General features: G+C 58.3%; 47 protein-coding genes and 8 pseudogenes (1 of these 55 only partly in view). 27 read left to right on the plus strand and 28 right to left on the minus strand.

Going from position 1 to position 57,671, the window contains the following annotated elements; all coding sequences use genetic code 11:
- The 5 genes and pseudogenes from P6U16_RS28460 to P6U16_RS21690 form a co-directional block, all read right to left on the minus strand.
- Window positions 1-272, minus strand: partial view of an ATP-binding protein gene (locus P6U16_RS28460; RefSeq protein ID WP_349017724.1) — the 5' portion only. The gene continues 427 nt to the left of window position 1, outside the view; only the first 272 of its 699 coding nucleotides appear in the window; it begins with the start codon at window positions 270-272; its stop codon lies beyond the left edge, outside the window.
- A gap of 17 nt (window positions 273-289) precedes the next feature.
- Window positions 290-1,237 (minus strand): PAS domain-containing protein, encoded by a 948-nt coding sequence (locus tag P6U16_RS28465; RefSeq protein ID WP_349017725.1) that lies wholly within the window; start codon window positions 1,235-1,237, stop codon window positions 290-292.
- Window positions 1,237-2,040 (minus strand): alpha/beta hydrolase, encoded by an 804-nt coding sequence (locus P6U16_RS21680; RefSeq protein WP_277704445.1) that lies wholly within the window; start codon window positions 2,038-2,040, stop codon window positions 1,237-1,239. Before P6U16_RS21680 ends, P6U16_RS28465 begins: the two co-directional genes overlap by 1 nt.
- A 249-nt stretch (window positions 2,041-2,289) precedes the next feature.
- Window positions 2,290-3,515 (minus strand): annotated as a pseudogene (locus P6U16_RS21685) (ATP-binding protein); the annotation flags it as partial.
- Window positions 3,516-3,661: 146 nt separating this feature from the next.
- The gene (locus tag P6U16_RS21690) at window positions 3,662-4,891 is read right to left on the minus strand and encodes a PAS domain-containing protein (protein WP_277704446.1); all 1,230 of its coding nucleotides are present in this window, start codon (window positions 4,889-4,891) and stop codon (window positions 3,662-3,664) included.
- Window positions 4,892-5,736: 845 nt separating this feature from the next.
- Between P6U16_RS21690 and P6U16_RS21695 the strand changes: the two genes are divergently transcribed.
- From P6U16_RS21695 to P6U16_RS21705, 3 genes are read left to right on the plus strand one after another with little or no spacing between them, the layout of a single operon-like run.
- Complete coding sequence (locus P6U16_RS21695) at window positions 5,737-6,156, plus strand: MbcA/ParS/Xre antitoxin family protein (RefSeq protein WP_277704447.1); 420 nt, start codon at window positions 5,737-5,739, stop codon at window positions 6,154-6,156.
- Window positions 6,153-6,863 (plus strand): RES family NAD+ phosphorylase, encoded by a 711-nt coding sequence (locus tag P6U16_RS21700; RefSeq protein ID WP_349017726.1) that lies wholly within the window; start codon window positions 6,153-6,155, stop codon window positions 6,861-6,863. Before P6U16_RS21695 ends, P6U16_RS21700 begins: the two co-directional genes overlap by 4 nt.
- Before the next feature lie 4 nt (window positions 6,864-6,867).
- Window positions 6,868-7,101, plus strand: coding sequence for a hypothetical protein (locus tag P6U16_RS21705; RefSeq protein ID WP_277704448.1), 234 nt, complete (start codon window positions 6,868-6,870; stop codon window positions 7,099-7,101).
- A gap of 34 nt (window positions 7,102-7,135) precedes the next feature.
- Here the strand turns inward: P6U16_RS21705 and P6U16_RS21710 are convergent.
- From P6U16_RS21710 to P6U16_RS21720, 3 genes and pseudogenes are all read right to left on the minus strand, one after another.
- Window positions 7,136-8,642 (minus strand): annotated as a pseudogene (locus P6U16_RS21710) (IS3 family transposase).
- 182 nt (window positions 8,643-8,824) lie between these two features.
- A complete protein-coding gene (locus tag P6U16_RS21715; RefSeq protein WP_277704850.1) occupies window positions 8,825-9,193 on the minus strand; it encodes an amidase family protein in 369 nt (122 codons plus the stop codon).
- Window positions 9,190-10,233 (minus strand): amidase, encoded by a 1,044-nt coding sequence (locus P6U16_RS21720; RefSeq protein ID WP_277704449.1) that lies wholly within the window; start codon window positions 10,231-10,233, stop codon window positions 9,190-9,192. The genes P6U16_RS21715 and P6U16_RS21720 overlap by 4 nt, the downstream gene beginning before the upstream one ends.
- Window positions 10,234-10,346: 113 nt before the next feature.
- Here P6U16_RS21720 and P6U16_RS21725 point away from each other — a divergent pair, with 113 nt between their 5' ends.
- On the plus strand, window positions 10,347-11,129 hold the full coding sequence (locus tag P6U16_RS21725; RefSeq protein ID WP_277704450.1) for a helix-turn-helix transcriptional regulator: 783 nt from the start codon (window positions 10,347-10,349) through the stop codon (window positions 11,127-11,129).
- A gap of 34 nt (window positions 11,130-11,163) precedes the next feature.
- Here P6U16_RS21725 and P6U16_RS21730 read toward each other — a convergent pair whose 3' ends face one another.
- Both P6U16_RS21730 and P6U16_RS21735 read right to left on the minus strand, forming a co-directional pair.
- Window positions 11,164-12,495, minus strand: coding sequence for an APC family permease (locus tag P6U16_RS21730; RefSeq protein WP_277704451.1), 1,332 nt, complete (start codon window positions 12,493-12,495; stop codon window positions 11,164-11,166).
- Window positions 12,496-13,044: 549 nt separating this feature from the next.
- Window positions 13,045-14,049 carry a LacI family DNA-binding transcriptional regulator gene (locus tag P6U16_RS21735; protein WP_277704452.1) on the minus strand — a complete coding sequence of 335 codons (1,005 nt, stop codon included), beginning with the start codon at window positions 14,047-14,049 and terminating at the stop codon, window positions 13,045-13,047.
- 208 nt (window positions 14,050-14,257) lie between these two features.
- Here P6U16_RS21735 and P6U16_RS21740 point away from each other — a divergent pair, with 208 nt between their 5' ends.
- The 6 genes and pseudogenes from P6U16_RS21740 (at window position 14,258) to P6U16_RS21765 (ending at window position 20,049) form a co-directional block, all read left to right on the plus strand.
- Complete coding sequence (locus tag P6U16_RS21740; RefSeq protein WP_277704453.1) at window positions 14,258-15,190, plus strand: sugar ABC transporter substrate-binding protein; 933 nt, start codon at window positions 14,258-14,260, stop codon at window positions 15,188-15,190.
- A 60-nt stretch (window positions 15,191-15,250) separates the two neighbouring features.
- A pseudogene (locus tag P6U16_RS21745) lies at window positions 15,251-16,819 on the plus strand (sugar ABC transporter ATP-binding protein).
- Between the two features lie 2 nt (window positions 16,820-16,821).
- Entirely contained in the window at window positions 16,822-17,832 is a 1,011-nt protein-coding gene (locus tag P6U16_RS21750; RefSeq protein WP_277704454.1) for an ABC transporter permease, read from the plus strand.
- Between the two features lie 47 nt (window positions 17,833-17,879).
- Window positions 17,880-18,335, plus strand: a complete 456-nt coding sequence (locus tag P6U16_RS21755; RefSeq protein WP_277704455.1) for an RbsD/FucU family protein — start codon at window positions 17,880-17,882, stop codon at window positions 18,333-18,335.
- Window positions 18,336-18,351: 16 nt separating this feature from the next.
- Window positions 18,352-19,272, plus strand: a complete 921-nt coding sequence (gene rbsK / locus P6U16_RS21760) for a ribokinase (protein ID WP_277704456.1) — start codon at window positions 18,352-18,354, stop codon at window positions 19,270-19,272.
- A 468-nt stretch (window positions 19,273-19,740) separates the two neighbouring features.
- A complete protein-coding gene (locus P6U16_RS21765) occupies window positions 19,741-20,049 on the plus strand; it encodes an EAL domain-containing protein (RefSeq protein ID WP_277704457.1) in 309 nt (102 codons plus the stop codon).
- A gap of 62 nt (window positions 20,050-20,111) precedes the next feature.
- Here P6U16_RS21765 and P6U16_RS21770 read toward each other — a convergent pair whose 3' ends face one another.
- Together P6U16_RS21770 and P6U16_RS21775 are read right to left on the minus strand one after the other, a co-directional pair.
- A complete protein-coding gene (locus tag P6U16_RS21770) occupies window positions 20,112-20,795 on the minus strand; it encodes a glutathione S-transferase family protein (protein ID WP_277704458.1) in 684 nt (227 codons plus the stop codon).
- 20 nt (window positions 20,796-20,815) lie between these two features.
- Window positions 20,816-21,145, minus strand: a complete 330-nt coding sequence (locus tag P6U16_RS21775; protein WP_349017727.1) for a DoxX family protein — start codon at window positions 21,143-21,145, stop codon at window positions 20,816-20,818.
- 161 nt (window positions 21,146-21,306) lie between these two features.
- Here P6U16_RS21775 and P6U16_RS21780 point away from each other — a divergent pair, with 161 nt between their 5' ends.
- Entirely contained in the window at window positions 21,307-21,801 is a 495-nt protein-coding gene (locus tag P6U16_RS21780; RefSeq protein WP_277704851.1) for a MarR family winged helix-turn-helix transcriptional regulator, read from the plus strand.
- A gap of 723 nt (window positions 21,802-22,524) precedes the next feature.
- Here the strand turns inward: P6U16_RS21780 and P6U16_RS21785 are convergent.
- Together P6U16_RS21785 and P6U16_RS21790 are read right to left on the minus strand one after the other, a co-directional pair.
- Window positions 22,525-24,396 (minus strand): diguanylate cyclase, encoded by a 1,872-nt coding sequence (locus tag P6U16_RS21785; protein ID WP_277704459.1) that lies wholly within the window; start codon window positions 24,394-24,396, stop codon window positions 22,525-22,527.
- Between the two features lie 577 nt (window positions 24,397-24,973).
- Window positions 24,974-25,936 (minus strand): HD-GYP domain-containing protein, encoded by a 963-nt coding sequence (locus P6U16_RS21790; protein WP_277704460.1) that lies wholly within the window; start codon window positions 25,934-25,936, stop codon window positions 24,974-24,976.
- A 328-nt stretch (window positions 25,937-26,264) separates the two neighbouring features.
- On the opposite strand from P6U16_RS21790, the pseudogene P6U16_RS21795 reads away from it, so the two are divergent.
- The 3 pseudogenes from P6U16_RS21795 to P6U16_RS21805 form a co-directional block, all read left to right on the plus strand.
- Window positions 26,265-26,877 (plus strand): annotated as a pseudogene (locus P6U16_RS21795) (ABC transporter ATP-binding protein); the annotation flags it as partial.
- Window positions 26,867-27,852, plus strand: a pseudogene (locus P6U16_RS21800) (ABC transporter permease); the annotation flags it as partial. The pseudogenes P6U16_RS21795 and P6U16_RS21800, both read left to right, overlap by 11 nt.
- Before the next feature lie 3 nt (window positions 27,853-27,855).
- Window positions 27,856-28,049 (plus strand): annotated as a pseudogene (locus P6U16_RS21805) (cytosine deaminase); the annotation flags it as partial.
- 202 nt (window positions 28,050-28,251) lie between these two features.
- Here P6U16_RS21805 and ugpC read toward each other — a convergent pair.
- The 9 genes and pseudogenes from ugpC to P6U16_RS21850 form a co-directional block, all read right to left on the minus strand.
- On the minus strand, window positions 28,252-29,259 hold the full coding sequence (gene ugpC / locus P6U16_RS21810; RefSeq protein ID WP_277704461.1) for a sn-glycerol-3-phosphate ABC transporter ATP-binding protein UgpC: 1,008 nt from the start codon (window positions 29,257-29,259) through the stop codon (window positions 28,252-28,254).
- A 232-nt stretch (window positions 29,260-29,491) separates the two neighbouring features.
- Window positions 29,492-31,633 (minus strand): beta-galactosidase, encoded by a 2,142-nt coding sequence (locus P6U16_RS21815; RefSeq protein WP_277704462.1) that lies wholly within the window; start codon window positions 31,631-31,633, stop codon window positions 29,492-29,494.
- A 25-nt stretch (window positions 31,634-31,658) separates the two neighbouring features.
- Entirely contained in the window at window positions 31,659-32,564 is a 906-nt protein-coding gene (locus P6U16_RS21820) for a carbohydrate ABC transporter permease (protein ID WP_277704463.1), read from the minus strand.
- The gene (locus tag P6U16_RS21825) at window positions 32,561-33,388 is read right to left on the minus strand and encodes a sugar ABC transporter permease (RefSeq protein ID WP_277704464.1); all 828 of its coding nucleotides are present in this window, start codon (window positions 33,386-33,388) and stop codon (window positions 32,561-32,563) included. The genes P6U16_RS21820 and P6U16_RS21825 overlap by 4 nt, the downstream gene beginning before the upstream one ends.
- A gap of 170 nt (window positions 33,389-33,558) precedes the next feature.
- Window positions 33,559-34,947, minus strand: a complete 1,389-nt coding sequence (locus tag P6U16_RS21830) for an extracellular solute-binding protein (RefSeq protein ID WP_277704465.1) — start codon at window positions 34,945-34,947, stop codon at window positions 33,559-33,561.
- Entirely contained in the window at window positions 34,934-35,668 is a 735-nt protein-coding gene (locus tag P6U16_RS21835) for an ROK family protein (protein WP_349017728.1), read from the minus strand. The genes P6U16_RS21830 and P6U16_RS21835 overlap by 14 nt, the downstream gene beginning before the upstream one ends.
- A complete protein-coding gene (locus tag P6U16_RS21840) occupies window positions 35,659-36,201 on the minus strand; it encodes a winged helix-turn-helix domain-containing protein (protein WP_277704466.1) in 543 nt (180 codons plus the stop codon). The genes P6U16_RS21835 and P6U16_RS21840 overlap by 10 nt, the downstream gene beginning before the upstream one ends.
- A 226-nt stretch (window positions 36,202-36,427) precedes the next feature.
- Window positions 36,428-36,595, minus strand: coding sequence for a hypothetical protein (locus P6U16_RS21845; protein ID WP_277704467.1), 168 nt, complete (start codon window positions 36,593-36,595; stop codon window positions 36,428-36,430).
- 350 nt (window positions 36,596-36,945) lie between these two features.
- Window positions 36,946-37,140, minus strand: a pseudogene (locus P6U16_RS21850) (hypothetical protein); the annotation flags it as partial.
- A gap of 133 nt (window positions 37,141-37,273) precedes the next feature.
- On the opposite strand from P6U16_RS21850, the gene P6U16_RS21855 reads away from it, so the two are divergent.
- A complete protein-coding gene (locus P6U16_RS21855; protein WP_277704468.1) occupies window positions 37,274-37,588 on the plus strand; it encodes a helix-turn-helix domain-containing protein in 315 nt (104 codons plus the stop codon).
- The gene (locus P6U16_RS21860) at window positions 37,581-38,855 is read left to right on the plus strand and encodes a HipA domain-containing protein (protein WP_277704469.1); all 1,275 of its coding nucleotides are present in this window, start codon (window positions 37,581-37,583) and stop codon (window positions 38,853-38,855) included. Before P6U16_RS21855 ends, P6U16_RS21860 begins: the two co-directional genes overlap by 8 nt.
- A 10-nt stretch (window positions 38,856-38,865) precedes the next feature.
- Here the strand turns inward: P6U16_RS21860 and P6U16_RS21865 are convergent, their stop codons facing one another.
- Window positions 38,866-39,762 (minus strand): recombinase family protein, encoded by an 897-nt coding sequence (locus tag P6U16_RS21865; protein WP_277704470.1) that lies wholly within the window; start codon window positions 39,760-39,762, stop codon window positions 38,866-38,868.
- 286 nt (window positions 39,763-40,048) lie between these two features.
- Window positions 40,049-40,972 carry an SDR family NAD(P)-dependent oxidoreductase gene (locus P6U16_RS21870; RefSeq protein WP_277704471.1) on the minus strand — a complete coding sequence of 308 codons (924 nt, stop codon included), beginning with the start codon at window positions 40,970-40,972 and terminating at the stop codon, window positions 40,049-40,051.
- A gap of 63 nt (window positions 40,973-41,035) precedes the next feature.
- On the opposite strand from P6U16_RS21870, the gene P6U16_RS21875 reads away from it, so the two are divergent.
- The 7 genes and pseudogenes from P6U16_RS21875 (at window position 41,036) to P6U16_RS21905 (ending at window position 47,465) form a co-directional block, all read left to right on the plus strand.
- Window positions 41,036-41,965: a LysR family transcriptional regulator gene (locus P6U16_RS21875; protein WP_277704472.1), complete on the plus strand. Its 930-nt coding sequence runs from the start codon at window positions 41,036-41,038 to the stop codon at window positions 41,963-41,965.
- A 179-nt stretch (window positions 41,966-42,144) separates the two neighbouring features.
- Window positions 42,145-42,756, plus strand: coding sequence for a glutathione S-transferase (locus P6U16_RS21880; protein ID WP_277704473.1), 612 nt, complete (start codon window positions 42,145-42,147; stop codon window positions 42,754-42,756).
- 56 nt (window positions 42,757-42,812) lie between these two features.
- On the plus strand, window positions 42,813-44,879 hold the full coding sequence (locus P6U16_RS21885; protein ID WP_277704474.1) for a pyridoxamine 5'-phosphate oxidase family protein: 2,067 nt from the start codon (window positions 42,813-42,815) through the stop codon (window positions 44,877-44,879).
- Between the two features lie 128 nt (window positions 44,880-45,007).
- Window positions 45,008-45,555, plus strand: a pseudogene (locus P6U16_RS21890) (peroxidase-related enzyme).
- 68 nt (window positions 45,556-45,623) lie between these two features.
- The gene (locus tag P6U16_RS21895) at window positions 45,624-46,088 is read left to right on the plus strand and encodes a nuclear transport factor 2 family protein (RefSeq protein ID WP_277704475.1); all 465 of its coding nucleotides are present in this window, start codon (window positions 45,624-45,626) and stop codon (window positions 46,086-46,088) included.
- 28 nt (window positions 46,089-46,116) lie between these two features.
- Entirely contained in the window at window positions 46,117-46,272 is a 156-nt protein-coding gene (locus P6U16_RS21900; protein WP_277704476.1) for a hypothetical protein, read from the plus strand.
- Window positions 46,273-46,574: 302 nt separating this feature from the next.
- Window positions 46,575-47,465 carry a LysR family transcriptional regulator gene (locus P6U16_RS21905; protein WP_277704477.1) on the plus strand — a complete coding sequence of 297 codons (891 nt, stop codon included), beginning with the start codon at window positions 46,575-46,577 and terminating at the stop codon, window positions 47,463-47,465.
- Between the two features lie 275 nt (window positions 47,466-47,740).
- On the opposite strand, the gene P6U16_RS21910 is transcribed toward P6U16_RS21905, so the two are convergent.
- Window positions 47,741-49,618 (minus strand): TPM domain-containing protein, encoded by a 1,878-nt coding sequence (locus P6U16_RS21910; RefSeq protein ID WP_277704478.1) that lies wholly within the window; start codon window positions 49,616-49,618, stop codon window positions 47,741-47,743.
- Between the two features lie 279 nt (window positions 49,619-49,897).
- Entirely contained in the window at window positions 49,898-50,674 is a 777-nt protein-coding gene (locus P6U16_RS21915) for a DUF3667 domain-containing protein (protein ID WP_277704479.1), read from the minus strand.
- Window positions 50,675-50,913: 239 nt separating this feature from the next.
- Here P6U16_RS21915 and P6U16_RS21920 point away from each other — a divergent pair, with 239 nt between their 5' ends.
- On the plus strand, window positions 50,914-51,237 hold the full coding sequence (locus tag P6U16_RS21920) for a hypothetical protein (protein WP_277704480.1): 324 nt from the start codon (window positions 50,914-50,916) through the stop codon (window positions 51,235-51,237).
- Between the two features lie 777 nt (window positions 51,238-52,014).
- Here the strand turns inward: P6U16_RS21920 and P6U16_RS21925 are convergent.
- Window positions 52,015-53,589, minus strand: coding sequence for a BCCT family transporter (locus P6U16_RS21925; protein ID WP_277704481.1), 1,575 nt, complete (start codon window positions 53,587-53,589; stop codon window positions 52,015-52,017).
- A 437-nt stretch (window positions 53,590-54,026) separates the two neighbouring features.
- On the opposite strand from P6U16_RS21925, the gene P6U16_RS21930 reads away from it, so the two are divergent.
- From P6U16_RS21930 to P6U16_RS21940, 3 genes are all read left to right on the plus strand, one after another.
- A complete protein-coding gene (locus P6U16_RS21930; RefSeq protein WP_277704482.1) occupies window positions 54,027-54,287 on the plus strand; it encodes a hypothetical protein in 261 nt (86 codons plus the stop codon).
- Between the two features lie 580 nt (window positions 54,288-54,867).
- Window positions 54,868-55,107 (plus strand): hypothetical protein, encoded by a 240-nt coding sequence (locus P6U16_RS21935; RefSeq protein ID WP_277704483.1) that lies wholly within the window; start codon window positions 54,868-54,870, stop codon window positions 55,105-55,107.
- 171 nt (window positions 55,108-55,278) lie between these two features.
- A complete protein-coding gene (locus P6U16_RS21940; protein ID WP_349017729.1) occupies window positions 55,279-57,417 on the plus strand; it encodes a hypothetical protein in 2,139 nt (712 codons plus the stop codon).
- The last annotated feature ends 254 nt before the right edge of the window (window positions 57,418-57,671 follow it).

Below are 57,671 nucleotides of genomic sequence, written 5' to 3' on the forward strand. Positions count from 1 at the left end.
CCATACTCTCGAGGCAAGCAGATCTTCACTGTCGTGCCAATGCCTGGCTCGGAGTAGAGTTTCATGTGCCCGTCGGACTGCTTGGCAAAGCCAAATACCTGGCTGAGGCCGAGGCCCGTTCCCTTTCCGACCGGCTTAGTCGTGAAGAACGGATCGATCGCCTTCTCTATAATTTCCGGAGGCATCCCGCAGCCAGTGTCGGTAACAGCGATCATGACATACTGACCGGGTGCAACGTCATGCTCAATCGCATAAGCCTCATCGATATGCACATTCGCCGTCTCGATCGTCAGCTTTCCCCTTCGGGCATAGCGTCGCGAGCGTTGACCGCGAGGTTTAGGACGGCATTCTCAAGTTGGTTGGCGTCCGCTTTGGTGCGCCACAGTCCCGATGCCAGCACCGTTTCCTTTTGGACTATCTCACCCAGGGTGGAGGCAAGGATTTCCGCCATATTTGCAACGAGCTTGTTCGCATCCACTGTCTCGGGCGATAGTGGCTGCTGGCGCGAAAAGGCGAGGAGCCGTTGAGTTAGCGTCGCTGCCCGGTTTGCCCCGTCCAACGCCGCGTCCAGCAGCCTCGGGATGTCGTCGAGCGCACCGCGCGCTATTCGGCGCTGTGCCATGTTCAGTCCGCCGATTACAACGGCGAGCATATTGTTGAAGTCATGGGCGATACCACCGGTGAGGTGGCCAATGGCCTCAATCTTCTGAGCCTGGTGGAGCGTGCTTTCCGCGGCGATCTTCTCTTGCACCGCCACCGCAACGCGTTCTTCGAGAGTAGCGTTAAGATCCCTCAACGCTGCCGCTGATCGTTCTGAGGCGCCCCTCGCTTCTAACAGCTCCTTCTCATACCGACGCCGATCGGTCGCGTTGAAGATGGTGATCCGGATGAACCTAACATCTCCCTCATCCGAAATCCGTGCAACAGCGTTTACAAGAACAGGCACGCGGCTGCCGTCTGCCTTTACCATGTCGAGAGCCACCTCGTTGAACCAGCCTTGCATCGTCACTAGCGGCGCGAAATGGGTCTCGAAGTAAATCTTCCCAGGCATTGTCAGGAAATCAATGAATTTGCGGCCAACGATCTTTTCGCCGGACATGCCGAGCCATGAGGACAGTGTTTTATTGGCAAGGATAATGCGCCCGTCAGGCGCCGCCGAAATATAGCCGCAAGGCGCATTTTCGAAAAGGTCCAGGAGATCGTCTACGTCCTGACCGATATCCGATCCCGAACTCATCACGCGCCCGCAGCGGCCACGAATGACCTGATTGCGCCGACAGTCTCGTCAGGATGGCTAAGGTTCGGGCAGTGACCGGTGGCTTTCATGAGGACAAGTTTGCTATCCGGCAATTTCGCATGCAGATAGTGGCCGACTGACACTGGGGCAATCACATCCTCGGCACATTGGAGAATGAGCGACGGAACGGTCACTTTGTCGAGGTCGGCACGGTTGTCGGCCATAAATGTCGCTCGCGCAAAATGCTTGGCGATTTCCGGATCGGTCTTGCAGAAACTGTTGGTAAGCTCCTCGGAGAGCTCGGGCTCCTCAGGATTGCCCATGATCACAGGCGCCATGGCCTGCGACCAACCCATATGATTGCTGTCGAGGAACTCCAGGAGTTCATCTACCTGCTCCTGCGTAAAGCCGCCGTGATAGTCGCCATCGTTGATATAACGGGGCGACGGCCCAACGAAAACGAGCTTCGAGAACATGCCCGGCGACCTTAGAGTGGCAAGCACTCCCATCATAGCGCTGACAGAATGGCCAACGAAAATGCCGCCCTCTATCCGCAGTTCACGCCCAATTTCGACAATGTCGGAAGCATAGCCATCGAGCGTGTTGTACTTTTGAAAATCATAGGCCGAAAGATCAGAGCCGCCGGCCCCGACATGGTCAAAGGTCACGACCCGAAACTCGTCCTCGAACTGTGGCGCCACGAAGCGCCACATGTTCTGATCGCAACCAAACCCATGCGCGAAAAGCAAAGTCTGCGTACCGTTACCGGCAATCTTTATGTTGTTGCGCTGGGTAACCGACATTAATAGAAGCCCCTTTTTCGCCTCGACAGATCGCAGGCTTGGTACGGCATTCGCCGCTTAGTTGATGGGAATCTGAGTGACCGGATATTTGCCAACAGATTTTTGGCCACCCAATCCCGTCTCGAAAAGCAGTGGCAAGCACAATAAGCAAGCGGTGAAAGCGATTGTTCTGGCACAACGATATTTAGTGCACCCTTGCTAAAAGTGAAGAACGTCGGTGATGTTTGATCATCGAACGTTCGCCCACGATCATTTGGATTGATCGGTAACGCACCTGATCATTTCCTTGACGCGTCGGGCTAACGCCTCGCTTGTAAATGGCTTCGTCATCACCTGCATGCCATGTTCGAGATGACCATGATTGAGGACAGCGTTTTCGGCATATCCGGTGATAAACAGGATCCTCAGCTCAGGCCGCCAAGACCGGGCCGCGTCTGCGAGCTGGCGACCGTTCATCCCGTTTGGAAGCCCTACATCTGACAAGAGCAGTGCAATGTCTTTTCGTGACTGTAGGACCTTTAGCGCGGTCGGACCGTCCTCGGCCTCCAGGACGTCATAGCCAAGCTCATCCAGGATTTCGACCGCGATCATGCGGACGAGAGGTTCATCGTCAACCACAAGGATCGTCTCGCGCCCCCCACTGATAGGGAGCCTGTCACCTCCGACACTAGATCTTCGGGCTTTGCGTCTCCCACGTACCGCGGCAGGTAAAGGCAAATCATCGTGCCTTCCCCCATCTGCGACGTGATGCGAACCGTTCCGCCTGACTGGCCCGCAAACCCGTAGACCATGGACAGCCCAAGCCCTGTGCCCTGACCCGTGGGCTTTGTCGTGTAAAACGGGTCAAACGCTCGTGCGATAACCTCTGGCGGCATGCCCGTCCCGGTATCACTGACGCTGAGCCAGACGTATTGCCCTGCTGACAATCCTCGTTCCCTGGCTTCGCGTCCATCGAGCAAGCGATTTCCCGTCTGGATCGTCACATTGCCACCCTCAGGCATTGCATCCCGGGCATTGATACAGAGGTTGAGAAGGGCGTTTTCCAGTTGCCCGATGTCAACGAAGGTTGTCCATAGCCCGTCAGTTGGGGTGGTCAGAACCTCGACAGCGGGCCCGACGCTGCGCGATATTAGCTCGTGCATTTCAGAGACAATCTGATTGAGGTCGGCTGGTTTGGGGTCAAGCGTCTGCCGCCTTGAGAACGCCAGCAGTCGCTGGGTCAAACTCGCGGCCCTCTTTACTGCGGATTGCGCCCCAACCATATAGCGGTCGATATCGGCGATACGGCCTTGGGCTAACCGCTTGCTCATCAACTCAAGGCTGCCGCTGATGCCCGCCAAAATATTGTTAAAGTCGTGTGCAAGGCCTCCGGTGAGTTGGCCGACAGCCTCCAGCTTTTGGGCATGACGAAGTGCTTCCTCGGCATGAAGCAGTGAGGCGGTCCGCTCCTCCACGCGTGCTTCCAGCGTGGCGTTGAGTTCGGCCAAAGCTCCAGCCGTTTCCCGGAGTTCCACCTCAGACCTTACGCGCTGAATGTGTGCCCAGGATCTTTCAGTTACTTCTCGAATTAAAACCTGCTCTTCGTCGGACCAACGGTGGGGCACCCTGTCGTGAATCGCCATCAGGGCCGCGAGCTTCCCTCTCTGATGAGGGGCATGCAAATGGTCGCTGCAATGCCGATATCCTGGAATGTCTTGGCTTCCTCAGGAGCAAGTTCCACGAGATTGTCATTGATGACCAGCGGCAATCCCCGGCTAAGGTTCCAGACGGCCAGCTTCCCAAAAGCCGCGAGACTGTAGTGGCCAACGATAGACGGCGAGCCCGCCGCCGACCAGTCGCCTCTGATCGTGAACCCATCCTCGTCTTCATCCATATCGGCATAGGCACAGTTTGAAATCTGCAGATATTCCCCGACCAGTTTGGTTGTGATTGAAAGGATGCCGTCGGCCTCGCGCCTCCATCCCGTTTCCCGAGCGAGGTCATCAAGGAAGCGTAGCCGCGCTTCTGACTGGCGTAACGCTCGATCGGCCGCGGTCCGCTCGGTGACGTCCACACCCGAAACGAAGATCCCCGTGACATTGCCGGAATTGTCCTTGACGGGCTGGTAGACGAAATCGACGTAGCAATCGGTGATGGGGTCGCCCGGCGCGGCTTGCACCGCATAATGCGCGGCGACGGCAGAGTAGGGTTCGCCGGTACGCCAGATAGTGTCGAGTAGGTCCAGATATCCTTGCTCCACGGCGTCGGGAAGAGCTTCCCTCACTGTTTTGCCGACCACATCGCGAGTACCGACGAGGTTCAAATATGCCGGGTTTGAGAATTGAATGATGTGCTCGGGCCCAGACAGCATCATCATGAAGCCGGGGGCATTGGCAAACATCTGACGGTAGCGTTCGGTCTCCGACAAGAGCCGTTGCCGCCCATCGACTGCTTCCGTCGTCTCGATAACGGTATCGATCATTCCGACTACAACGCCCGTATCGTCACGAATGGGACTGTAGCAGAAGGTGAAATAAGCCGTTTCGGGCTGCCCATTTCGCGTCGTTTGAAGGGGAAAGTCCCTATAGGAAACCGCTTCGCCACTCATCGCCTTGTCGGCAATCGGTTTGAGTTCTTCCCAGTTTTCGCTCCAGCTGACGCGGAGCGGCTTGCCCAGTGCTTCTTCCTTATTCCCCAGCATGGGAAGATAGCCATCATTGTAGACTGCAATGAGGTCGCGTCCCCAGAATAGACACTGTGGAAACGTATTCGAGAGCATCGCATCGACGGTGATCTTAAGAGCGGCGCCCCACTGTTCAATAGGTCCCAGCGGGGTCTCGTTCCAAGCAAACGAACGAATCTGGTCGGCCATTGTGCCTGTCGATGAAGGAAACGAATTCAATGCCGTTGCGCCCCAATTGAAAGTTCAAAAATCAAATAGACAAATCAAAAGCAATTGGAAGCGTTGCGAGCCGTAGCCGCGCCATCAAAATGAGACTGCTCCGTTAAAGGTGGCCGTCGGCGGCGCTCCCTAACCGGCACGATAGGTGCGATGTCTGGTGGCACCGCCACCGGAACGAAGCTAGCACCGCCTGCGATGCGGTTCGTTGGTCGAAGCTTATCCGGTCTGATCCCGAGCGAATCAAGCTTACCACCAGGAGAGGGTGTTTGCGCTACGTGTAGTTCACAAAAGCGTGTATGCGCAATTCGGCAGCTCCCAGGGGCCACGTCTCTTACTGCGCAGTCTAGTGCGCAGGGGATGGCATCCAAGGGTCAAGCCTGCGGGGTAAGTTTCATATGAATGAAGTCGTACACATCCGCGATCTCGTCAAAACACGACGATCGCGGCGCGCCACCGCATGCTTGTCGACGCCAGTACTGGCTCGACGCCCGAGGTTACGTGACCGCCTGGATACCGGGGCCGCGCGCCGCAAGGGTTACAGCGAGGTAGAGATTGTCGGCGAGCATTTCTAAGTCTTTTACCGCGAGCAAGACCGGGCGACGGGCCTCCCGCATGCTCTTCAAGGTCGATGGCGAATACGGCGTCCTTCCCTCCGACGGGATCGATGCCGACGAGGATCTGGAGATCGTGCATGAGTATGTGACAAGGCCCTTTTAGAGCGACGACGCGCGAAGGACCGCGGCAAGGGCAGGCGTGCCTCTAGTCAGTGGACAACTGGGTATTTTCTACATATATTTGGACAAAAGGATAGGCGGATGCTGAACGTAGTCAAGATCGGTGAGTCAGAGCCTGCAATCGGATTTAAATCCGGCTATGGGCTAGACGAGGTGCGCGCAATGCAACGCACTGTGTTGAACATATTTGACAGGTGGGGCGTATCTGACGTGGATGCAGCGACGATTCTGGGCGGAATATCGCCCAAAACCTACAAGCGCTGGAAAGACGAAGATTATGGCCGAGCCAATCGCGATCTCGCCGACAGAATGTCGAATATCTTAGGCATTCACAAAGCGCTCAGGATCATTTTTGCAGAACCACGAACCGGATACGACTGGATGAGTGCGAAGAATTCGGCCTTCGCCGGATTGACTGCGCTCGATGTGATGAGGAGAGGGAGTATGGAGGATATCGTGCGAATTCGCCGTTACCTTGATTCAGTGCGCGGTGGCTGGTGAACGTCATCGTCACAGGGGTCAACTGGCCCCAGACTCATCGTCTGGTCATGTCTCACTACCCACCTATTGATCTCTACGACGATGTTGCGGACCCACGCGACTGGGAGGCACTGGCCCTTGCCCAGGCGAAAACGAACCCCAGGATTTATGAGCAGATCGGCGACCTTTCGTTGGTCCCTCAGGGCCGTCGCGTTTCCGGCGACGGGGCATCCTGGGTCATGGCGGCGTTCACTCACATATCCCCCCATAGGACCTCGCGTTTCAGCGACGGATCCTATGGCGTGTATTACGCGGGAAATAGCCTCGAGACAGCCTTGCGGGAACACACCTATCACATGGCGCGATTTTACGCGGCAAGCGTTGTGGAGCCGGGTTGGATGTCTCAGGTTCGCCAGTTGGTTGGCACGATAAACGCTGATTTGGTGGATCTGCGTGGCGGTGGCCACCAAGATATTCTCAGCCCGGATCTTGAGACCTATCCGGCAGCCAGGGCTTTCGCGAAAAGCATGAGAGACGACGGCGCCAACGGCATTGTTTATCCCAGCCAACGTCACATCGACGGGGAGTGCATCGCCGCTTTTTATCCGGACGTCGTCACTCCGCCCCGTCAGGGCGATCATTTTCGCTACCATTGGAATGGGCGGAATGTTGATTTTGTGCAGAAGATGACCGGTCAACGGACAGTCTATGGTCTCGGTCACGAATAATCGCATGCGCTATCAGGCTCCGCAGGATTTTTGCAAATCTCACGGAATGATTGAGAAAAACGACTTGCGAAACGACGCGGTGGCTCCGACAGGCGTTGAAACGGATCTGTTCATCCAGCATCCTCCAATCCCTGCCGTGACCAAGCCGCTCCAATCGCATCATGTCAAGCACCGAACTCAGACGCCCTTCGCTCTGGCGCAAACGCCATCAGCATTGTTGCGTTTCAGCAGGGTTTGAACCGATGGGGGTGCGGATAAAAAGTTGGACAGCTTTATAAGTTAAGGCCGAGGCTCTTGCGATATTCGACCGGGCTGAGTGATCCCAGCGATATCTTGATCCGCTTCTCATTGTACCAGCGGATATAGGCGTCTACCTCGGCAACGAACTGTTTGATTGTGATGGCCTTCCAATCTCGTGGATAAAATAGTTCCGTTTTCAATCGGCCGAAGAAGCCTTCGCATGCGGCGTTATCTTGTGAGCATCCCTTTCGGGACATTGAGCGAACCAGTTTCGCTTCGCTGATCCGCGTTAGCCAGCCTGGCCAGCGATAATGGGCTCCGCGATCGGAATGGACGATTGGCCGTTCCTCGCCGTCGGTCACGGTCTCAATAGCTGCATCCAGCATAGTATTGACCAGCCGCGCGTCTGGTTGCGTTCCAATCGACCAACTGATGACCATTCCGTCGAAGCAATCGATGATGGGCGAGAGATACACCTTCCCGGCTGGGATCTGGAACTCGGTGATGTCTGTCAGCCATTTCTCGTTCGGCGCTTTCGCATGGAAGTCGCGATTGATCAGGTTCTCGGGTGCCGGACTTATTTCTCCCAAGTACGATCCGAAACGCCGTCGGCGCGGTCTGGCCACGACCAAGTGCTCCTGCTTCATCAAGCGCTGGACAACCTTTTCCGAGATGATCACGCTCTTCCTGGCCAGTGACGCCTGTAGTCTGCGGTAGCCGTAACAACGACGGTTCGCTTCAAAGATTTCCGCAAGGCTGTGCCGGACGGCGGCATACTTGTCTGCCAGACACATGCGCGTGCGATGATAAAAGTAGGAGCTTCGCGCAATTTGCAGCTGGGCGAGCAGTTCTGGCAAGCGATAGGTATCTTTAAGGGCGTCAACCAGCTGTGTTTTTTCCCGATTACTCAGGATCTGCAGATCGACGCCCAGTTCTTTTTTAGGAGTTCATTGGCCTTCTTCAGGAGGTCATGCTCGAGTTGCAACTGGCGAACATCACGTTGGAGGGCTTCAAGCTGGCGCTCGAGTTCCTCGCGTTCCGGCGCCTGCGGGGTGGTTTTGCGGCGTTTCATGGAGGAAGGAGCCTCATGACCGAGTAGCTGGTCTTTCCAGTTGTACAACGTCGGCCTGCGCTTTCATCTCCACTACATAGTCCGATGACACCAGCTGGCTTCACCGCTGCGGGATAGGCAGGGCGCCACGATCGACCGACCATCGATGTTCGCGTCTCCGGAAAGGCCTCACGTACCCATGCGGTCAGAGTTCCTCGACCAGGATAGCCGAGCGCCCTCATCGTCGCAGAGATGCAACGATCATGGGTGCGGTAATGCTCAAGTGCCGCCTGCTTCTGACTCTCGGAAAACTTTGGCGCTCGAGCTACCGGCTGAATACGCAGGTCGAGATGCTGTACGTACTCGCGGTACCAACCCCTCAGCGCATTCTTTGTGGGATAACCCAACTGCCGAATGGTCCCGTTAAGTCGCTTGCCAAGCCTGATATAAAGCTCAACGGCTCGAAGTCTGTCTGCGTAGGAATACATGAACTACCTCCTGGTGGTCCAAGTTTTCGTCCGCACCCCCGATTTTTCATTTCGCGTTGGCCCACCAGAGCCGATGTAGTGAATTGTCTGCAAACGACTTTATTCGGCCTGAGCGGATCGCGGCGAAATGAAAAAATGGCTTAAACTGACAGGGAAATTCGCAGGGTGGGGAAGAACCACTACTAGGATAAAGCTGCCTCGATGCCGGATCCAAACGACAAAACCTGCTCGTCGGCAAAGCGTTTTCCGATAATCTGAAGCCCCACAGGCAGGCCGTTTGTGGCAATCCCCGCAGGCAGGGATAGGGCAGGGAGCTGAGGCAGCATATTGAAGTGACAAGTCATGTCGAGGCCCGCGAAGCGTCCGTTCGGCAATGTCACGATATAGTCGTCGTCGCATTCGCTTAAGGGCGGCGCAGTGATCGCGCATGTGGGACACAAAAACGCGTCATAGCTTTCGAAGATCTTCGCCATGTCCCGCCACATAGCGGTGCGCAGCTGTTCCACCCGCTTATAATCTGTCGCGTTGGCGGCCAGCCCGCGCTCGATCATCGAGACCACGACTGGATCCATGTGGTGTTCATGGCCTGCCAGCCGGTTTCCAAAAACGACGACATGAATACGCACCAGACATCGAACCACTGGTCGTTGACGGCACGTGTCCAGTGCATCGGCACCTCGTCGACCACCGCGCCAAAGTCACGCATTGTTGCGATGGTCTCGGATATGACAGCCTCGACTTCCGGTTGGACCTGATAATATCCAAGGTCCATCGAAAAGGCGAAACGCTTGCCTTCCAAGCGTCCTTCGAGAGCTTTCTCCTTGGAAAAGGTCAAGGGAAGCGACATGATGTCCTCGTCGCTTGGGCCACTGGCAATATCCACGAAGGCGATGGCATCACCGATGGTCCTGGCGAGCGGACCGAAATGGGAGATATTGTCAAAGACACTCGGCAGGATCGTCATGGGAATGCGCCCAAGACTTGGTTTCAGCCCGACTACACCGCAGAAGGCGGCCGGGATGCGCACGGAGCCGCCCATGTCGGTGCCTTCGGCAAAGGGCACCACCCCCGTTGCGACCGCCACGGCCGAACCGCCGGAGGAGCCGCCCGGTGTTCTCTCCGGATCCCAAGGATTGCGCGTTGCGCCCCAACGCGGACTCCTGGTGAAACTTGCATACGCGAATTCCGGCGTCGTCGTCTTACCAATAAGTATTGCCCCGGCCTCTTGAAGCCTGCGAACGCAGAGCGCTGTTTCTTGCGGTACCCAATCGCCCGACGTCCAAGAACCCAGCGTCGTTAGGTCGCCTTTGGTGGGTGTCAGGTCCTTGGCCGCAAAGGGCACGCCATGCAGCGGGCCAACCGACTTGCCCTCAGACATTGCCCGATCCGCAGTGCGTGCCGAGGCGATTGCCTGTTCCTCGCTGATGACGGCAAAGGCATTCAGCGTGCTGTTTACCGTTTTTGCGCGATGGATAGATTCGGTAACAATTGCCTCGGCACTGAACTGGCCTGAGCGAATACCGCGGGCGATGTCGATGGTCGGCAGGTCCAGCGGGTGATCGGCAAAAAGGGCGTTGCGGGGCGAGGTCATGAGATCAGTTTCCGTTCACTCTAGCGTGTTGCATTTTTCGGGCAAAGCGTGCTTGCTGCCGGGGGCGACGTCATGTCAGGTTTCAGGATTACCCGGAAAGGTTTTTGTTTTCGATGAGTTCCGCTGCCGTATCGACCATCCGGGCGCCGTCGTTTGACGTCTGGAACGCTAGCCTCGGCGCTGCGGCAGGCGCCATCGGCTCGCCCGCGTTTCCCGATGCCTTGGCGGTTGCGCTGCGCCTTCTGTCTCCGTTCCAAATGATGAACGGTTTTCTCTATTCTCCTGATGGCAACGCGTTCGACCTCTACAACGAGAAGATTGTTGCCAAGCGTTCGATCATCGTCGATCGCTATCTTGCCGGGGCATTCGTGCTCGACCCGTTCTATGATGCAGTGCGCGTCCATGATCGCCAGCGAATGATCGTCATGCGCGATCTTGCGCCGGACGATTTTGCCCAGACCGAATATTTCCGGCTTCACTATGCGACAACAGAGATCATCGACGAAATCGGATTCGTGCTGGCGCTGGAGAACGACTTCGTTGGCGTCGTGTCCCTGTCGAGAACCGGTATAGCGCCATTGTTTTCGGGCAAGGACTTGGAACAGCTGAGAGCCGCAGCACCAGTCATCTGTGCACTCAGCGAACGGCACTGGTTTCACGTCCCAACCATCTCTCTCGACAGCAAGGCTGTATCGCAGGCCTCGAGGATCGAACATCCGCTGCTCACCAAACGCGAACTGGAGATCGTCACGCTGATCTTGAAGGGACATTCTACCCTCTCGCTCGCCGCGGTTCTGTCCCTGTCTCCGAATACGGTCAAGGTGCATCGTCGGCAGGTCTACGCAAAGCTCAACATTTCTAGTCAGGCGGAACTGTTCCGCCTGTTTATGTCCTAAGGCGCGGCCTGAGACCGGATCTCGATAAAATGGGCTATTCAGCGAAATCCATTTCCGGCGGAGCCGTCTGGAAGGCGCGGGTGAGATAGGCGAGATAGACGACCCCAATCACCAGCCAGACAAGGCCGAGGATCTTGGCATTGCTGTCGAGGTTCCAGAGCAGGAAGAGATCGCAGACAGTCGCAACCGATGGAATGAGGAGACCGATCAGGGCGCCGAGCGGCTTAACCTCCGCATTGTTTTTCAGATAGAGCGCGATCACTGAGATATTGACGGCGGTGAAAGCCAGAAACGCGCCGAAATTGATGAAAGAGGTCGATGTCGTCACGTCCATGGTCAAAGCCAGCAGGCCGACAATACCGACGAGGGTGAGGTTGAGCATCGGCGTATGCCACTTCGGATGCAGGCTACCGAAGAACGATGACGGCAGTACCTTGTCGCGTCCCATGGCGAAGAGCAGGCGACCGACGCTGGCCTGGGCGGCGAGACCGGAGGTGAACTGCGCAACGACCAGAGTGGCAAGGAAGACAGTGACGAACAGATCGCCGCCGATCGTCTGGGCAATTTCGGAGGCAGCGGCATCGGCAGCAACAAATTCAAAACCTGGATGGGCAAGCTGCGTGACATAGGCCGAGGCAATGAAGATCAGGCCGCCGGCAAGTGCGGTGATCAGGATCGCCCTTGGCATGGTGCGCCTAGCATCCCTGGTTTCTTCAGTCAGCGTCGATACTGCGTCAAAACCGAGGAACGAGTACGCGGCAATGGCAGCCCCGGCGACCGAGGCTGAGAACGGCACGTCTGCCGTGAAGAAAGGCTTGATGGAGGCGAGGCCGCCGGCGCCGTTCAGTGCGACGACATATCGTGCAGCCAGGAAGACGAAGGCTGTCAGAACCGCAAGCTGCACCAGCATCAGGATGAAGTTGATGCGGTTGGCAAAGGCGATGCCGACGACGTTGACGACCGTGGTCACGGCGATGAAGCCAATGATCCAGGCCCAGGCGGGAATGGCCGGGAAAGCGGATGTCAAATAGGCCGCGCCGATCAGCCAGATCACCATCGGCAGGAAGAAGTAATCGAGCAAAACTGCCCAGCCGACAAGGAAGCCGACGCTCGGGTTGATCGATCTGCGGGCATAGGTGTAGGCCGATCCGGCCACCGGATAGACACGCGCCATGACGCCATAGCTGATGGCCGTCAGGAGGATCGCTCCGGCGGCCACGAGATAAGCCATCGCCGTTGTACCCTGGCTTGCTGTTGCAAGCGCGCCGAATGTGCCAAAGACGATCATAGGCGTCATGTAGGCCAGGCCGAAGAGCACGACGGACCAGAGTCCGAGCGTACGGTCAAGTTTCACAGTGTTGTTCATGTTCCGCCTCCGCGAAGAGTTATTGTTGATCTTCTTGGAAACTGCACGGTGCATGTATTCAGCTGTTCCCGCGCAGGTCTCCGCCCGTCATTTTTAAGATGCCGGAGCGGATGGTGGCCGGATATAACCCGAAGGTGTTATTGCTGCGGTTGCCCCATGGGGTCAGAAACCCTGGTGCTGTCGGCGGTGTGAGTTTGCTTGGAGCCTTTCGTGAGCGGATATCCTACGTTGCCGGGGGCATCATTTTCCTAGCGCCGGGAACGAGCAAGGTCTGTTTAACTCCGCCGACACTGGAAAGCGCATCGTCCGAATGGAGTGCGAGGCCTCTTGTAATAAATGCGCACTGGTGTTCGAAAAGCCGACCGTGCAATCGCTCTTGAAAGAAAGCACAAGTGAAGATCGGGATCCGCTTGGGCATTTCTGTATGCTCCAGCCCCGATGATTGGAGGTCGAATGGTTAGATGAAACGTAGCATGGGCGCATAGCTGACGAATGTGGCTGCCGGAGCTGGTGGATGCGGACCGACAATGCTTGGATGAAACCGTCGGATTAGGTGACTGGGGGAGCGAAGGCGCTGGAACTTCGTCTAATCAACACGGGCTCGAGCATCCATTCCTTCTGCGGCGACAGTCGCCCAAGCACAGCCTCGAGTGTGATGCGTGCGATTTCCGCTATCGGCTGGCGGATTGTCGTCAGTCTTGGAAATACGAGAGATGCCAGGGGAATGTCGTCGAAGCCGATGATCGAAAGGTCCTCCGGTACGCGGATTCCCAAATCCGCGGCAGCGCGCATAAGGCCGATGGCTTGCTGGTCACTCGCCGTGGCGATGGCCGTGGGACGCGTGCCAGGCGCCGATTGCAGAAGGGTCCTGCCAAGCGTTTCGCCTGATAGGTAGTCGAAATTGCCTTCAACGATCCGTGATTCGACGACCATGCCGGAATGTTGTCTTCGAAACTCGGTGATCCCGCTGATAAAGCCAGAGCGCCGCGCGCGTGACACTTCCGTCGAGCTCGGGCCGCTGATGTAGCCGAGATTTCGATGCCCGAGCGACAGAAGGTGATCGGCCGCCATATAACCACCGCGGGCATTGTCTACGGATACCAGAGCATGCCCCTGCAGTGGCCGGTCGACCGTCACCGTGCGTGTTCCAGCGACGATCGTGTTGACGGCACTGTCGCTGACCGGGACCAGAATGAGACCAAATGGAAGGCGGCTGAGCATCGCCTCGACCTGCATTTGTTCTGCTTTGGGGTCGTCGTGTGTGTTTGCGAGAAGAACGGAATATCCCTCTGCCGATGCCAGCATTTCGACCTGTTTGGCGAGTTCTGCGAAAAAGGGATTGGTAATGTCTGGGATCAACAGACCGATAAGATACGTTCTGTTGAGCCTCAAATTCCGACCCAGCGAACTGGGCCTATAGCCTAGCTGCTCAATGACACCTTCGACTTTTAGCCGGATCGCGTCATTGACCGTGCTGTTTTTTGCAAGAACCCGCGACACGGTCCCGACTGAAACGCCAGCATGCTGGGCTACGTCTTTGATTGTAATGGCCAACAGATGCTCCCTTCAAAGGCAGTTGAGCATAAACCAGACAACTCGACGGCAGAGTAGTGCGCCAAAGAAAAATTGCCAAATGAAACGTTTCATATTGACAGATTTACTCTGTCTGTGTTTTTTGGCGAAGAAGCGAGTGCGTCGCCTTTGGCGATGAAACGTTTCACCGATGGCTGGAGGGCCGCGGTTTTCACAAGGAGGATCTTACATGAAGCTTTTCAAACTGGCGTCTATTGCGGTACTTATGGTCTCGGTTTCGCTTCCAGCCATGGCGGTTGCTGCCGACAAGCCCGTCGTCGGCCTCGTTATGAAGTCGCTTGCCAACGACTTCTTCAAAAACATGCTCGAAGGTGCTGAAGCGCACGCCAAGAAGCGTGGTGACTACGAGCTCAAGGCCATCGGCATGCAGAACGAAACCGATTTCGAAAGCCAGCTGAATGGCGTGGAGAATTTCATCACGCAGGGCGTTGATGCCATTGTCATCGCGCCAGCCGATTCCCGCGCCATGGTCGCCCCGTTGAAGAAGGCGATGGACGCGGGGATTACAGTGGTCAATTTTGACGTTTCGCTCGACGAGCAGGCGAAGAAGGATGCGGGCATCGATCTCGCCTTTGTCGGTCCGGACAATCGCGGCGGCGCCAAGATGGTCGGCGAAGCACTGGCAAAGGCGCTCGGCGAGGGCGGAAAAGTCGTTATCCTCGAGGGGAACCCCGGTGCTGACAATGCCGCACAGCGCAAGCTCGGTTTTGAGGATGCGATTGCCGCAGGCAAGCTTGATCTGCTCGATTCCCGGACCGCGCATTGGGAAACGGAAGAAGCCAATTCCGTCTTTTCGACAATGCTCACCGCGCATCCCGACATCCAGGGCGTGATGGCTGCCAACGATTCGATGGCTATCGGCGTTATCAAGGCGCTGGACGCTGCCGGTCGCTCAGACATCAAGGTTGTTGGCTTCGACAATGTGTCGGCTGTCGCGCCGTTCCTGAAGGACGGCAAGCTGCTGGCAACAGTTGACCAGTTCGGTTCGCAAATGGCAGCCGATGCCATCGACAAGGCACTCGAGGTCGTCGCCGGTGGACCGAAGCTCGAAGGCTGGATCAAGACCGACATCGAACTCGTCACAAAAGACAATGTGAAGTAGCCCCCGACAACTCGCGCCGCGCCGAACTCCTTCGGTGCGGCTCTCTTCCAAGGGGCTCCCATGATTTATCCGGATTCCGATGCAGCACGCCGGTTGGCAGCAGAGGCGACGCGTGCTCCAATTCTCGATCTCCAAAACGTCCGCAAGCGCTTCGGTGGCACGGTCGCGCTGAATGGCGTGACATTGTCCGTTGCGCCCGGCGAGGTGCACGGGCTTATCGGCGAGAACGGTGCTGGCAAGTCGACCCTGATCAAGATTCTCTGCGGCATCGTCAAGCCTGATTCCGGCGCAATCAGGCTGTCGGGGAAGCCTATGAGCCGCAGACGCCGCGCGATGCGAAGGCGCGCGGGCTTCAGGTCGTGCACCAGGAATTCAACCTGCTTCCTTTCTCTCCGTCGCCGAGAACATCTTCATCGAGCACCTGCCGCGCAATTTGTTTGGCGTGGTCAAGCGTGACGATATGAATGTCCGTGCGCGCAACGCGCTCGATGCCATCGGCCTGAAGGATATTGACGTTCGCTGGCCGGTCGAACGCCTCGGCATCGCGCACCGCCAGCTGGTCGAGGTTGCTCGTGCGCTGATGACCGACAGCCGTGTTCTGATTCTCGACGAGCCGACGGCGACGCTGACATCCCGCGAAACCGATCGGCTTTTCACCATCATTGATGATCTGCGCAGCCGCGGCGTCTCGGTGGTCTTCGTCTCGCATCATCTGGACGAGATCTTCCGCATCTGCGATCGCGTCACGGTTCTGCGCAACGGCGAGACGGTCTTTTCCCGCCCGATTGGTGAAACGAGCCATGACGAACTCGTGCGCGGCATGGTCGGCCAGCAGCTGCAGAAGGAAATGGCAAGCGAAGCCAGATCCAGCGCCACGAAGGAAACGGTACTCTCGCTCGTCAATTTCCGCCATGCCCAATCGCCCCACGCGGATGGCATATCGCTGGATCTGCACAAGGGGAAATTCTCGGAATTGCCGGCCTTGTTGGTTCGGGCCGGACGGAACTGCTCCGTGCGATTTTTGCAGCCGAACAGCCGCTTTCGGGCACCCTCCTGAGAGACGGCAAACCCGCCGCGTTCCGTTCGCCCCGCGAGGCGATCCAGGCCGGGATCGGCTTCGTGACCGAAGACCGTAAGGAAGAAGGTCTGATCCTGACAATGCCGATTGCGGCAAACGTCACGCTTGCGTCGTTGTCGAGCGTCTCGAGGCTCGGACTGCTTGATCGCAAGTTGGAAAATGCCATGACGCAACAGCTCGGCGCTGATCTCAAGCTCAAATATGGCGGTCCGTCGAGACATGCGGCCACGCTTTCCGGCGGCAACCAGCAAAAGGTGGTTCTCGCCAAGTGGCTGGCCCGCAACCCGCGGATCCTGTTGCTCGACGAGCCGACCCGCGGTGTCGATGTCGGGGCCAAAGCCGAGATCTATGCGCTGATCCGCAGGCTCGCCGAAAAGGGGCTGGCCTTGCTGGTCGTCTCTTCCGAATTGCCGGAGCTGATGACGCTGTGCGACCGGATCATGGTGATGTCGCAGAACCGCATCGTCGGCGAACTGCCGCGGGCGGATTTTTCAGAAGAGAAGATTTTGACCTATGCCTATCAAGGCGAACGAAGACAGACGGGGCACTGACGATGCAAGCAATCGATAAGACAACGCCGAACGCGCCCACCGAAGCGCCCGCACCGCGCATATCGATGAAGCTGGTTTTACGGGATGCCGGCATAGGCATCGCACTGCTGTTGCTGATCGTGTTTTTCTCAGTCAGCACCGAACATTTCCTGACACCGAACAACATCTCCAACATCCTGACCCAGATCACGATCAACCTCATCCTTGCAATCGGAATGACGTTCGTCATCCTGATCGGCGGCATTGATCTGTCGGTTGGATCGATGCTGGCCTTCTGTGCGGTCGTGGCCGGTACGGTACTGACCATTCCGGACCTTTCCTTGTTCCAGGCCGTTGGTCTTGCAACGCTTGCAGCCATTGGCACGGGCGTCGTCTGCGGCTTCCTCAACGGCTGGATCAGCGCCTTCTGGGGCCTGCCATCATTCATCGTCACCCTCGGCATGCTCAACATCGCACGCGGAGCGGCTTTGCAGGTAACCGATGCACGCACGATCTATTCGTTCCCGCCGAGCTTCAACGCCTTTGGTTCGCAGATGGTGTTTGGCGTGCCCGTTGTATTTCTGATCGCGCTTGCGCTCGTTGCAGTCGCCTGGTTCGTCTTGTCCAAGACAGTCTTCGGCCGCCTGCTCTACGGCATCGGCAACAACGAGGAGGCGGTTCGGCTGGCCGGCCATTCACTGATGTTCTACAAGGTGGCGGCCTTCACGATCGCCGGCGCGCTGGTCGGAATTGCGGCCATGGTCTACATGGCGCGACTGAATATCGCGAGCCCGATCATCGGCATCGGCTTCGAGCTCAATGCGATCGCCGCCGTCATCATCGGCGGCACCAGTCTTAGCGGCGGTCGCGGCACGGTGATCGGGACGCTGCTCGGCGCCTGCATCATCGGTGTCCTGGCAAACGGCCTCATTCTCTTCGGACTGAGCGACTTCATGCGCCAGATGATCACCGGCGTCGTCATCATCCTGGCTGTCATCATCGACAAGTACCGCGAAAGGATCACGGCCGCCTGACCTGATCGATCGATCCGCTGCTGCTACATGTTGAACAAGGAAATTTCATGCTGAAGAATCTCGACCCGGCGCTGAACGCCGATGTGCTGCACGCGCTGCGTTCCATGGGCCATGGCGATACGCTTGTGGTATCCGATACCAACTTCCCGTCCGATTCCATTGCCCGCCAGACCGTGCTCGGCAAGCTGCTGCGCATCGACAATGTCTCGACCGCCCGGGCCATCAAAGCAATCCTTTCGGTAATGCCCCTCGACACGCCGCTGCAGCCGTCCGCGGGGCGCATGGAAATCATGGGCGCTCCGGATGAAATTCCGGTCGTCCAGAGCGAAGTTCAGGCAGAGATCGATGCGGCTGAGGGCAAGCCGGCGCCGATGTACGGCATCGAGCGGTTCAAATTCTACGAGGAAGCCAAGAAAGCCTATTGCGTGATCACGACAGGAGAAAACCGCTTCTACGGCTGCTTCATCTTCACCAAGGGCGTCATTCCGCCGGAAACAGTTTGAAAGCGGGGAGATCGTCATGAAGGCAGGCGTTTCGATCCTCGGGATCTTTGTAGCCGACACGGCCTACCTGGCCAAGCGAATGCCCAATGTTGGTGAAACCATTACCGGCACCGGCTTCTCGGTAGGCCCAGGTGGCAAAGGCTCGAACCAGGCCGTCGCCGCGGCCCGCGCCGGTGCGGAGGTCTCGTTTATTTCCAAAATCGGCCGGGACACGTTCGGCGACATGGCGCTGAAGACCTATGCGGAAGCCGGCGTCCGGCCGAAGGTCGTGCAGATGGATGATATGCCCACAGGTGCCGCCTTCATCTACGTCAACGACGAGAACGGCGAAAATGCGATCATCGTCTATCCCGGTGCGGCCGGTACCATCGATATCGCCGATGTAGAGGCGGCGCGCGAAACGATCGAGCAGTCGCTGGTGTTCGTGACCCAGCTCGAGCAGCCGGCAAAGGCAGCGCAACGGGCGCTCGAAATTGCGCACGCGGCTGGCGTCACCACTATTTTCAATCCGGCACCGGCAGAAAGCTTTCCCGAAGCGATCTATCCGCTCTGCGACTACATCGTGCCGAACGAGACGGAAGCCGCGGCCATCGTCGGCTTTGTGCTCGACACACTGGACGATGCACGACGCGCCGGCGATGCGCTGCTTGCGAAGGGTGTGCGTACAGCGCTGATCACGCTTGGCGGACGTGGCGTTCTCTATCACACGGCGGACCAATCCGTTCATGTGCCCGCTATTTCTTCTGGCACCGTGATCGACACGACGGGGGCCGGCGATGCCTTTGTCGGTGGCTTTGCCGCAGCACTTTCGCGGGGTTTTGAGCCGGTGGACGCGGTGCGCTTCGGCTGCGCAACCGCCGGAATCGCAGTCACCCGGCGCGGCACAGCGCCAGCAATGCCGCGCCTTGAGGAAATCGAGCAATTGCGCGGACGATAAAGTGCGCAGCTCTGTGATGGCTGGAGCTTTCAAAAGCGCTGCATGCCTGGCCGAGATGTGATCGCAGGGCATTTGACGACGCTTTGCTGTGTCCCTCCAATATGGGAAGTTAACATTCCTGGCGAATTGGGTGTGCAGAGCCGCTCTGTTGCATCAGCTTCATTTATGGTCGATCTTATCTTCGAAACCCGAGCGCGACTGCCCTTTATCTCCCGGAACTGCCGCTAGAGGAGGGCGAGATAAGACCTCTCCATGGTCTTTCAATGCCCAGTTCCATTCGTGACGCGTCGCCCGACGCGTGGGAACGTCGGATTATTCTCAATCGCGCGTTCGGCGTGAAAGGGGGCGAGTTGAATAGCCTGGACCTTGATGAACTGACATTTTTGCTGGAGTCAGGAGCAAGGTGATGGGTCCTGTTCTCCAAAAATTCCCTACGTTCCTACGCCGCGCCGTTTGAGAGTTTGCACCTTGGGGCTGGAAGATGAGTTGCGCGATGCAGCGGAAAGCGGTGAATTGTTTTTGCTCTACCAGCCAATCGTCGAAGCGGCGTCGGGCAAGCCGAGGGGTTACGAAGCGCTTCTACGTTGCCGCCATCCTACATACGGCGCTCTATTGCCAACCGTGTTCCTTGAAGCGGCCGAGGAAAGCGGCAGTATTGTGGAAGTCGGGACCGGCATCGCCTTTTTGATCGTCTCATACCACCGCACCACAGTGCAGCTTGAACAGGGTAGAGATCGGCAAAACCCAGCCGTCGATCGACAAAAGCTTGGCATGTGAATTCCAGCTGGGCAAAATATCGGGCGCAAAATCGAAACAAAACTCGGAATTTTGCGAATCTGTCAGGCGGCGGCTTTGAGCAACCAAGCGTCGTGATGCGTGAGAAATACCTTGAGCCTATCGCCATAGTCGACGGAAACGGCTTCGCCCACGCTCTGGCGGGCAGCAAGGGCGTTACGCCATGCTGTCACGCAGGGCAATTCGTCAAATACGCCGGCCGGTGCGATGGTGTCGAACACGTCGAAATACCGAAAGATTGGCGCAAAGACCGCGTCGACCAAGCTGAACGTCTCGCCGGAGAAGAATGGACCATTGCCCAGCTCTGCCTCGACACGGCCGAACTTGTCGATCAGGGCTTTGCGCTTGGTTTCATAGGTTCCGGCATCCTTGGCCGTCTCGAAGCCCCATAAGTCCGAGAGGATGGAGGAACCGAACTCGATCCATCCCCGATGCCGCGCCCGCGTCAGTGGATCGGCAGGATGGAGAGCAGCCCCGGGCTGCGTTTCTTCAAGGTATTCGCAGATGACCGCGCTCTCGAACAACACGGCCTCCGTGCCATCATACTGTTTGACGATCAGCAGGGGCACCTTGCCGAGCGGAGAAATGGCGAGGAACCAATCCGGCTTTGCGGCCAGATCAACATAGCGGCGCTCGAACGTCACGCCCTTTTCGGAAAGGGCGATCGCGGCCCGCTGGACGTAAGGGCAAAGATGATGGCTGATGAGGGTTAGCTTTGTGTCGGACATGATGAAATCTCCTTGGCAGATCAGTGAAGGGTGGGGGAGGGGCGGAGCGCATAGCGACCCTCACCAAACAGGAATTGAGCGAGCGACAGGACGATGAGGTAGAGTGGATATTCCCAACCGCCGTTCGGCGCGTTGAACACCCACCCGTTGCCGCCATGCGCCCAGATGATCGCACCCACAAGCGCCGGGATCAGCGCCACGGCCACCCAACGGGCATAAATGCCGAGAACCAGCATCGCGCCGCCCATGGCTTCAGCGGCAAAGGTCACATAGGCAAGCCACCCGGGGAGCCCGATAGACTCGAAGTAGCCCGCCGTACCGGCAAGGCCAAAGGTGAGCAGTTTGGGCACAATGGATGGGCAAGATACATCAGGCCGAGGCTGACGCGCAGCAGCGTCACCCCGTATTCCGCTAGTCGCTCATGGGTCATAATAAAAGAACTCCGATTATAGATGCACTTGCATCTATAAGGAGGCTTGCCTTGTCGGTCAATATAGATGTAACTGCATTTATGCTGAATTGTTCAGAAGCCGAAGCCGCGCAACCCTCCCTGTCTGTAATACGGGCATGGGTCCGACTCATGCGTGCCCAGCAGCTCGTGCTCGGCGCGATAGAACAGGATCTGAAGGCGGCCGATCTTCCGCCACTTGGCTGGTATGACGTGCTGCTAGAGCTGTCGCGGGTTGAAGGAGGCCGCTTACGGCCTTACGAGATCGAGGAACGCACGCTATTGGCACAGCACAACCTTTCTCGACTGCTCGACCGGATGGAAAAGGCCGGGCTCGTTCAGCGTGAAGTTTTTTCCGAGGACGGCCGGGGCCGGTGGGTCGTTATCACCGAGAACGGCCGGGCCATGCAGGCGCGCATTTGGAATGTCTATGCAGCGGCGATCCAACGGCATTTAGGCAACAAGCTGAACAACGGGCAGGCTGATCAACTGGCTGAGCTGTTGGCCGTGTTGTCGCAGAAATCCTACAGACCGTGTCAAAAGTCTGCGGATATCTGATTATGTCAATCGGATTACGACTGTGGGGGATTTCGATGATTCCGCGCTCATCAGCTGGACGAGCCTGTTGTGGGCATTCTGCTGTATCGTTTTCTGCATGATGTGCATTTCGGCTTGTCGAGGGCCTCACACGCCCTGATAGCTTGCGATCAAGCGGGAACGCCGAGAGGGTGATGGCCCTGCGACTGTTGTAGGCGAGCGCCGTTAGACCGAATTTGCCACGGACGTTTTCCAGCCGCCGCCTCGGAAAGCACCTTGCTACTTCCATTGTTCGGTCGTGCCGAACGGATGCGCAGGTTTCACTCGATGAGTATGAGAAAACTTTCGGCGTAGCGCCAACATAACAGGGTTGGCTCCGCTTACACGCAGCCCATGAAGTTTGCGAGAAGGAATATTGATGGCCTGACAGTCAATCGGCGTTCAGAAAGCCCAGGGGTGGAAATGGTTCATTGAAACCGTGTTGGTTATCGTGGCTCTGGACGTGCGGATATCCATCTTGGCTACGGCGTGACCGTAAGACCGAATACATTGAAGCAGACTGCACAGGGAATCTAAAGAACTACTTGCAAACAGGGCGGGCCATACGTTCCACGCGGAACTGAGCCGGCGCAAATCTAGCTGAAACTCAACACCCGGTACGGTCGAAACAGGCCTGACCCGGCCCCGCTATTAAAGGGCCGATTGACAGCATACGGGAGCCGCGCCCAATCTTGGGGTTTGCAGCTAACCGGCCTTTTTCGTGGGAGGCCGCGCATCGGTGAGCCGGCGAGCCAGGATGTTGTTTCGGCCTTTGGCCTTGGCGTCGTAGAGCGAGGCGTCGGCGTCGGCCAGCAGCGCGCTCGGGTCTCCTCGTAGGATACGCCCTATTGCGGAAGATATGCCGACACTCGCCGTGACCCTTGCGAACTCGCTGCTGGAGTGAACGATGTTCTCCTGGCTTAGGTTAAAGACAAATTGCTCAGCAACGGCGGCGGCGCCCTCTTCATCGGTTTCCGGAAGCAGAACCACGAATTCCTCGCCGCCATACCGAGCGACGATATCCGCCGGCCGTTTTACCGATTGGATGAGGCATTTGCTGACTAGCCGCAAGCATTGATCACCTGCTGGGTGCCCGTAAGCATCGTTATACGCCTTGAACCTATCAATATCGATCATCAGTAGACTGATCGGAGTGTTATTCCTGACGCTGCGCGCCGCCTCGCGCTCAAAGGCCTCGTCGAAGGCCCGGCGATTGGCGATACCGGTCAGTCCATCGGTCTCGGCCAGAGTCTTCAGTTGCTCCGCGGACAGTCGAAGGGCGATTTCGGCCTGTTTCGTCGCGGTAATATCGGAGACAACCACCATTGCGGATCCATCTTCTGCCAGTCTTGTTTTCAGGCTGCGCCAGTCTCCGTTCTGCAGTTGGATCTCCTCATCTTTGTTGCGATGTAAGCTGGCGCTCGCGGCCTCGATCCAGTCTTCTCCCACGTCGCACGGGAGATCAACCCGTTCCCTTGTTTCGATGATACGGCGAAGGATATCTCGTATATTTGCACCGATCACTCGGACGTCCGCCGAGAGCGGGAATGCGTTGCGGTACTGCTCGTTGCAAAAGAGAAGAAAACCCTGGGTATCAAACATCGCGAAGCCGTCGGACATTCCGGCCATGGCATATGTCAGCAAGTTCTTGCTTTCCCGCAGTTCCCGTTCGAGAGCCGTGCGTTCGGTGATATCTCGGGTTACACCCGCAAGGCCAATTATCCGTCCCTCTGTATTTCGCACTGGGACCTTTGACGCCAGAAAATATCTGTCCCCCATTTGCTCAACAGAATCGATTAGCGGCGTGCCGGTGCGCATAAGCTCCTGTTCGTGATAATATAATTCTTCGGCTCGATGTGGCGTCATCGTATCGAAATCCGACAAGCCGACCATGTGGTCCACTGTGCTGCACCGATGAAGACGTGCCATGTTCTCGTTGACTGTAACGAACCGGCTGTCGCGGTCTTTCACGTAGAGGTAGTCCGGCGACTGCGAGAATGCCGTCACCAATATGCTCCGCTCCAGCTCAGAATGCTGCGTCTTCAGAATGATGAGACCACAGACCGCGGTTGCCACACAGTTCAGTGCCGCCATACGCAGGCCCATCACCGGCAGAGCCGGAAGCGTTAACATCGCAACGATGAGGGCGACGCCAACAGCCCCGGTCATCAGAACGATGTCCTGAAACGTCGGCGACCTCTTTCTGGTAAGAAAATTGGTCGCCATGCCGATGCCGGCAACCAGTGCAATCAGAATAGCTCCGTCGAAAGCGGCCGCTCCGCCAGCCGCCAGGCGGAAAAGAACGGCCGCCGATGCCGCTGTGATCGCCGCCGCCGGTCCTCCGAAGAGACCCGCGATTACGACGGGTACGTAGCGTAGATCCACATAAACTCCGGGGCTGAACTCCACCGCGAGCAATATCGAACCGATCGCTGTGCCACCAGCCGTCACTCCGAACAGGATTTTTTCATATCCGGCCAACATCCGCCGGAACCAAATCGATACATGGGCCCAAAGCGAAATTGCCAAGCCAACAAATGCAAGATTGCCTGCGAACTGCTCCCATGTGCCATTCATCGCGTTTCGCCGGTTCTCCAATATGTTAAAAGAGAACTTTAACGACATCTGGTTTTATTTTTGTTAATATGGGAGCTTTCATAATTTCTTGGAATTAGTCGCCCCTTATTATAGTGACGCGAAGGCATTCGTTGCTAAAGCCTGGCAGTACGAGTTGCTGAGCGCAAGCAACGGTGCGAAAATTCGTCGGGTAATACCTGTGAACCTCGTCGCGGACGACGTCGAACCCGTCTCTAAGAATCGATAAGGAGATATACGAGCGGAACAAAGCTCTTGAATACGGTTCATTCGGCAGGATGCGGCGCAATTTAGTAGCTTGTCTAGTCACGTCACATGCCATGAAGTGTCTTCAATTAACGTGTTGCTGAGCATCGACGCAGTTATGTCGCCAGTTTCCAATGTCTTTATTGAGCGACCTCCGGAATACCGCACACGGCGAACCCTCTGTAAATCCAAAGCTCTCAGGACAGGGCAAGCGCCACCACCGGGTCAGGTCGCCTCATAAGGCGGCTTCTTTACGTCGGGACCACGGCTCAAGCTACGGCCTTGCCACCGGTAACGCCGATGTATGTCCAACCTAGTGAAGGGTGCCGTTGATGACCATTTTCGAGACGAAGGCTGACAGCAAATTTGTGTCAAAATGTCCTGGTGAATTCATCATCATATTGATCGCCTCTGCCTGCGACCATGCTCGCTTATAGGGCCTCACTGTTGTTAGCGCCTCATACACATCGCAGATTGCTGCAAGGCGCGCGACATACGGAATTTCCGTTCCTTGAATCCCACGGGGATAGCCCGAGCCGTCAAACTTTTCATGATGATAGAGGCAGATATCGAGCACCTGCTGTGGTGGATTGTTCAAACGGGAGACGAGCTCGAATCCCCGCTGGGGATGATGCCGCACGACGTTCATCTCGTCAGCAGTCAGCTTGCCAGACTTCGTCAGTATTGCGGTCGGAAGAACCATTTTTCCCAGATCGTGGACCAGGCCCCCGATCCCGAGCAAATGCACGTCATCTTCGGCATGCCCCAGGCTACGACCGAACGCAATCATCAAGGCGCTGACTGCAAGAGAATGCAGAAACGTCGTTTCGTCTCTTTCCTTCAACTTCGCGACCGCGATGAGCGCGCCGGCGTTGTCCATCGCAGAGACCATGATCTTTTCGACAGCTGTGGTCGCCGCCCGAGCGGCGAAAGCACCTTTAATCCTTGCCTCCAATAAGATCTCTCGAATGTGAGGTTTCGTGTCTGCAATGCACCGCTTGGCTCTTTCGATGTCACGCGCAGTGGCCTTCTCCAACAGGTGTGCGTCAAATTCGCGTCTATTAAATGGCCGGGGCGACTGAACCTGTCCGACATCCACGCCCTTCTGAACATCGATGACAACTGTCATGACGTTGCTGTTCATCATCCGGGCGACCTCATGCGATGAGGAGATCATGAACGGGCCTACACGAGGGGTGGGCTGAGACCCGGCGGTCTCCACCTCCTCTACGAACATTCCCACCTGCAACTGATGGATCCGGATCCTCTTACGCATAACATATCGCCCGAAGTGAATTCAGCCCTCTTCTACTTCTAGGATAGGTAGTTTTAACAAAGGTTAACAGCATACCAGACAACGCAGAATTTCGCTCGCCAAGTTGGATGCTGAAGTTGATTTGGGGCCAGGCCGACAAACAGGGCTTCGAACTGGGCGAGGGTCAGTGTCATCGGGCCATCCTTGATGCCGGACTATGTAAAGGCGTGATCGGCCAGCAGGCGATCGCCGAAGCCGCAACTCGTCTCACGAAGCGTTTTGTCGAACTCAAGAGCGAGGAGCAACCCGATGTTCAGACGCTCCACCGTGCGCGACCGCCTGGTCGCAGCTTTTGTCCCGCACACGGGCCAAAACGGGTGGCGACCTGCTGCTCTTCGGTAAGGCGGTCGAGAGCTTGCTCGTCGAAGACGTGGTTTCGGCCGGCATCGGCCGGATCCCGGAAGACCGCAACAGTGAAGGCGGGCGAAATGGCGATCCGGGAAACGTCATCCTGGAGAGACTTGGCGCTTTTTCGCGCGGTGGGATGGTGGATAGCAAGGCCGTCATCGCCTTCACCTAGAAGATCATCAACCAGTTCGATGCCCGCGGCGGAACGCCTGTGAGCCGCGTCCGCCTGCTGTCCGGGGGCAATGCAGAAGCTGACACTCGGGCGCAACCTGATCGATCGACCCCACATCCTGCTTGCAGCGCAACCGGCACGCGGGCTGGACGAGGGTGCCGTTGCCGCGGTGCACGAGCGCATTTTGGAAGCGAGGCGGCAGGGAACGGCCGTGCTGCTCATTTCGGAAGATCTGGACGAGGTCATTGCGCTCGCCGATCGGATCCAGGCGATTGTCGACGGCAGGATTTCTCCTCCCATTGGCGCCGAGGAGGCTTCGGCACGCAAGCTTGGACTGATGATGGCAGGCGAGGGGATGAATGAGGTGCCGCATGCGGTTTGAACGGCGTGAAAATCGCCCGGTGGTCCTCGTCATCGCAACCCCGCTGATCGCGATTGCGTCGGCGCTTACGATCGAAGGGGTCCTAATCGCCATTGCCGGCGCGCCGGTCCTTGAAGCCTACTGGCGCATCCTGCAGGGGCCTTCGGCTCGCGGCTGTCGGCAACCGAAACGCTCACCCGCGCCACGCCACTGATCCTCACCGGCCTTGCCGCCGCCGTGGCCTTCCGCGCCAGGCTCTGGAACATCGGCGGGGAGGGGCAGTTTTATCTCGGTGCCATCACAGTGGCATGGGCGAGTTCGCAGCTCTTTGGCGACTTGCCATCCTTCGTTCAGATCCCTCTGCTGCGCGTGTTCGGCGCCGTCGCCGGGATGACCCTGCTCCGTCTGCCGCTCTGGATGCGATTGCGTTTCTCGGTCGACGAGGTGGTGACGATCTTGCCGCTCAATTTCATCGCCATTCTCATTGTCTCGATACTGATGGACACGGTGCTCGAGGACCCGTTGGCCTTCGGCCGGTCGCGTCTTCACCTCGGGCTGGTGATCGCCGTGCTCCTGGCGCTTGTGCTTGCTTTTGTGCAGTCGCGCACGGTGTAAAGCATTTGGTCGCGTGCGGTCGGTCTCAATCCTCAGGGTGCCGCCTTCGCCGGCGTGCCGCTGGGCCGCACCCTCGTCATCGTCGCCTGCATCTCCGGCGGCCTTGCCTGTCTTGCCGGTGCGGTCGAGGGCATGGGCATCCAGGGCTATGTGACGACTGAACTGTCTCCCGGCTACGGGTATTCGGGTATCGTGGTTGCGATGCATCTCAATCCGTTCGGCGTGGTGCTGGCCGGATTGTTCAGCGCCACGATGTTCGTAGGCGCCGATGGCGTGAGCCGCAGCCTCGGCATTCCAAGCTGCATCGCCGACGTGATCGTGGCTTTGTCCCTCTTGACCATCCTGATCGCCGTGTTTTCCACTCTGTACAGGATCCGCCGACGAGGCTGCAATGCAGATCGCGTCGCGCTGCCGGCTGCCGATGTGATCGAGGCCCTACGCCTCAAGCCGACGCGGCTCATCGCCGTCAAGGGTGGCAAGGTATCTCGCGCACCGCACCCCGTATCGGCGAAATCTTCCTGAACGGTAGACCAAGCAGTATTGATCCCGGCCTAGACTACCTGCCGGAACCTTATTGAGCGGGCAGTCTAACCGGTGCAAGATTGGGTATAAAAGTCGAATATCACAATCAATCGAAGGGCGGAGGGCAAGTTGGAATTGGTTCAAGGCGAAGATAATGTTGGACTGACGACCCAAGTCCTTTGATTTGGAGAGACGCTAATACTACAGGATGCCACTTAAACCCACTTCGGTGAGCGACCGCCGTTTGCAGCGGCAGTATCAGGACGAGGGTCCGGCCATCCTTCGACCGTGCTGATCGAAGTAATGCACGTGGCCGTCCCTCGGTGACATCCTCAACTGGTCGCCCGGCTTCAGCGCTGGCGTCCCAACCAATCGAAGGGTCAGATCACCGACTTCTGAATCCAGGTAAGCAATCGCTTCGTTGCCAAGTTTCTCCACAACTCTCACCACAGCGCTCCATTTGCCGGCGTCGCAGACCTCCAGATGCTCCGGCCGTATTCCGATCGTCGCCACGCCCATCGCCTGCGTGTCGGCGGTCTTGATCAGGTTCATTTTGGGCGACCCGATGAAGGTTGCGACGAACTCGGTTTCCGGCTTCTCATAAAGTGACAACGGATCCCCGATCTGTTCGATGCGGCCCGCATTCATGACGACGATCTGGTCCGCCAGCGTCATCGCCTCGACCTGGTCATGCGTCACGTAGATCATTGTCGCTTTCAGTCTCTGATGAAGTTCGGCTAGTTCGACCCGCATTTGCCCGCGCAAGGCGGCATCGAGGTTCGACAAGGGCTCGTCGAACAGAAATACCTTCGGATCGCGGACGATCGACCTGCCAATAGCAACGCGCTGCCGCTGCCCTCCTGATAGGGCCGACGGCTTACGATCGAGCAATTTCTCGAGTTTCAGAACGCCGGCGGCATAGGCAACCTTCTTCTCCCGTTCCTCCTTCGGCACCTTTGCGATACGCATGCCGAAGTCGATATTCTGGCCGACCGTCATATGCGGGAACAGTGCATAGGACTGAAACACCATCGAGATCCCTCGCTTCGACGGCTCCTCATATGTCACGTCGGTCCCTCCGATCGCAATGGAGCCCCGTGTCGGCTGCTCAAGTCCCGCGATCATTCTCAAGAGAGTGGATTTTCCACATCCAGATGGTCCGACGAGAACCGTAAACGAGCCATCTGGCACATTCAGGTTGAGGTCCGGGATAATCTCAAGCGCACCGAACGTCTTGTTCAGCGAACGAATTGCCACGTCAGTCATGCCGATATCCTCCGATTGGCAAAGTTTCCGTATCGACTATCAGCCTTTGAATCTGCAGTCAGGCTGCCCCTTTCAAAGCGGTGGCCTGGGCACGCCTCGCTCAGAATCGAACCAGAGACCCGCAATTCGAACGGGATCTCAGCAGAGTCTTGATGCGATCTCACCCTGAGCATCAGACAACGAAGTCATCTCAGTACGGATCCGTCCGATACTAGAGCTTGCCAGATGCAGACTAAGCCAGATCTATGATGCTGCAGCCGTAAGCGGGGAGCCGCATGCGGTCTGCCTTCTGCTGCGCGTCGCCGAGCAGATCGGTACCCTTTGGAATATTCAGCACGTCTGCCGGCTCGCCCAACGTGTTGAGGATGAACAGCAGACGATGGTTCTTGCTCTCGCGGATGGTCGCTTCGACGCCGGCCGGCAAGTCGGCGATGAGTGGCACGACACCGGCGGGCGCCAGCACCTGATCCCCCAGCACCTCGACCAGAGCATCGCTGAGATACGTGCCGAGGTAGATCACATTGCCCTTGCCGACTTTGCGCGACGTCATCGCGGCTTGGCCCTCGGCGAAGCGGTTAGCCCAGCTACCGATAACCTCCGTGCCGGGCGCGACGTTAAGCAGTTCATAAAGATGCGCGGCTGTTACCTGCACATTCCCGATCTTGAGCTCGTATTGGCGGCTCGCTGACGTCGCCGGCAGCTTCTTGCGCACCGTGTTGGCGCCGAAGCGGCCGCCATGCTCGAACAGGCCTTCGCCGCCGATCGGCGTTAGCAACCCGAACTCCTCGACCGTGATCCCGGCCAGCGCCGAGAGCGTCTTGCCCGGCGAGGTGTCGCGGATGACGTGGTTGTTAACGTCGCGTGATCCGGTGCGGCCGCCCAGGATCACCGTTCCACCCGACCTAGCGAAGGCCTCAATCCGCGCCGTCCATGCATCGGTCCATTTCAGCCAATGTGGCACGTAAAGCGCCTTGAGCTTGCTGAGGTCATCCTCGGGATGGATGAAGCCGCAGGCGATGTTGTGGCGGTAGCAATAGCGGTGCAGCAGCGTCGCATCGTCCTGCGGGCTCGGCATGCCGATGGGGTAGGAGCGGTGCATTTCCTGGTTGTCGAAATCCGATCCGGCGATGCCCAGATCCATGCGTACATGCGTGCCGAGGATCTTGTCCTTGAGGGCCGTGACCTCACGTGCAAACTGCTTGGCCTCGTGGTAGCGCCGCCGCGGGATGTCGTCGTGATCGATGATGCCCATCCAATAGATCTCGGCGCCAAAATGCGCCGGCCGCCAGCGGAAGAACATCACGCCATCGGCGCCGCGCGCCACTGACGCATAGGCCATGCGGCGCATCTCGCCGGGTTCGGGCGTCAGCGTCGAGAAGTTCGGCTGCGCACCGAAGCCCGATTGCTGCTCGGGCACAATGAAGTTGCCGGTGAAGCCGCGGCAGATGTCGAGATGCAGCGCCTGCACCTCGCCGACGCCGCCGACCCGCTGCATCTCGTCATAGAGATGCGGGTAGATGTCAAAGGCGAGAAAGTCGAGATCGGCGGAAAACTCGCCCCGGAAGTCGATGTCGTCGAGCTTCCCCAAATTGTGGAAGACGAACCAGTCTGGATTGGTGGCGCGCAGGATCAGCACCTGATCGTGCTGGAACCGCGCGGTGACGAAGGCGAGGAAGCGGTGATAGTCGACCACATGGGTCGGCCCGACCGGGGCGGGAGCGTAGTCGAGGGGCAGCACCACCTGATCGAAATCGTCGTAGGCGGTGGCCCAGAAATGCCCACCCCACGCATCGTTGAGCGCGGCGATGGTCTTGTACTTATCTTTGAGGAAGGCCTGGAACTCGTCCAGCGTCACCGGACCGTAGGACAGCGATCCAGAGGTATTGAGCTCATTGTCCGTCTGCCAGCCGATGATGTGCGAATTGCCGCGATAATGCTCAGCCATCGCTTTGGTAATGCGCTTGGAATGCTCGCGGAACACGCCGCTCGCAAGATTGGCGTGCTGGCGCGAGCCATGGCTCATGGCGCGGCCATTGGCATCGACGCGCAACACTTCGGGATAATGCGCCGTCAGCCAGCGCGGCGGCGTCGCCGTTGGCGTGCACATGATGATCTTGAGACCAGCCTTGCCCAGCACGTCGATGGCGCGGTCGAACAAATCGAAGTCGAACGTCCCTTCACGCGGCTCGATAATGTGCCAGGCGAATTCTGCAAGTCGCACCGCGTTGAAGCCCGCTTCTGCCATGCGATCGGCGTCGCGCTGCCAATAGCTCTCATCGACATGCTCCGGGTAATGCGGAGTACCGACGAGGAAAGTGTCGGTCGCGATCGGCCGCCAGACAGAGAGCGGCGCGGATTTCGAAGCGGTCGTCATAGGCGCAAAACTCCAGGCGGATGGTCTATTTGATGGCGCCGGCGGTGAGGCCGCCCTGCCAGAACCGTTGCAAAAGCAAGAACACTATGATGACCGGGATAATGCTGACCAGCGCGCCGGTGATGATGATCGAGAACAGTACCTGTCCGCCGCCACCACCCTGCTGCGCGAGCTGATACCAGGTCGCAAGGCCCACCGTAATCGGCTGATACTGCGGGGAGCGCAGCACGATGAGTGGCAGGAAGTAATTGTTCCAGGTCCCGACGAAGGAGAGCAGCGCCACGGTCACCATGCCCGGCGCCACCAGCGGCAGCACGATGGCGCGGAAGATCACGAACTCGCCGGCGCCTTCGATACGCGCAGCGTCGAGCAGCTCGTTGTCGAGGCCCTGCTCCATATAGACGCGCATCAGGTAGACGCCGATAGGCGAGATCATCGAAGGCAGGATCACGCCGAGCGGATTGTCGCTCAGTCCCGAAAGCGCCAAGAGCAGGAAGGTCGGCACGACGAGGGCCGTCTGCGGGATCATCACAGCGCCCAGGACAAGCGCAAAAATCAGATTGCGACCGACGAATTTGAATTTGGCTAACGCGTAGCCTGCTGCGGTAGCCAAGATCGCGGCACCGAGCCCTGCGACGGTGGAATAGAGCAAGCTGTTGAACATCCAGCGCATGAAGACGCCGTTGTCGCGCGCCAGCAGATCGCGCAGATTCTGCCAAAGGTTGAACTCGGTGCCGAAACCGAAGCCGAACGTGGTGAACAGGTCCCCATTTGTCTTCGTTGCCGAGAGGACCAGATAGGCCAGCGGCATGAAGCTGTAGAGGAGGAACAGTGACAGTAGCAGCGTGAGCATGATCCGTGAGCGCCGCTGCTCGCTGCGCCGGCGCTTGGCGGCGATGAAAGTAGCGATGTCGGTGGTCGCAGTCATCATTGCTCCGGCCGACGGCGGTTGGTGATCAGGGTGAAGATGTAGGAGGCACTGGCGATCACGATACCAAGCACGAAGGAGACGGCGGCCGCATAGCCATACTGCTGGTTCGACGTCGCCAGTGAATAGGCATAGAGGTTTGGCGTATAGCTCGAATTGACGGTGTTTCTGGCAAGAAAGCGCATCAAATATGGCTCATTGAAGAGCTGTAGCGTGCCGTTGATCGAAAAGATGATGGTGAGCAGGATCGCCGGCCACAGCAGCGGCAGCTGGATAAGCCGCGCAAATTGCCAGGGCGAGGCGCCCTCGACCCGCGCGGCCTCGGCGAGGTCCGACGGGATCGCCTTCAGCGCGGCGTAGTAGATCACCATATTGTAGCCGACATATTCCCAGGTCACGATATTGGCCAATGAGAAGATCATCGCGCCCGGCGACAGGAAGTCCGGCGGCGGCAGGTTGAACGCCTTGGCCATCTGCGTGAACGGGCCGAAGGTGGGGCCGTAGAGATACCCCCAGATGATTGTCGCAATCACGCTCGGCACGGCGTAGGGGAGGAAGAAGCCGAGCCGGAACAGGCCCTTGGCATAGACCTGGCCACGATCGAGCACAATGGCGAACAACAGCGCCAGGCCCAGCATGATCGGCATCTGCACGGTACCGAACAGAACGAGGTTCCACACGCCGCCCCAGAATTTGGCGTCTCCCATGACCTTGATGTAGCTGGCTGCCCCCGCGAATTGCCGTCCGCCCACCAGCGTATCGCGGTAGAGGCTTATATAGAACGCATAAACCAGCGGCGCGATAATGAAGGCGATAAACAGCAGCAAGAAGGGCCCCAGGAATAGATATGGCGCGAGCTTTCGGAGCGTAGATCCGCCCGATCGCGCTGGGCGCGTCGCTGCGGCTGGCGAATTCGACAATACCATGGTACCCCGCCCGGGAAGATGAAGAGATCGGGCGCGCCGATCAAGCGCGCCCGGCCGTTGCCCGGGAGAAATCAGGCTACGGTGAAGCCTTGTTCCTTCGCGTAGGTGACCACGGCGTCCTGGATGCGGTCGAAAGCGTCCGACAGCGTACCCTTGCCGCCGATCGAGGCGCCGAATTCATCGGACATCGACTGGTACAAGAAGCTCTGGAAGGGGCTCCACTCAAAGGGCGTCACAGCGTTCGCCGATTTGGCGAACACTTCGTTCACCGCCTGGCCGCCGTAGAAATCCATTTTGTTGCCTGCCCATTCCGGGCTCGACAGCAGCGCGGAGGTACAGGGGAAGAAGAATTGCTTGGTGGTGTAGAGCTTTGTGGCTTCGGGATCCGTGCACAGCCAGATCGCGACTTCGGCGGCCTCGGGTAGATGCTGGGTCGCTTTCATCACGGCCAGTGATGAGCCACCCCAATTGCCGGTCGCGAACTTGCTCGTGTCCCACTGCGGCAGATCGGCGGCACGCCACTGGCCGGCGCTGGTCTTGGCGAACGAGGTCAGGAACACTGGACCCCAGCCCGCAGTGAGCCAGGTGGCATAGCGGCCCGTGTCGAGGCCGGAGTACCACTCATTGTTGAACCCCGGCTTGGTCTCGATGACACCCGCTGTAATAAGCTCCTGCCAATAGGCGGCGAAGTCCTTGGCAATCTTGTCGTTGATGTTGATCACGAGCTTGTCGCCATCGCGGCTGACGGGCTTCCAGCCCATCGGCCACAAAAGCGCAGTGACCCAGTCGCCTGAGCTGAACAGCGCGTCGGTGATGAAGACATTCGGATCGGCCGCATGGACCTTCTTGGCAGCATCGGCAAACTCGGCCCAGGTGGTAGGCGGCGTGATGCCATGCTTGTCGAAGATGTCCTTGCGATAAAGCATCGCCATTGGACCGGTATCCTGCGGCATGGCGTTGACCACATCGCCTTTGGCGACCTGCTTCCACGTGGCTTCGGGAAACGCAGCCTTATGGGCATTGGCGTACTGGCCCATGTCGGCGAAAGCGTCGAGCTGGCGGAAGCTCTCGAGATGCTGGTATTCGATTTGGACGACGTCGGGCAGGCCGCTGCCCGCCTGCAGGCCCGCACGGACCGCCTGATATTCGGGGTCGCCCTGGCCGGCATTCACGAGTTCGATCTTGATGCCCGGATGCGCGGCGTTGAACATATCCACCTGAAGCTGGAGATCCGGCACCCACGACCACAAAAGCACCTTGACGGGTTCGGCACCGCGAACTGCTGCTGGCAGGGCCGCTACCGCTGCGCTCGCACCGGCTACTTTCAAAAAGTCACGGCGTTGCATTGTCCGCCCAAGCGGACTGAAAATCTTCGTCATTGACGTCCTCCCACGAAAGATACGCTCCCACTCGTATTTTCTTTCAGTTAGAAACTTAATGAAAGTTTCAGTCGCTGTCAATCACGATCGATTGATCTTGAGTCGCCATCACCACGCTGTCGGACGGGTTGAGCGTCGTCGCATCGAGCACCAGGCGCACCGCTCCAAGCACGATGTCGCGGTGCCCCAGCGCGCCTATCACGAGGCGCGGCGGGTCGTACACATTGCCCTTGAGGCGATGCCGCAGGACATCGAGCACCAGATCGCCGCCGCCGACGATCCGACCCGCCAGTACGATGATTTCAGGGTTCAGGAAGGCGGCAACGCTGCCCACCGCCATCGTCGCATAGTCGAGCAGTTCGGTCACGATTGGCGCAATTTTGCCTGCCTGCCGTTCGGCGACTTCAGCCAGGTTGATCTTTCCCGCCGCATACTGCGTGTTGGCCTCTTCAAGCATCTTGGTCGCCTGTTCGGGGATGCCGAAAAAGCGCAGCGATTGCTTATCGCCGAGATGTTCGAACGGCCGGCCGGTGAGGAGGGGGTCATCGAGATACCAGCCGAGCTCGCCCGCCGCATGCGAGTGCCCGCCATAGAGCTTGCCGTCGATCACGACGCCCGCGCCGGCACCGGGCCCGATCGAGAGGCTCACGACGCTGTCGGCGCCGCGCCCGGCCCCGAATCCCCATTCGCCCAAGGCGGCGAGGTTGCGCCCGTTCTCGACGACGATGGGCATCTGAAAATGTTCGCTGAGCCGCGCCCGCAACGGCATGTCGCGCCAGCCCAGCCCGAGCGTCAGCACCACTTCGCCCTCCGGCTGCCTGACGATCGAGGGGAGGCCGACGCCGATGCCGCGAATGGACTGTCCGCGCGGGCGGGGACTGCCATCAACTCGCGGATCAGGCCGACCAGTTTATCGAAATTGCGTTCGCCATCATCGTCGGCCCTCTCATACATTTCGGTCTGCACGACGCCTTCGAGGTTGGCCACGGCGCCGTAGAACTCGCCCTTGCCGGCCTCGATACCGATGATCGCATGCGCCGCGCCGCGGAACTTTATGCGCGCTCGCGGCCGGCCCCGCGGCGTCTCGTCGAAGCCGTCATAGGCGACCAGATCCTCGGCGATCAGATCCTCGATCACGCGCATTACCGTGGGCAGGCTGATGTTGAGCCGCTCGGCGAGACTCGATGGGGAGATCACCCCTCGGTGCGAATCAAATCCACTGCTGCCGACCGGTTCAGGCGGCGCAAAAGGCTGGATGTCGTTGACTGTCGCTTCATAGGAGAGGCCAGTGTCTGCTAGGCCGGCGCACCGGCAACCGGCGTCGGCATAGACCAAAACCGAGCGCAAGTCCGTCTTTTTTGCTGCTGGGTCGTTTGGCCTCACGCCGCGCCGGGTGGCGCGCGCGATTGCGGCTGCGATCAATGATCGTCCGCCGCTCGGGGGCAGCCTCCTCAGCATCACTTCGTTGATCTTGCACGGATAGCGGAAAGGCCGGCAGCGCGGGCGGTTACGATAGTCCGCCATGCCACGCTGGCAGCGCACAGGCCCGCTGCCAGGACCACTACCTCAGCAACAGCTTCTCGCTTTGAAAGGATGCCGAGATTTGGCGCGTCGAATTGAGCGAGAGATCGACTTGGATCACGAGCCCGCCCCACAGCACATGGACGAGATCGAGACGGTCTCCGACCTGATCGACCTGCTTATCGCGGGATACGGTGGAAGTTGGCAAGGAAATCGGTCGTTCCAAGGGGTTCGGTCTCGATTTGCGGCGCGCGAGGGTCGGCGAAGCTGAACAAAGGATCGTCAATCCACTCGCTACCGACACATTCGCCCAGCGCGGCCCAAATTTTCGACCTTTCGAGCCTTCTGTCTGTTCAACAGCGATCTCCTGTTTCGGCTGAACATACAAAAGGCGAGCCTTGTCAGGGCATTCATCACCGCTCGTGGATGTGCACAACACCCGCCTTGTGTCGCCCCACCCTCGGTTGGCACCTCAAGGGGGTGAAGCCAAGCCCCGATCGTCTGTAACGGGGCCCGTCCGATTGATGCGACGCGGGATCTCGAGCCTACTGCTAACGTTCATGTGGTCGCTATCGAGCGACAGGAGGCGACCGGTTCATGCCGCTGGCGATCCCAGCTTGCGAAGGGTTCCGGCAGGTTTCGCCAGAGATCGGGCACGAAGACCGGGCTGTGGATCAGGCAGGCGTCCAGTTCGGCGCGGATCTTGGCTTCGCTCATCGGATCGGCACCTATAACGACGATCTTCTGCTGACGGCACTACAACATTAATGATATATAAACGGATCAATTTGCCAATAATGATCCGTTTATATCTCTTTTACGTTGACCGATCTTTGAATCTTTGAGATAGCTTGCCCTTGTCAACGGAGACGGTTGGGTAGCTGGGATGGCACGGTCTGAGTCAGAATCCTTGCTGGAAATCGGGCAGTTGCTGAAGGCTACGCGTAAAGGCCTGCAATTGACCCAGGAGCAGGTTGCCGACATGGCGGGTATATCGCGTCCCCGCTATCGTGAGATAGAGGCCGGAAGCAGTGCTGCGCGCACGACGACGCTGATCAATATCGCCCGCGCTCTCGGGCTTGAATTGATGCTTATACCGCAGGCGATGGTCCCGGCCGTCGATGCGCTGCTGCGTCCTCATGACGATGTCGACGATCTCCCGGCATTCATGGCGCGTCCAGACGGGGATGAGAATGTCTGAAGTTTCATCCGATCCGAGATCCTTTTCGTCGCTCGATGTGCTGCTGAACGATGTGAAGGTGGGAACGATCGTCAGGACGCCCGGCGATTTTAACGCTTTCAGTTTCGAGGACAGTTATCGCGCAACGGGCGGCTTGCCAGTGCTCAGTCTGTCTTTTCGCGCAGCCACTGGCGGCTTGCGTAAGGACCCGAAACCCGTCGCCAGAGCGTTGCCACCGTTTTTTGCCAATCTGCTCCCCGAAGACAAGCTGCGCGAGGCGATGGAAATACACCATGCGGGGAGTGTTCGCGCGGGAAACGATTTCGACCTGCTTGTCGCTCTCGGTTCGGATCTGCCAGGTGCCGTCCGCGTCGTGCCGAGTGACAGAACGGTTGTGCGTCTCGACAACCTGCCTGCTCCCAAGCAGAAGGCTCGGTTCTCGCTTGCCGGCGTCCAGATGAAGCTTTCGGTCATCAAGAATACGGGGAAGGGCGGTGGACTGACACTGCCGCTCGGCGACGACCAGGGATCCTACATCGCCAAGTTTCCATCGACCTCGTTTCCCGAGGTGTCGGAAAACGAATATGCCAATCTCGCATTGGCTGAAGCGATCGGGATGGAGGTGCCGGAACGCGAACTTGTGGAGCAATCGGAGTTCGAGGGTATACCAAAGGAATTCGAGACGCTGTCAGATGGAAAGGTCTTGCTCGTCAGACGCTTCGATCGCCGCGCAAACGGCGAGCGCATCCATATTGAGGATTTTGCGCAGGTATTCGGCGTCTATCCTTCGCGGAAATACGAAGGTGCCGCCTATCATGATGTTGCGGGGGCTTTGAACGTCGCTGTATCGTCGGCTGCCGCGCTTGTGTTCGTCCGCCGGCTGGCTCTCGCTGCCATCACCGGCAATGGCGACATGCACTTGAAGAACTGGTCACTGATCTATCGCGAGGCAGGTGGCAAGCCGCAACTGGCGCCTGTCTATGACGTGCTCTCGACAATCCCTTACATCCCCGCGGATGCCATGGCTCTGTCGCTGGCCGGCGAGCGGTCCTTCAAGGCGCTGAACGTGCAGCGGTGGAAAGCCTTCGCCAATCGTGCACGGCTGCCGGAAGCGGCCGTGCTTAAAGCGGTGGTCGATACAGTTGGACAGGTGAACGGATTTTGGTGGTCGCTGCCGGAACGAAAAGTCGTTTCGGCGAAGGTCCTCGAGCGTATCGATACGCATGTAAGGCTGATGACGCCGATACTTGGCACGTGCGCGGAGCGAAGCCCTTCGGCCGAGCGGTAGCCTCGCTGTCCTAACTCGTTCGCCAGTCCTCCTGGCGCGTCTTCACCCGTTGCCAGAGGGCATCTTCGACAATTCTAAGCGACGGCACCTCCTGCACGACATGGTGCTCGGCAGCATTCTCCCGTGAGACCCGGCGTTCTGTTGTGGGATTTTTGCGATAGGCGAGGCGGTTAAAGACGATCCGTCCGATATAGGCCTGATTGTTCAGAATGCCGCTGCCGCGATTTCGATGCCCGCGAATTGCGGTCCCCTGCCAAAGTCGGCCGCGAGGACCGGATACACCGCGTGCATTGAGTTCCTCAGCGATCCTGACAGGGCTCATGCCGTCGGCGTACTGCTCAAAGATCCAGACGATGGTTGCCGCCTCATCTGTATCGATCGAACGCAGGCCGCGCACCGGCTCCCCGCTATCGTCGAACTCACGTCGCACCCTGTAGCCGTAACAGATACCGCCTGGCACCCGGCCATGCTTGGCGACAGTCTTCATGCCTTCGCGCGTCCGGTAGCGAACCTGTTCGAGCACCTCCTGATTTAGAACCGCCCTTAGTCCCACTTCCATTGACGACACCGACGCGGCGCCGTGAACCGTCCACAACTCGACGTCATGAAACTGCAGTATCTTGAGAATGCGAGCGCTGTGCTCAAGGTCGCGAGAAAGGCGATCGAGGGTGAGGCAGAGAAAGACGTCATACGCGCCGATGTTTGACCTCGCCAAAGCGGCCTGGAGGCCGGGCCGCGTCTCAAATGACGAGCCGCTGACACCGGCATCGACGAAAGTGTCGGCCAAGTGCCAACCTTGTCGCAGGACGAATTCCTTTCCGAGATCGAGCTGGGTTTCGATCGAGGCGGGGTTTTGTTGATCTGTTGAATAACGCGCGTAAAGCACGACGCGCTTGGTGGCATGCATAATGACTGATCTCCCTGGTTTGAATCGCAGTCACCATGGTAGACATCGAGTATGGGATTCGGGGTTTTCATTCACCGCACAGATTCGATCTATGACGACAGCCCGGCTGAGCAGTATCAGTTTCCGCACCCCGTCGGTTCATATCCTTTCAAGGCGTGCCATTCGGATCGACTGCTTACAGTAGATGGTTCGGACGATTGGTCGTACGATTACGCCTGCGTATCCTGCGCGTACATTGGCGCGCCCTAATCGCCAAGGCCGATGAAGCCGACATGCAGACCCGCGCTCATTTCGCTTCTCCGACAATCTTGACGGCCATCTCCCAAAGCCGATCCGCATTGGTGCTATCAAGGGCATAGGCTGCCACGCCCTCAAACTTGCCTTCCGGCCGATGCGCCACCAGCGGGGCTTCCTGGCAGTTGTCGAAATAGCGACCGCTCACACCGTCAAGCAGTGGTGATGCCGCCAGAAGCACGGATGTCGAGGCGCCCTGTTCCGGCGTTTTGCGAAACGCTTCCGGAGTTCTCAATCCTCCGGTATGGCGCTGGAGATTGGTGGCGATAGCGCCCGGATTGAGTGCATTCGAGACAATGCCATCGGACGCCCAACGATTCCTGATGCCAACCGACAGCAGGATGCATGCGGTCTTCGACTGGCCATAGGCCAGCAGCGGATTGTAGGGGATGAAGTGGAAATGCGGGTCATCCCAGAACACCGGCGCAAACAGGCTGCCGGTTGAACTGACGGAGACGACGCGCGCACCTTCAGCCTCTGCCAAATGACGGTGCAGGCCAAGCGTCAGGGCGAAATGGCCGAGAAAGTTTGTGGCGAACTGCATTTCGTAACCCTGGGCGCTGCGCTGCAGGTCCGGCAGGGCCATGACCCCGGCATTGTTGACAAGGGCATGCAAGGGTTTGTGCCAGTTTCCGACAAACTCTCTGACCGAGGCTAGATCGGACACATCCAGCGGATGTACATCGATATTTTCGTTGCCTGTCTCGGTTCTGAGTTTCTGCGCCACCTCTTTGGCCGCATCCGGGCGGCGCGCAGCGATCGTGACCGAGGCGCCGGCCGCAGCGAGGCTTTTCACCGTTTCTATCCCAATGCCGCTCGCGCCGCCGGTGACGATCATCGTTTTGCCGGTCAAATCGACACCGGACAGCACCTCGGAGGCAGTTGAGGAAAATCCAAAAGGCAGGTGTTGAGACATTGTTTTGACCCTTGATTGTGTTTGGTTGCAATGGAGATAGCATTCCGCCATTGTCCTAGGTAGATGGACACAAATGAACAGCATGCTGAGGTTTTTCGAACAGCGAGCGCCCTGTCGCCGGCTGAACTGACGGCCTTCGTCGCTGTGGCCCAGTTTGGCGGATTTCGGGCCGCCGCGCGCAGGAGCAATCTGAGCCCCTCAGCCCTCAGCCACAGCGTCGCCAATCTCGAGACGCGTCTGAACGTCCAGCTTTTCCACCGCTCTACGCGCAATGTCTCGCTGACGGATGCGGGGCAGCGGTTCTTTGCGCGGCTCGGCCCCGCGCTGGACGAGATCGCCAAGGCAACCGAAGAACTCGGCGATTTCAACACCACCCCGTCTGGGAAGATACGGATCAATGCCGATGCTACGGCCGCCGAACAGGTTCTGAGGCCGCTGCTACTGAAATTCATGGCCGCATTTCCTGACGTGCATGTCGAGATCGTCAGCGAGAGGCGGCTCGTCGATATAGCCGAGCATGGATTTGACTGCGGTATCCGATCCAGTGAAATTGTGTCGGAAGACATGATCGCTGTGCCGATCGGTGCGATGCAGCAGCATGTGGTTGTCGCTGCACCTTCCTATCTCGACGGTCTTCCGGCATTGCGCTCTCCCGCCGTTCTGAGCGAGCACCGCTGCATTCAACTCCGCATGCCGAATGGCAGATTGTACCGCTGGGAATTCGAGCATCGGGGAGAAGCCATTGTCGTCGAGACCAAGGGCGGCCTTGTCCTTGATAACTCCCGCCTCATCCTCGCCGCTGCGATGGACGGCTACGGATTCGGTTATTTGACCAGATGGATGGTCGGGCCCGCGATCGATGCAGGCCTGCTGGTCCAGGTCCTGCAGGAATGGACACCACCCTATCCCGGACTGTGCCTCTATTATCCGCGCCATCGTCACCTCAGCGCGTCGATGCGCGCCTTCGTGGCATACCTTCGAGATCAGGCGTAGCAATATCGCACCCGCGTGTGACACGGGGGACCGGCCAGGGATTGGCCGGTGTGTGGGACTATTGCGTCAAGTGGAATGATGAACTGCGAAGTCTGATCGTTCTCAACGATAAACATCTGGCTCACCTTCGGAATGCGGATTGGGAATGAACCCGTCCAACGGTTTCGCAGGAGCACACAATGAAACTTTATCATCATCCGCTTTCGGGTCATGCGCATCGGGCTTGCCTGATGGTCTCGCTTCTCGGCCTGCCGCATGAACTGGTCGAGGTCGACCTGAAATCCGGCGCGCACAAGCAACCAGACTTCCTGAAACTGAACCCGTTCGGCCAGGTGCCCGTGCTGGAAGACGACGGCGTCGTTGTCACCGATAGCAACGCCATTCTCGTCTACCTTGCCAAGAAGGCGGACCGTGCCGATTGGCTCCCTGAAGACGCCGCAGGCGCTGCCGCCATCCAGCGCTGGCTTTCGGTTGCGGCCGGCGAGGTCGCCTATGGTCCAGCCGCGGCACGTCTGATCACGGTTTTCGGTGCCAAGTTCAATCCTGAAGAAGTCATCGGCCGTGCCCACATATTGCTGGGTCGGCTCGAAAGCCACCTCATCGATCGCAACTGGCTTGTCGGCAACGGTCCGACGATCGCGGATGTGGCGATTTACAGCTATGTCGCCCGGGCGCCGGAGGGCAATGTCGATCTCTCCACCTATCCGGCGGTGGGTGCATTTCTCCGCCGCATCGAAGCCCTGCCTGGATTTGTTCTCTTCGTCCAAACACCCGCCGGCCTTGCCGCCTGACGTCCAGAGACGGGCGTGCGGTTGCGCACGCCCGATCTTCTCGAGGGAGATGAGACATGAGCGAAACCCAGAAAACCATACCGGTTTGGCACGAAGGCGAAATCTATCTTCAAGAAAAGGTCGGCGTCGTGGACCGCATGGCGGCGGTCGGCCAGCGTGTGATCCGCGACTTCATGCCCGATCAACACCGCGATTTTTATGCGCAGTTGCCATACATCGTTCTGGGCAGTGTGGACGACAGAGGCGATGCCTGGGCCACCTTCATCGAAGGTCGGTCCGGCTTCATGTCTTCTCCTTCCCCAACCGCGCTCAACATCGCGGCTGAAAGCGATGCCAGCGACCCTGCAAACGAGGGGTTGGCCGACGGCCGGCCTGTCGGTCTTCTTGGAATGGAGATGCACACAAGGCGCCGTAATCGCATGAACGGGGTCGTCTCCCATATCCCGGGTGGCTTTCGCGTCGATGTCGACCAGAGCTTTGGGAATTGTCCGCGCTACATTCAGTTGCGTGACTTTGCGTTCGTTCGCAATCCGGGCAAGCCGTTTGCGGGGACCGTCGAGGATCTGCCCGCGCTCGACGATGCGGCACGTTCGATGATCGCGGCGGCAGATACCTTCTTCGTGGCATCCTATGCACACCGGAAGGACCGTCGCCAGGTCGATGTGTCGCATCGTGGCGGCAAGGCGGGTTTTGTTCGCATGGGTGAAGACGGGACGCTGACCATTCCCGATTTCGATGGCAATCTCTTCTTCAATACGCTTGGCAACATCGTCCTAAACGGCAAGGTCGGGCTTGTTTTCATCGACTACAGCAACGGTGACATGCTGCAGATGACCGGCGATGCCGAAGTCATTCTGGATTCAGCCGAGATCGCCGCCTTCCAGGGGGCCGACCGGCTTTGGACATTCAAGGCCCGCAAGATCGTCCGTCGTCGCAATGCGTTGGCGCTGCGCTGGGTCTTTCGGGAAGGCGGTTGGTCTGAAAGTTCACTGATGACCGGCGACTGGGCGCAGGCAGCCGACCGGCTGCATGCCGCTACGCTCGCCACTCAGTGGCGCGTTCTTTCGGTGACGAAGATCGTCGAGGAGAGTGCGTCGATCCGTTCGCTTCATCTAAACCCCAGCGATGGTGCAGGTTTGTTGCCGCACAGTGCCGGCCAGCATCTGCCGATCCGAGTCAGCATTCCAGGCGCTGACAAGCCGGTGATCCGGACCTACACGCTGTCGGCGGCTCCCTCCGACGGAATTTACCGGATCAGTGTCAAGCGCGACGGCGCTGTGTCGCGGTACCTCCACGATCATATCCGCGTCGGCGACACGATCGAGGCAAGGGCGCCAGCGGGCGATTTTACCATCGAAGAGAACACCACCCGCCCGGCGGTATTGCTTGCCGGCGGAGTCGGGATCACGCCGTTGCTCGCCATGCTGCGCCATGTCGTTTACGAAGGTCTCCGCAAGCAGCGCATCCGGCCGATCATCCTTTTTCATGCCGCGCGCTCGAAGACAGAGCGGCCGTTCGACCGGGAAATCGCCGAGCTCGTCATTGCAGGCCAGGGTGCCGTCAGGCTGATCCGGGTCCTGAGCGACACCGACGGTGCCAGAGAAGGAATCGACTACGATGCGACCGGCCGTATCGATATGGAACTGCTCTCGCGTCACCTGCCGTTCGGCGATTTTGACTTCTACGTCTGCGGGCCGCCGCAGTTTACCCAGTCTCTCTATGACGGGTTGCGGGGCTACAACATCGCAGACAGCCGCATCCATGCTGAAGCCTTCGGTCCGTCATCCCTGACGCGAACGCTCGACGCCGGCGTGACCGCGCCGGTGCGCCCGCCGCCGTCGACAAAACCCGTGCCGGTCGCGTTCATGGCATCGCTGAAGGAGGCGCGCTGGACGCCTGGAGCCGGCACCCTGCTGGAGCTGGCGGAAGCGCGCGGCCTAGCGCCGGAGTTCAGCTGCCGGGAAGGCGCATGCGGCACCTGCCGTACCAAGCTCACCAAGGGTACCGTAACCTACATAAAAGAACCAACAGCCACGATCGGCGAAGGTGAAGTCCTGCTGTGCTGCGCTGTTCCGGCTGAACAGGATAAGAATCAGGAAAACCGGATCCAGATTGAACTCTGATGCGCTTGATCGATGCGTCTGACACAACAGTCTCTTCCTTGTTTTCGACGTTCACCAACAATCCAAACCTGCGCATCTTCATCAAGACGAAAGGGGCTGCCTTTCGCAATCACATCAAGGAGATAGACATGTCACGTATTCCAACGCCTGCCACGATCGCCGATGCACCGGAAGCATCCCGCCCCGTGCTCGAAGCGATCTAGAAGCAGATCGGCTCCGTCCCGAATATCTTTCGCCTGGTATCGAACAGCCCCGTGCCTTGAACGGCCTGACAGCGCTGCAAGGCGCTCTTGGCAAGGGCAAGCTTGCACCGGCCACCCGCGAGCGGATCGCGCTGACTATGGCCGAAGCCAATGGCTGCGACTACTGCCTGTCGGCACACACCTATACGGGCACGAAGTTCGCCAAGCTGAATGAAACCGAGATAGACGCTAATCGCCGGGGTACGTCGAACGATCCGAAGGCCGCCGCTGCTGTCGAGTTTGCCCGCGCCCTCGTTGCCGCGCGCGGCTCGGTAACTTCAGGCGAAGTCGAAAAGGTTCGCGTAGCCGGCTACAGCGATGCGGAAGTTCTGGAAATCATCGCACATGTCGCGCTGAACACTTTCACCAACTACGTCAACGAGGCCCTGGACGCCGAGATCGATTTCCCTCGCATCGATCGCCTGGCTGCATGAACAACCGACGGGTGGGCTGGTCAAGCCGGCCCCCTTCCACCATTTTCCCGCTCACAAGGAAACAACCCATGTCCCGTCCGCCACTTCCTCCATTCAATGAGCAGACTGCCATCGAGAAGGTCCGCCGTGCCGAAGACGGCTGGAACAGCCGTGATCCTGCCAAGGTGGCACTCGCCTACACGCTCGACACGCGCTGGCGCAATCGCGCCGAGTTCGTCACCAGCCGCGCGGAAGCTGAAGCTCTCCTGACGCGCAAATGGAATCGCGAGCTGGACTACCGCCTGATCAAGGAGCTTTGGGCCTTTCAGGGCAATCGTATTGCCGTTCGCTATGCCTACGAATACCACGACGACAGCGGCCAGTGGTTTCGTGCTTATGGCAACGAGAATTGGGAATTTGCCGAGGACGGGCTGATGCGAGCACGCCACGCCAGCATCAACGAGCACCCGATCAGAGAGGCGGATCGCAAATTCCACTGGCCGCTCGGGCGCCGGCCGGACGATCATTCGGGTCTCAGCGATTTCGGATTCTAGCCGACTGGATGTTTGAGGACATAGAGCCATGAGCAGATTTGAACTCGACGCGCGAGCACGGTTGTCGATAGAATTCGCACTTTCAGCCAAAAGCGCCGATCATTTTGACATGCGAGGCCGGGAAAAAGAGGCAAAGACACTCGGCATGAACGGAGCGGACATCGACATCGCGCGGAGCGGCTAGAGCTTTGACTTTCAACTCGCCAAGGCGGTCGCTTTCGCGCTCGCGCCAAACGAAGCAAACCGCGAAAGCGCAATAAAGGCAGGTCTCGATCACCGTGTCTGTGCAGCGATCGAGCAGATAGCGGCGTCATACAGGGGCGGTTCGCTCCGCAAATTCGCGGAGGCTTCGAAGCGCTCGGGCTTTGGCGGCGTCGTTTCATGGCATTGCAGGCACAGTGGATGACGGCTCGGCTTCATTTGGCGTTTGATACAAGTCAGCCGGCCGTGGCACAATCGCACCGATACCAGCGATTGGGGGATGGAATGGATCGATGGCAGGCGATGCGGATATTTGCCAGAGTTGCAGAGACCGAGAGCTTTGCTGAGGCGGCACGCCACATGCATATGAGCGCGCCGGCGGTCACGCGGGCCGTTGCAGCGCTTGAGGATCTCATCGGTGCCCGCTTGTTCGTTCGCACGACGCGTTCGGTGAAAATGACGGAGGCGGGGGCCCGGTATTTCGAGGATTGCCGGCGCATACTGGCAGATGTTGCAGAGGCCGAGGCCGCAGCGGGCGGTTCCTATGCCACGCCAACCGGTACGCTGGCCATTACCGCATCGGCGCTGTTCGGGCAGATGTACGTGCTGCCCATTGTCACCGAATTCCTGAATACCTATCCGGCCATGCACGCGAGGACGCTGTTTATCGATCGCCCTGTCAACATCGTAGAAGAAGGGGTGGATGTGGCCGTTCGCATCGGTCATCTGCGGGATTCAGGCTTCGCTGCCGTCAGGGTCGGTACCGTCAGGCACGTCATCTGCGGATCCCCGCAATATCTGGAGACCCATGGCGTTCCGGCCGTGCCGGCAGACCTCAAGAGCCATCGTATTGCTGCGTCGACGAGCGCATGGGCATCGCCCGAATGGCGCTTTGCTGATGACCATCGCGTGACCATCGACCCGGTCCTGCAGTGTAATACCAATGAGGCGGCGATAACGCTGGCACGGGCTGGTTGGGGATTGACCAGAGTATTGCATTACCAGATCGGCCCAGCTTTGCTTGCGGGCGAGCTGAAGATCGTGCTCAGCGACTATGAAGAGCCGCCAATGCCCATTCACATCCTCCATCCCCAGGGGCGAAACGCACCCGCAAAGGTTCGCGCTTTTGTGGACATGGCAGCCGCGCGCCTGCGGGAAAACCGACTTTTGAACTAAATGTCGACACCCATTCCAGGTGCAGACGTCTTATTTAATAATAGATGAGTTGCGTGATTGTGATACTCAGCGACAAGGGGGCTATTCCTAATGTTCCGGACGGTTTGTTGAACACGCCCCGCCGCGATCCGTTGCGCAGACTTGGAAACTCCGCTTCGCGAGGTCGATCGCAAGGATATGCACCGGTGTCATCTGCCTTTCCTCCGTGAGCGTCACTATGGCGCTGGGCAGGCATCATACTCCGATGTCGGCTGGAGGGGCATCCACCCCTCAGTTCATTGACCGACATTCAAGCGCGCAGCTAGCGACGAACGTGTTTTTCGCACAATGGCGCGAGCTACGCTTCTTCGTGTGTGTCGGCTCCGCAAACGCCTCGCGTTCATTCTGACGTGGCATTCCAATCTAAATCCTGAAGTTGGGTTTGAGCAGAACAGCTCTCTGAGCCTACCGAACGAGATCGTAGCTGATGAGATCGAACTGGGGGTATCGCCGTCCAGGAAGCTCTCGCGGACCACAAACGAATATGTCTTACCCTGCTCCAACGGGACCGGCATCAGGGCTGCCGCTGTGGGGTTCACGTAGACAATAGCGTCACGTCCATCGGTGGAGCGAATATGGATCGCCGCGCCGACACGGCTTTCCTTTATATCGCTGACATCCAACGTTTTGTCAGTCTTGCTCGGCGTTGTCGTCACGATGGTGGCATGCACTCTTGCCAACTTGCGCCATGTGGGGCTTTTCAACGGGTCGTAGGATTCACCCGCCGCCGTCAGCGCCTTGTCTGCTTTTTCTTCTGTGGTGATCATCTCTTCCAGACTTTGGAACCGGACGGCCCATTCCCAGGCCTTGGTATCGCGCATAATGCGGTAGCTGGCCTCTGCAATGAGTTCGCTCGCCGCTGCCGGTTTCGTGCCACCTTCAAGCAGGCGGAAGAAGCTCTCCAGGTAGCTGCGGAGGGGTTTGGTATCCTCGTACTCGACAAGCAGACCAGCGCCAAGAGCAATGCCGACCTGCTTCGACCCGGGATCTACCACCAGGACAGCTCCATTGCCGACTTCCATCTTCCCGACCCGTAATTGCCGCATGGCATCCAGTGCGTATCGATCCGCGTCGCGCCCCTGCAGATCCTTGGCAACGATCGTGACGATCTCGATATTGTTGGACGCTGCGTAATCGAAGGCGGCTTTCGCGAGCTTGTCCTTCACTTCGGGGTCGAACATTCCGGCTTCGTCATAGACAAAGCGATCAAACTTGGACGGGGTGCTGGTAGCCGAAAGCCTCGGCAGCCGATCGACGGAGGCATTTGAAATCGTTACGTCTTGTTCCCTGGCTGACGCCGTGCTTTTGCTGGTGCTGATCGCCGAATTCAGAGCCTCCATTTCGCGACTGACCGCATCTAGGTCCACACCCGGCTTCGACATATTCCCGATAACCTCGATCAACCGGCTCTCAAGTTCATCGCGCGAAAGGCCTGCAAGATCTTGCCCTGCGCCGTTTCGGCCTTGCTCGGTTGCAGGATTCTGTTGTGCTTCCGAAGCGGCTTCGGCAACAGCGCCCTGCTTCTCGACACGCGGCTGGGGTGAATCGGCGGCGCCGACCGCGCATTGCGACCCCGTTTGCTGCTCGCAGGATTCGCTCCATCCTGCTTCGACAGCTACCAGTCGCTTGCTGCGGCCGGGGTGGGTCTGTCCGTCTTCTTCCGGGATAAGCGTGCTGATCGCCTTGGTCGCGTCCGCCAGTGTGGCGCCCATCTTGTAGAGTACGAAACCGCTGAACTTGTCCGCTTCCAATTCGATTGGCGGTTGGCTTCCGCCGGGCATTAGCGTGTGACCGGACAGGTGATGACCGATCTCATGCGCCACGATCGAGACACTTGCCCAGTCGCTGTTGCTCGTCGCCTCGCCCACCTGCTTCATGAAACCGGCATTGTAGGCGATGATGCGTTGGGGGATGCCGTCATTGCCCATGAGTATAAGAGCCGCGGCATTGGGGACCTCGCCTTCGACCACCTTGAAATTCTGAGGAAGGCCGGTGAAGCGCATTATATCGCGAACGGCCTTCTCGCCATCGGCAGCTGGTGTTGCGGCGAGCCCTCGCGGATCCACTTTAAAGGCCTCGCCATCGTAGGAGCAAGCCTGCAAGAGGTCGCTCAACTCCGCGGCAAGCTCTGCCTCGCTCGGTTCTGACGTTTCCGCCTCGGCGACAAGGATGCCGCGATCCTGTTTCTCCAGCCGGCTGAACATGGTCTCGCAGATCGCCGCGCCGTCAGGTATCGGCGTCAGCAATCCGTTGCCTTTGTCCGCGATTGACATGGGTGCAGCTGTTGCCGCTGTTGTCACGACCAGCGCCGCGGCGGAAAGGCCAACTACAAGCTTCCAGTTCACCAGCATCAGTTTCCTCCTGATTATGCAAGTTGGATCGTCATCCTTGCCTTAGGCAAGTTGAGCCATGACGATCCGGATGACGGCACGCCCGTAGAGATAGAGCGCACCTTTTTTGACGGCATAGAAGATGGCCGTGCCGAGGAGCGGCCACCACCATTGCCGACGCAGATCGATTGAAAAGAACTGGGTGAAGGCGACAAAGACAATACCGGCCTCTACCCACCCCATATAGTAGCCCGAAATAGCCCGGTGCGCCTTCACGGCGTCCAATCCCGTCCACCAGTAGAGGGGCAACAGGTTGAGGATGTTGGCGATCAGGATGACAAAATGCGCGTACGTCGCAAGCACCAGATGCTCGACCGCATTAAATCCGCCGCGGCGGCGAAAAACCGTCAGCGATGCAATCAGTATCGCAACGATTCCAATCGAAAATGACCATTTCGAATAGTCCCGGACGAGGACGATCGCCTTGCTGAGCCCCGGGCTGGCGGAGCCGAAGAAATCCGTCTGGTGAATGACGAGGAGCAAAAGGACGATGGCCGCAAGCAGCAGTTTTAAGGGATGAACATGCCTTTTTCGCTCACCCAGAACGTAGGCGCGGGCGACGGCGCCAGGATTGACCGCCACGCGAAAAGCCGCTTTGACCATATCGGTTTCGAACCAGCGGAGCTTATCCCAAGCCTCGCCTCGCACTTCGCCCCAGCCAAAGCGAAGAGCTTTTCTTTGCCCACAAGCGCTGCAGTATGCGGAATGCAGCTCGCCGCCGCAATTGCGGCATATCGGTGCAGCAAAATAGTCGGGAAGTGCCTGATCTTCTTTAAGCATACGAGCGATCACGCGGCGACAGGCATAAATGCGCCGTGCGTAAAGCTGATCAGCGTACGGTATACCGTTTCAGTAAAAAAGTTCATTGTCGTGTTGATCGGCAGTCCGATGATATCAGAGTGAGGCATTGCGACTGATCCGTATTGGTGCGGATTGAAGAGCAGATGTACGTCATTGTTATGTGTTAGCGATGGAGACGGTCAAGTCAGACAGGCCGACTTGCGGTAGGAAAGAGCGTTATGACTGCAAACAAGATATCCCGAAGTGCTGACGTCCTTGATGCGCTATTTATTCTAATTTCGATCGCGCTATCCGTCGCCAGCCTCGTTCTGGTTTTCGTTTATGGGGCCTCGTTCTGGTTGCTCGTGGTCACGGATGTCCTGCTGCTGATCAGTTGCCGCCAGGCCATGATCTATTTTCTGGATAACTTTGTTCCGATCATCGCCGCAACAGATGCTTTCGGGGCCGTTCTTTTGGTGGTGCTTCTTCTTATCATGCCGCTGTTTGCGCCTTTTGCACTCTACTGGACTATCAGGCGTGGGCACGCATCACGCCGTCTTTGAAGGTTCTCGCAGGCTTGGGTCAATGTCCTGCTCTGACGCACTTTTACTGACGATCGGCGGCGTCAATATGAGTAAAATGCCTGCGGTTGCTTTTTCAGACGTGTTTTCAGAGAGCGTGTAGTGTCCACCAAGGTGGGAGCCCTTGGGGGAAAGGCTCACATAAATGTCAGCCGCTCGATCGGGCTTGAGGTCTTGCACCTTCAGCAGAAGCGACAACCAAGTTAAGGCAGGGCCGATAACATCTCTGCTTCTCCACAAATCCTTATACCTGCCTGTCGGGCGTTACCGCGACGCGCAGAAGGCGCATGAACAACTTTGTCTCCTCCTCATGGTGGGGGCCAACCTTGCCCGAATGTTTGATCCCCTCCGTTCCTGCCAAAATAGGATTGGCCAGTTGTGAAGGCAGGGCTTACAGCGGCTTGAGGTCGACTTCATTGCTCTCTGAGGCAGAGACCCATGCCTGTGTCAGCATTCCTAATAATTTTACACGGGCCTCGGTCATCATGTCCGAAGCCAAGACCGTGTTGGTTTGTCTAGGACAGAGAGGCTGTGACTACGAAGTTGTACAAGCTCACAGAGCGTCCGGTTGATTGCTTCAGAGTTGAACTTGTTGCGGGCGGCCGGCGGATTTTCGTTGGAACGAGAAACGGCGATGCCGCGCCTTGCCCAGGATGAAATGCGAAGTCGGCTGAATCTTGCCGGCGCACGGGTCGGCCAAACCGCACCTGAAAGTCATTTTCAGATGCGGTTTGTTTAGCCAGGTGAAAAGGCGGTGACTTACTCAGCCGCAGTCGCATTCGCTAACGGTGGGCCGCCGTCGGGCAGGGCAGGGGCGTTTTCGCTTCGCCCTTCCAAGTCGTCCAGCAGCGCCATCCATAAGGAGACGCATAGACCGACCATAATGACGAGGAAGGGTGCTGCCGCTATGATCGACGCGGTCTGCAGGCCTTGCAAGCCTCCCATCACCAGCAACACGCTGGCCGACGCGCCCGCAAGGACGCCCCAGAGAACGACGATGCCACGAGCAGGCTCAAGTGTGCCGTGCGATGACAGCATGCCCATCACGATCGAGGCGGCATCCGCTCCCGAGATGAAGAAGATGGCGACAAGGAAGATCGCGACGAACGAAGTAAACGCGGTTCCCGGATATTGTTCGAGCAGTGCAAACAGCGAGATGGCGGCACCCTGATTGTTGACCGCCTCGACAAGGCCACCAGCACCCATCAATTCCGAATGCAGCGCCGTACCACCCATTATGGTGAACCAAAGGAAGGTTACGCCGCTCGGAATGAGCAGAACGCCAATGACAAATTCGCGGATGGTCCGCCCCTTGGAGATGCGCGCAATGAACACCCCGACGAAAGGCGCCCAGGATACCCACCAGGCCCAATAGAAGATCGTCCAACTGCCCAGCCATTTTCCGTCGCTAAAGGCGGCAGTGCGGAATGACATTGTGACGAGATCGGCCAGGTAATCGCCAAGTGCTTCGGTGAAGGTGTTGAGGATGAAGATGGTTGGTCCGACGACGGCCAGAAACAGCAGCAGCGCGGCGGCGACCACCATGTTCATGTTGCTCAGGAACTGAACGCCCTTGCCCACTCCGGACACTGCCGAAAGGATGAACAGCACCGACAGCACCGCGATGATTGCAAGGGCAATGCCTGTCCCCTCGCCAGTTCCCCAGAGAAAATTCAGACCGCTGTTGATCTGCTGTGCGCCAAGGCCGAGTGATGTCGCTGTGCCGAACAGCGTAGCGATGACGGCGAGAATATCGATCGTCTTACCGATCGGTCCGTTGACTGCTTTGCCGAGCAGGGGAGTGAATGCGCTCGATATCAGGATTGGCAAGCCCTTGCGGTAGGTGAAGTACGCAATCGCCAACCCGACAATGGCATAGATCGCCCAAGGGTGCAGGGCCCAATGAAAATAGGAATATTTCATCGCGAGCAGCGCGGCTTCCTTGGATTGCGCGACCGCGAGCCCGTGCGGCGGGGCGCCAAAATGGAACACTGGCTCGGCGACACCCCAGAACATGAGGCCGATACCCATGCCGACGCTGAACATCATGCATACCCATGAAACCGTCCGGAATTCCGGAAGTTCGTCGTCGGCCCCAAGCCTGATCTTGCCGAAACGGCTAATCGCCAGGAACCCGGCAAAGACCAGGAACAGCGCAGTCGAGACAACAAAGCCCCACCCGAAACCGTTGATGATCGCCGAAAGTGTGGTTTGGGTGACCGAGGCGAGGCTAGCTGGGGCCAGCGCTCCCCATGAGATGAACCCGGCCGTTATCGCTAGGGCCGGCCAGAATACTGCCGGGTCTATGCTTCGCAGTCTGTCTGTGGTCGACATGCTTTATCCTCTCAGGTTTATGTAGTGACGTTCCCTTGAATTTTCGGATACCGCGAAAAGGCCGACTTCTCGAGAGAGGCCAGGTCGTGGACTGGTAAATGCTGTTGAGGTAGCGACGCCGGACACGCCTTTGTGCTTGTGCGGATCTACGGCCGCTTTCCTTGGGTGATTAACAGACCACTCGTTTGCACTCGTGTCAGTTGCGACCATGAGCTTGTCCAAAACCGAATTCTGCAGGCAAATTTCGTTGGCTAGTTGCGGAAGAAGATGGGATTCGAAACAACGATGCTCATGATGGAGGAACGGCCAGAAGACTGCGGATCGCGCCCAGCGACCTAAGCCTTCGGCCTTATCGGTACGCTTGACGATCTGGACGGTAACGTTGCGGCCCCGCTTCGCCGCAAACTCGTCATCGGCTACCAGAGGGAAGGAATGCAATGTTAGATCAGATGTGTCTTTCCGGGATATCGGAAGAAAGTTGGCGGGCGGTCATCGAAGCCTTGGTGGCTGCGGGCTGGTCCATGCGGAAAGGCGGCGGCCTGGATTTCTCCTGGGCCGTACTCGACCGCGACGGGATGCGGATCGACATGGAATACGATGTATGGCAAGAGGGCGAAATGGCATTTGCTAGGGGCCATGCGTCCGCGATAAAAGCCAATCTTCCAGTCCCATTGATCGTCGAACTGAAGATTGAATAATTCTCTGGTGGACCGGGGTGCAACCGGCGGCCCCCGCGGGAGAAAAATTCACTGACTTGCGATAGCCGATCCGCATTTTACCCCATTCCCCATTCCCCATTCCCAGGCCGCCGAGCGCATGAGAAGACTCACACTTGCTGTTTTGGCCGTCCTTTCAGTCCTCGCGCTGTGCGTCGGTATTTTGCTCGGCGCTTTCCTGATCATGAGCCCTACAGGCGGTGGCTTCTTTCCTAATCTTGGATCCGTCCTGGGGCTAATCGTCCTCGCGACCGGAAATCTCGTCTCGAGCATTTGCAATGGTATCTACTGGGGGCTCGGCAAGCGCCCTCGTTGGCTAGGAATTGTAACGTTGGCACAGAGCCTGCCCACGCTGCTTCTTATGGGATTTATCATGAGCGGGATGGAACCCATGTTGTAACTGGCGCGCCGGGACTGGATTTCGGATGGGCACGCCTCACTACGTCGCCTCGTCCTGCAGTGAGTTGTTTATTTCTCAAAAAAGTCGCCTTGGCGTTGGCGGCGGAGCTTTCAGCTTCGACAAGTGAGTGCTAAGCGGCAACGTGCATTGAAAGGAAAAAATATGAAAACACTGGTTCGCCTGCTGCTGACGATCACTCTTGCGGTCGTCGTACTTACCGGTTTCCGCTGGTATCGCTATGTCAGCAACACCGACAGTCCCTACGATGAAATCGGCATCACGCTCAACAATGCCATGCCCGGGCCGATCAACAGCTGGGGCTGCGCCAAGCTCAAAACCACCTTTGCCAGTTCCCTGCCACCTTACGGCTGCGCCGCCGGTGACGCGACGCAGTGGAAGTAAGGCACGACTGGCTGCGCGACGGCGCAGCCAGTCGTGTGCGTCGAGCTATATGGCTGTTGATGGTCTCTGCCGCCGGACTTGCGAAGATATCTGAGTGCACCTAGAAGGCGTGCGCAGAGTTTCAATTTAAGGCTGTGAGAGGACGAGCATCGTGGAGCAGGCAGGTAAGGGTTGGTCCCGGGCACTTTGGGGGCGGTCACGATCATCGCGGTCGTTGTTGCAGGGGGCGTCGGGGTCAAGACCGTGTATGAACGGCACGTCGCCGAATTTGTTTCCCAGGGTGGCGGCACGGCGGACGCCGTCGCAGTGGATTTCCTCGGACGAATTCATCTGCGTAACGTGGCGTTGCCGCTTGCCAACGGCACCAATATTCGTGTCGCGTCTATCGACGGACGGCTGAAGAATCTTTTCTTCAATGGCGATCTCGAATTGAATGGCCTCGACGTCGAGCTGGCGACGGGCAGGATCTCAATAGCGCATGCAAGCATCGAAGACCCCGCTTTCGACGGCAGTGCGGCGAGCGAGACCTTCAGCGGCAAGAGCGCAATCACTGTGTCGGAGCGTCTCGAACGCTTTGCGGCAGAGCGCATATCGGCACCCGAGGTCATCATCATCCAGACCCTCGCCGGCAGCGAACAGAAGATGGTCTATAAGGACGTCACCCTCGACGACATCGCCAACGGCAGCATTGCGCGCTACTCCGCCGTTGGCGCTAGTTTCGATATCGCCATGGAGATCCCCAATGTTGAAGGGGTAGCGAATAAAGAGCGCATGACCGGTTCGACCGGTGCTGTAGCGGGTCAGGACTTCGATGCGGCATACATGGCCAGGCTGTATACGGATAAGGCGGCCCCCGAAGAAAACGAAGCGAAGCTGCTTTACGGACCCTTTTCCGTCAAGGCGATCGCCCTCTCCAACGGCAAGGTGCACTTCGCCTATGACGAACTACGCAGCAACGGTTTCAGCATGCGCATGCCGGCCGAACCACTTCTCGAAACGCTGGAGAACCTGAAGTCCATTACGAGTACCCACGAGCTTGCCCCGGAGGACCGTCAGGCGTTTGTTGGCCGGCTTCTGTCCGTTGTTGATATGGTCGGTAAGGGTAATATGCAGTTGATCGGCTTCAAGGTCGATGCGCCTTATGAGGAAGGCCAAGACGCGGGCAAAAGGGTCAAGCTCGCCGTCGATCGCATGGCGATGCAACTGGACGGCCGTAAGCTCGACGTCGGCTTGAATGGGGTGTCGATAGTGGAGGATACGGACACCATCAAGATCGCCGAAGCGAGCATTACCGGCTTTTCCTGGCATTCACCCCTCGAAGCGCTGAAGAAAATGGCTGGGCTCAGCGAGCAACAGCTTGAAACGTTCCCGCTTACCACACTGGCACCGGAATTAGGCACGATCCGTATCGCGGGAATGGATGTTGATGTGGCCTATCCCGACGATGTGAGCGCGATCGAGGCGCAAAGCGCCGATGCACAAGGGCTGGCCAGCGAAACCGACGGGTCGGCGAGCGATACTCAATCCACACAAGCACAGATCCCGCAGACCGACCAGGCGGAAGGGGCGGATCAGCAAGCAGATGGATCCACCGTTTCCGGAGAGGAGCCCGCGACCATATCCGTGCCGAAACGTATTCGCTTCTCGCTCAAGAGTTATGAGCTAGCGCTGACAAAGCTCCACAATGGCATTCCGACGGATATTCGCATTACGCAGGAGGATCTGAGCCTGCCTGTACCGGCAGAATCGTCGGATGAAGCCTACATCCAACTTCGCCAACTGGGCTTTGAGGAGGTGGTCCTGTCTTCCAACATAGAAGCGGTGTGGGACGAGCCCAATCAGAACCTGGTGATCAAAGACATTTCGTTTGGTGGCAAGGATGTGGGCAGGCTCTCCCTTTCTGGCCTGGTCGGTGGTTTCACCAAGGAATTCTTCTCCTTTGACACGACAATGACCCAGGCGGCGCTTCTCGGTCTCACGGCACGAGAGGTGAAGCTCAAGATCCAGGATGAAGGGTTGATGGCAAAGGGAATCAAACTCTATGCCGAACAAAGCGCGATGACCGAGGATCAAGTGCGCGGCATGCTGACAATGATGGTCACCGCGGGATTGCAGCACTTCGCGGCCGGTCAGCCGAAGCTTCAAGGCGCGGTCGATGCGCTGTCGCGCTTCGTCGCCGCACCCGGAACCTTCACTTTGACGGTTAGGTCCCAGGCCGAAAGCGGCATAGGGGTATTTGATCTGGTCGCGGCTTCTGAAAACCCTGTGCTGCTTCTCGAAAAAGTTGATCTTGAGGCGACGGCTCAGTGAGCCTTTTGCTCCAGGCTTCGCGCGGTTGCGCGGGGCCTGGAGGCGAAGTGTTCTCACAAAGGCAGCAGAAGCGGCCCGCTGGATCTGGATCCAGGAACGCCAGGATAAGCTCGCGCAGTAGCGGCGACAGCCGGATGACCGACGGTTGGCTGGACAGATGCGCCACCGCCTCGGGCCGGACAAACAGGTAGCGCAATGAGGACCGCTGAAGATACTGGACGGCGTGTAGCACATTGGATGGAATCCATAATGCT

Origin of the sequence: Rhizobium sp. 32-5/1, from assembly GCF_029537235.1 — a bacterium.
In the GTDB taxonomy this organism is placed as follows: domain Bacteria; phylum Pseudomonadota; class Alphaproteobacteria; order Rhizobiales; family Rhizobiaceae; genus Pararhizobium.

Excerpts from the sequence above, each read along its gene's own strand:
- P6U16_RS21740 (WP_277704453.1), top strand. The coding sequence starts at position 14,258 with ATGAAGCTTTTCAAACTGGCGTCTATTGCGGTACTTATGGTCTCGGTT.
- ugpC (WP_277704461.1), bottom strand. The coding sequence starts at position 29,259 with ATGACTGACGTGGCAATTCGTTCGCTGAACAAGACGTTCGGTGCGCTT.
- P6U16_RS21690 (WP_277704446.1), bottom strand. The coding sequence starts at position 4,891 with ATGGCCGACCAGATTCGTTCGTTTGCTTGGAACGAGACCCCGCTGGGA.
- P6U16_RS21870 (WP_277704471.1), bottom strand. The coding sequence starts at position 40,972 with ATGTCTCAACACCTGCCTTTTGGATTTTCCTCAACTGCCTCCGAGGTG.
- P6U16_RS21750 (WP_277704454.1), top strand. The coding sequence starts at position 16,822 with ATGCAAGCAATCGATAAGACAACGCCGAACGCGCCCACCGAAGCGCCC.
- P6U16_RS21900 (WP_277704476.1), top strand. The coding sequence starts at position 46,117 with ATGAGCAGATTTGAACTCGACGCGCGAGCACGGTTGTCGATAGAATTC.
- P6U16_RS21705 (WP_277704448.1), top strand. The coding sequence starts at position 6,868 with ATGCGCTATCAGGCTCCGCAGGATTTTTGCAAATCTCACGGAATGATT.
- P6U16_RS21720 (WP_277704449.1), bottom strand. The coding sequence starts at position 10,233 with ATGACCTCGCCCCGCAACGCCCTTTTTGCCGATCACCCGCTGGACCTG.
- P6U16_RS21920 (WP_277704480.1), top strand. The coding sequence starts at position 50,914 with ATGACTGCAAACAAGATATCCCGAAGTGCTGACGTCCTTGATGCGCTA.
- P6U16_RS21885 (WP_277704474.1), top strand. The coding sequence starts at position 42,813 with ATGAGCGAAACCCAGAAAACCATACCGGTTTGGCACGAAGGCGAAATC.
- P6U16_RS21930 (WP_277704482.1), top strand. The coding sequence starts at position 54,027 with ATGTTAGATCAGATGTGTCTTTCCGGGATATCGGAAGAAAGTTGGCGG.
- P6U16_RS21715 (WP_277704850.1), bottom strand. The coding sequence starts at position 9,193 with ATGATCGAGCGCGGGCTGGCCGCCAACGCGACAGATTATAAGCGGGTG.
- P6U16_RS21925 (WP_277704481.1), bottom strand. The coding sequence starts at position 53,589 with ATGTCGACCACAGACAGACTGCGAAGCATAGACCCGGCAGTATTCTGG.
- P6U16_RS21875 (WP_277704472.1), top strand. The coding sequence starts at position 41,036 with ATGGACACAAATGAACAGCATGCTGAGGTTTTTCGAACAGCGAGCGCC.
- P6U16_RS21770 (WP_277704458.1), bottom strand. The coding sequence starts at position 20,795 with ATGTCCGACACAAAGCTAACCCTCATCAGCCATCATCTTTGCCCTTAC.
- rbsK (WP_277704456.1), top strand. The coding sequence starts at position 18,352 with ATGAAGGCAGGCGTTTCGATCCTCGGGATCTTTGTAGCCGACACGGCC.
- P6U16_RS21730 (WP_277704451.1), bottom strand. The coding sequence starts at position 12,495 with ATGAACAACACTGTGAAACTTGACCGTACGCTCGGACTCTGGTCCGTC.
- P6U16_RS21790 (WP_277704460.1), bottom strand. The coding sequence starts at position 25,936 with ATGCGTAAGAGGATCCGGATCCATCAGTTGCAGGTGGGAATGTTCGTA.
- P6U16_RS21865 (WP_277704470.1), bottom strand. The coding sequence starts at position 39,762 with ATGCATGCCACCAAGCGCGTCGTGCTTTACGCGCGTTATTCAACAGAT.
- P6U16_RS21695 (WP_277704447.1), top strand. The coding sequence starts at position 5,737 with ATGCTGAACGTAGTCAAGATCGGTGAGTCAGAGCCTGCAATCGGATTT.
- P6U16_RS21680 (WP_277704445.1), bottom strand. The coding sequence starts at position 2,040 with ATGTCGGTTACCCAGCGCAACAACATAAAGATTGCCGGTAACGGTACG.
- P6U16_RS21935 (WP_277704483.1), top strand. The coding sequence starts at position 54,868 with ATGAAAACACTGGTTCGCCTGCTGCTGACGATCACTCTTGCGGTCGTC.
- P6U16_RS21815 (WP_277704462.1), bottom strand. The coding sequence starts at position 31,633 with ATGACGACCGCTTCGAAATCCGCGCCGCTCTCTGTCTGGCGGCCGATC.
- P6U16_RS21915 (WP_277704479.1), bottom strand. The coding sequence starts at position 50,674 with ATGCTTAAAGAAGATCAGGCACTTCCCGACTATTTTGCTGCACCGATA.
- P6U16_RS21905 (WP_277704477.1), top strand. The coding sequence starts at position 46,575 with ATGGATCGATGGCAGGCGATGCGGATATTTGCCAGAGTTGCAGAGACC.
- P6U16_RS21820 (WP_277704463.1), bottom strand. The coding sequence starts at position 32,564 with ATGATGACTGCGACCACCGACATCGCTACTTTCATCGCCGCCAAGCGC.
- P6U16_RS21860 (WP_277704469.1), top strand. The coding sequence starts at position 37,581 with ATGTCTGAAGTTTCATCCGATCCGAGATCCTTTTCGTCGCTCGATGTG.
- P6U16_RS21855 (WP_277704468.1), top strand. The coding sequence starts at position 37,274 with ATGGCACGGTCTGAGTCAGAATCCTTGCTGGAAATCGGGCAGTTGCTG.
- P6U16_RS21880 (WP_277704473.1), top strand. The coding sequence starts at position 42,145 with ATGAAACTTTATCATCATCCGCTTTCGGGTCATGCGCATCGGGCTTGC.
- P6U16_RS21895 (WP_277704475.1), top strand. The coding sequence starts at position 45,624 with ATGTCCCGTCCGCCACTTCCTCCATTCAATGAGCAGACTGCCATCGAG.
- P6U16_RS21780 (WP_277704851.1), top strand. The coding sequence starts at position 21,307 with ATGCTGAATTGTTCAGAAGCCGAAGCCGCGCAACCCTCCCTGTCTGTA.
- P6U16_RS21725 (WP_277704450.1), top strand. The coding sequence starts at position 10,347 with ATGAGTTCCGCTGCCGTATCGACCATCCGGGCGCCGTCGTTTGACGTC.
- P6U16_RS21785 (WP_277704459.1), bottom strand. The coding sequence starts at position 24,396 with ATGAATGGCACATGGGAGCAGTTCGCAGGCAATCTTGCATTTGTTGGC.
- P6U16_RS28465 (WP_349017725.1), bottom strand. The coding sequence starts at position 1,237 with ATGAGTTCGGGATCGGATATCGGTCAGGACGTAGACGATCTCCTGGAC.
- P6U16_RS21755 (WP_277704455.1), top strand. The coding sequence starts at position 17,880 with ATGCTGAAGAATCTCGACCCGGCGCTGAACGCCGATGTGCTGCACGCG.